This is a genomic window from Stenotrophomonas sp. I18B00994 (assembly GCF_014145825.1).
Taxonomy (GTDB): Bacteria; Pseudomonadota; Gammaproteobacteria; order Xanthomonadales; family Xanthomonadaceae; genus Stenotrophomonas; species Stenotrophomonas maltophilia.
In genome coordinates, this window is the sequence record NZ_JACIUW010000002.1 from 335435 (window position 1) to 382611 (window position 47177).

At 66.5% G+C, this 47177-nt stretch carries 43 protein-coding genes and 1 tRNA gene (1 of these 44 cut by a window edge); 12 read left to right on the plus strand and 32 right to left on the minus strand.

Translation table 11 applies throughout. The annotated features are described in order from the left end of the window. A protein-coding gene (locus H4O10_RS03490; protein ID WP_005408603.1) for an RNA-binding S4 domain-containing protein crosses the window boundary here: on the minus strand, positions 1–252 show its 5' portion. 156 nt of this gene lie to the left of the window's left edge; the window shows 252 of its 408 coding nt (coding positions 1–252); its start codon is at positions 250–252; its stop codon lies beyond the left edge, outside the window. 9 nt (positions 253–261) lie between these two features. Then, positions 262–501, minus strand: a complete 240-nt coding sequence (locus H4O10_RS03495; protein ID WP_005408602.1) for a hypothetical protein — start codon at positions 499–501, stop codon at positions 262–264. A gap of 62 nt (positions 502–563) precedes the next feature. Here H4O10_RS03495 and H4O10_RS03500 point away from each other — a divergent pair, with 62 nt between their 5' ends. Continuing rightward, positions 564–2024, plus strand: coding sequence for an MATE family efflux transporter (locus tag H4O10_RS03500; protein ID WP_049454357.1), 1461 nt, complete (start codon positions 564–566; stop codon positions 2022–2024). Positions 2025–2093: 69 nt separating this feature from the next. Here the strand turns inward: H4O10_RS03500 and H4O10_RS03505 are convergent, their stop codons facing one another. The 10 genes from H4O10_RS03505 to ffh form a co-directional block, all read right to left on the minus strand. Continuing rightward, entirely contained in the window at positions 2094–2501 is a 408-nt protein-coding gene (locus tag H4O10_RS03505) for a DUF1801 domain-containing protein (protein WP_033833379.1), read from the minus strand. A 38-nt stretch (positions 2502–2539) separates the two neighbouring features. After that, positions 2540–2974 carry a DUF1801 domain-containing protein gene (locus H4O10_RS03510; protein WP_005412655.1) on the minus strand — a complete coding sequence of 145 codons (435 nt, stop codon included), beginning with the start codon at positions 2972–2974 and terminating at the stop codon, positions 2540–2542. Positions 2975–3054: 80 nt separating this feature from the next. Further along, complete coding sequence (locus tag H4O10_RS03515) at positions 3055–3435, minus strand: DUF6404 family protein (protein ID WP_049454361.1); 381 nt, start codon at positions 3433–3435, stop codon at positions 3055–3057. A gap of 82 nt (positions 3436–3517) precedes the next feature. Next, the gene (rplS, locus tag H4O10_RS03520) at positions 3518–3919 is read right to left on the minus strand and encodes a 50S ribosomal protein L19 (RefSeq protein ID WP_005408597.1); all 402 of its coding nucleotides are present in this window, start codon (positions 3917–3919) and stop codon (positions 3518–3520) included. A gap of 154 nt (positions 3920–4073) precedes the next feature. Beyond that, positions 4074–4832, minus strand: a complete 759-nt coding sequence (trmD, locus tag H4O10_RS03525; protein ID WP_049432339.1) for a tRNA (guanosine(37)-N1)-methyltransferase TrmD — start codon at positions 4830–4832, stop codon at positions 4074–4076. 8 nt (positions 4833–4840) lie between these two features. After that, a complete protein-coding gene (gene rimM / locus H4O10_RS03530; protein WP_005408595.1) occupies positions 4841–5353 on the minus strand; it encodes a ribosome maturation factor RimM in 513 nt (170 codons plus the stop codon). A 44-nt stretch (positions 5354–5397) separates the two neighbouring features. After that, entirely contained in the window at positions 5398–5658 is a 261-nt protein-coding gene (gene rpsP / locus H4O10_RS03535) for a 30S ribosomal protein S16 (RefSeq protein WP_005408594.1), read from the minus strand. A gap of 97 nt (positions 5659–5755) precedes the next feature. Beyond that, the gene (locus tag H4O10_RS03540) at positions 5756–6568 is read right to left on the minus strand and encodes an aminotransferase class IV family protein (protein ID WP_033833377.1); all 813 of its coding nucleotides are present in this window, start codon (positions 6566–6568) and stop codon (positions 5756–5758) included. Then, positions 6565–7641 carry a nitronate monooxygenase gene (locus H4O10_RS03545; protein ID WP_033833376.1) on the minus strand — a complete coding sequence of 359 codons (1077 nt, stop codon included), beginning with the start codon at positions 7639–7641 and terminating at the stop codon, positions 6565–6567. Before H4O10_RS03545 ends, H4O10_RS03540 begins: the two co-directional genes overlap by 4 nt. Positions 7642–7732: 91 nt before the next feature. Continuing rightward, positions 7733–9109, minus strand: coding sequence for a signal recognition particle protein (ffh, locus tag H4O10_RS03550; protein WP_005408591.1), 1377 nt, complete (start codon positions 9107–9109; stop codon positions 7733–7735). A gap of 122 nt (positions 9110–9231) precedes the next feature. Between ffh and ccsA the strand changes: the two genes are divergently transcribed. Next, positions 9232–10026 (plus strand): cytochrome c biogenesis protein CcsA, encoded by a 795-nt coding sequence (gene ccsA / locus H4O10_RS03555; protein WP_033833375.1) that lies wholly within the window; start codon positions 9232–9234, stop codon positions 10024–10026. Between the two features lie 99 nt (positions 10027–10125). Here the strand turns inward: ccsA and H4O10_RS03560 are convergent, their stop codons facing one another. The 4 genes from H4O10_RS03560 to radA form a co-directional block, all read right to left on the minus strand. Next, on the minus strand, positions 10126–10590 hold the full coding sequence (locus H4O10_RS03560) for a hypothetical protein (RefSeq protein WP_049432328.1): 465 nt from the start codon (positions 10588–10590) through the stop codon (positions 10126–10128). A gap of 92 nt (positions 10591–10682) precedes the next feature. Further along, the gene (locus H4O10_RS03565; RefSeq protein ID WP_049454369.1) at positions 10683–12989 is read right to left on the minus strand and encodes a tetratricopeptide repeat protein; all 2307 of its coding nucleotides are present in this window, start codon (positions 12987–12989) and stop codon (positions 10683–10685) included. 48 nt (positions 12990–13037) lie between these two features. Beyond that, positions 13038–14894, minus strand: coding sequence for an ATP-binding protein (locus H4O10_RS03570; protein ID WP_049454371.1), 1857 nt, complete (start codon positions 14892–14894; stop codon positions 13038–13040). A gap of 121 nt (positions 14895–15015) precedes the next feature. Beyond that, a complete protein-coding gene (gene radA / locus H4O10_RS03575; RefSeq protein WP_005408586.1) occupies positions 15016–16392 on the minus strand; it encodes a DNA repair protein RadA in 1377 nt (458 codons plus the stop codon). A 150-nt stretch (positions 16393–16542) separates the two neighbouring features. On the opposite strand from radA, the gene H4O10_RS03580 reads away from it, so the two are divergent. Then, on the plus strand, positions 16543–18600 hold the full coding sequence (locus H4O10_RS03580) for a bifunctional diguanylate cyclase/phosphodiesterase (protein WP_005412645.1): 2058 nt from the start codon (positions 16543–16545) through the stop codon (positions 18598–18600). A gap of 494 nt (positions 18601–19094) precedes the next feature. Here the strand turns inward: H4O10_RS03580 and cyoD are convergent, their stop codons facing one another. The 4 genes from cyoD to cyoA are packed head-to-tail and all read right to left on the minus strand — an operon-like array spanning position 19095 to position 23111. Next, positions 19095–19436 (minus strand): cytochrome o ubiquinol oxidase subunit IV, encoded by a 342-nt coding sequence (gene cyoD, locus H4O10_RS03585; protein ID WP_005408584.1) that lies wholly within the window; start codon positions 19434–19436, stop codon positions 19095–19097. Next, a complete protein-coding gene (cyoC, locus tag H4O10_RS03590) occupies positions 19436–20074 on the minus strand; it encodes a cytochrome o ubiquinol oxidase subunit III (protein WP_005408583.1) in 639 nt (212 codons plus the stop codon). Before cyoC ends, cyoD begins: the two co-directional genes overlap by 1 nt. Then, positions 20071–22068 (minus strand): cytochrome o ubiquinol oxidase subunit I, encoded by a 1998-nt coding sequence (gene cyoB, locus H4O10_RS03595; protein WP_005408582.1) that lies wholly within the window; start codon positions 22066–22068, stop codon positions 20071–20073. The genes cyoC and cyoB overlap by 4 nt, the downstream gene beginning before the upstream one ends. A 2-nt stretch (positions 22069–22070) precedes the next feature. Continuing rightward, positions 22071–23111, minus strand: coding sequence for a ubiquinol oxidase subunit II (gene cyoA / locus H4O10_RS03600; RefSeq protein ID WP_049454086.1), 1041 nt, complete (start codon positions 23109–23111; stop codon positions 22071–22073). A 353-nt stretch (positions 23112–23464) separates the two neighbouring features. Here cyoA and H4O10_RS03605 point away from each other — a divergent pair, with 353 nt between their 5' ends. From H4O10_RS03605 to H4O10_RS03615, 3 genes are read left to right on the plus strand one after another with little or no spacing between them, the layout of a single operon-like run. Then, positions 23465–24076 carry a GyrI-like domain-containing protein gene (locus H4O10_RS03605; RefSeq protein ID WP_033833370.1) on the plus strand — a complete coding sequence of 204 codons (612 nt, stop codon included), beginning with the start codon at positions 23465–23467 and terminating at the stop codon, positions 24074–24076. Between the two features lie 39 nt (positions 24077–24115). After that, entirely contained in the window at positions 24116–24460 is a 345-nt protein-coding gene (locus tag H4O10_RS03610) for a hypothetical protein (protein ID WP_049454084.1), read from the plus strand. A gap of 23 nt (positions 24461–24483) precedes the next feature. Then, on the plus strand, positions 24484–24810 hold the full coding sequence (locus tag H4O10_RS03615) for a hypothetical protein (protein ID WP_005408578.1): 327 nt from the start codon (positions 24484–24486) through the stop codon (positions 24808–24810). Between the two features lie 75 nt (positions 24811–24885). Here H4O10_RS03615 and H4O10_RS03620 read toward each other — a convergent pair whose 3' ends face one another. The 5 genes from H4O10_RS03620 to H4O10_RS03640 all read right to left on the minus strand — a co-directional run bounded on the left by H4O10_RS03620 (position 24886) and on the right by H4O10_RS03640 (position 30575). Beyond that, complete coding sequence (locus tag H4O10_RS03620; protein ID WP_033833369.1) at positions 24886–25245, minus strand: TonB family protein; 360 nt, start codon at positions 25243–25245, stop codon at positions 24886–24888. After that, the gene (locus H4O10_RS22240) at positions 25246–26226 is read right to left on the minus strand and encodes an RHS repeat-associated core domain-containing protein (RefSeq protein ID WP_258015421.1); all 981 of its coding nucleotides are present in this window, start codon (positions 26224–26226) and stop codon (positions 25246–25248) included. It abuts the gene before it with no gap. Positions 26227–26476: 250 nt separating this feature from the next. Continuing rightward, a tRNA-Thr gene (locus H4O10_RS03630) sits at positions 26477–26552 on the minus strand. A gap of 50 nt (positions 26553–26602) precedes the next feature. Beyond that, the gene (locus H4O10_RS03635; protein WP_049404729.1) at positions 26603–27607 is read right to left on the minus strand and encodes a 2-hydroxyacid dehydrogenase; all 1005 of its coding nucleotides are present in this window, start codon (positions 27605–27607) and stop codon (positions 26603–26605) included. 97 nt (positions 27608–27704) lie between these two features. Further along, entirely contained in the window at positions 27705–30575 is a 2871-nt protein-coding gene (locus H4O10_RS03640) for an autotransporter outer membrane beta-barrel domain-containing protein (RefSeq protein ID WP_049404728.1), read from the minus strand. 255 nt (positions 30576–30830) lie between these two features. Between H4O10_RS03640 and H4O10_RS03645 the strand changes: the two genes are divergently transcribed. Genes H4O10_RS03645 through H4O10_RS03665 form a run of 5 tightly spaced genes read left to right on the plus strand, consistent with a single transcriptional unit; the run spans position 30831 to position 36825 of the window. Further along, positions 30831–31340 carry an RNA polymerase sigma factor gene (locus H4O10_RS03645; RefSeq protein WP_080052359.1) on the plus strand — a complete coding sequence of 170 codons (510 nt, stop codon included), beginning with the start codon at positions 30831–30833 and terminating at the stop codon, positions 31338–31340. Further along, on the plus strand, positions 31337–32305 hold the full coding sequence (locus H4O10_RS03650) for a FecR domain-containing protein (RefSeq protein ID WP_033833367.1): 969 nt from the start codon (positions 31337–31339) through the stop codon (positions 32303–32305). Before H4O10_RS03645 ends, H4O10_RS03650 begins: the two co-directional genes overlap by 4 nt. Before the next feature lie 14 nt (positions 32306–32319). Further along, positions 32320–35106 (plus strand): TonB-dependent receptor, encoded by a 2787-nt coding sequence (locus H4O10_RS03655; RefSeq protein ID WP_049454947.1) that lies wholly within the window; start codon positions 32320–32322, stop codon positions 35104–35106. A 46-nt stretch (positions 35107–35152) separates the two neighbouring features. Then, a complete protein-coding gene (locus H4O10_RS03660; protein WP_033833365.1) occupies positions 35153–36109 on the plus strand; it encodes a hypothetical protein in 957 nt (318 codons plus the stop codon). Continuing rightward, positions 36106–36825: a hypothetical protein gene (locus H4O10_RS03665; protein ID WP_049454949.1), complete on the plus strand. Its 720-nt coding sequence runs from the start codon at positions 36106–36108 to the stop codon at positions 36823–36825. The genes H4O10_RS03660 and H4O10_RS03665 overlap by 4 nt, the downstream gene beginning before the upstream one ends. Positions 36826–36907: 82 nt before the next feature. Here H4O10_RS03665 and H4O10_RS03670 read toward each other — a convergent pair whose 3' ends face one another. The 7 genes from H4O10_RS03670 to murJ form a co-directional block, all read right to left on the minus strand. Then, complete coding sequence (locus tag H4O10_RS03670) at positions 36908–37573, minus strand: lysoplasmalogenase (RefSeq protein WP_049454951.1); 666 nt, start codon at positions 37571–37573, stop codon at positions 36908–36910. Further along, positions 37570–39453, minus strand: a complete 1884-nt coding sequence (locus H4O10_RS03675) for a M61 family metallopeptidase (protein ID WP_088470552.1) — start codon at positions 39451–39453, stop codon at positions 37570–37572. Before H4O10_RS03675 ends, H4O10_RS03670 begins: the two co-directional genes overlap by 4 nt. A 223-nt stretch (positions 39454–39676) precedes the next feature. Further along, positions 39677–40627 carry a 4-hydroxy-3-methylbut-2-enyl diphosphate reductase gene (gene ispH, locus H4O10_RS03680; protein ID WP_005408565.1) on the minus strand — a complete coding sequence of 317 codons (951 nt, stop codon included), beginning with the start codon at positions 40625–40627 and terminating at the stop codon, positions 39677–39679. A gap of 27 nt (positions 40628–40654) precedes the next feature. Then, on the minus strand, positions 40655–41179 hold the full coding sequence (gene lspA / locus H4O10_RS03685; RefSeq protein ID WP_005408564.1) for a signal peptidase II: 525 nt from the start codon (positions 41177–41179) through the stop codon (positions 40655–40657). Beyond that, positions 41179–44010: an isoleucine--tRNA ligase gene (gene ileS / locus H4O10_RS03690; RefSeq protein WP_049454954.1), complete on the minus strand. Its 2832-nt coding sequence runs from the start codon at positions 44008–44010 to the stop codon at positions 41179–41181. Before ileS ends, lspA begins: the two co-directional genes overlap by 1 nt. After that, positions 44007–44954, minus strand: a complete 948-nt coding sequence (locus tag H4O10_RS03695; RefSeq protein ID WP_012479506.1) for a bifunctional riboflavin kinase/FAD synthetase — start codon at positions 44952–44954, stop codon at positions 44007–44009. The genes ileS and H4O10_RS03695 overlap by 4 nt, the downstream gene beginning before the upstream one ends. 75 nt (positions 44955–45029) lie before the next feature. After that, complete coding sequence (murJ, locus tag H4O10_RS03700; RefSeq protein WP_024957498.1) at positions 45030–46634, minus strand: murein biosynthesis integral membrane protein MurJ; 1605 nt, start codon at positions 46632–46634, stop codon at positions 45030–45032. A 117-nt stretch (positions 46635–46751) separates the two neighbouring features. Between murJ and rpsT the strand changes: the two genes are divergently transcribed. Beyond that, positions 46752–47021 carry a 30S ribosomal protein S20 gene (gene rpsT / locus H4O10_RS03705; protein WP_005408560.1) on the plus strand — a complete coding sequence of 90 codons (270 nt, stop codon included), beginning with the start codon at positions 46752–46754 and terminating at the stop codon, positions 47019–47021. Positions 47022–47177 lie beyond the last annotated feature (156 nt).

A 47177-nucleotide genomic window follows, 5' to 3' on the forward strand; every position in this document is an offset into this window, starting at 1 on the left:
CTGCGCCGTCGGCGCCGGCCCGCGCTGGTCGCTCAGGCCCAGCACCTGGATCTCGAAATGCTCTTCGCCGCGGTCGACCTGCAGCTGCTCACCGACGCGCACTGCGCGTGAGGATTTCGGGCGCTGCCCGGCGACGCTGACCTTGCCGGTCTCGATGGCCTGCTTGGCCAGGCTGCGGGTCTTGAAGAAACGGGCCGCCCACAGCCAGATGTCCAGGCGGACACTGGGCGACAGCGGGGAAAGCTCGGTCATCGGCAGGGACTACTCCGTTCGCTTGTTCAGGGGACGCGGGTTGTCGGGGTCGGTGCGGCAGCCACTGCCCCCGATCAAGGTGGGAACGCCGGCGGAAAGATCCTGGCGCTGGCTGCCGACCAGGCACTCGGGGCGGTCGGTTGGCCGCACCTGGGTATCGCCCAGCCGGTCACCTGTCGAACATGCGGCCAGCGCGGCGCCGATCAAGGCCAGCGCCAGCCTTCGCTTCACCTGCAGTCGTTGACGCATTGCCACATCCCGCAAACCGGCTTGGTGCTAGTGTGCGCCTCCCGGGATTCGATCACCACTCCATGGCCAAAGCGCCGCTTGACCTGACCTCCGGCCCGATCGGCCGCAATCTCCTGTTGTTTTCCCTGCCGATCCTGGCCGGCAACATCGCGCAGTCGCTGAACGGTTCGGTGAATGCGGTCTGGGTCGGGCGCTTCCTCGGCGAGGCGGCACTGACCGCCACCGCGAACGCCAACAACATCATGTTCTTCCTGATCGGCTCGGTGTTCGGCTTCGGCCTGGCCTCGACCATCCTGATCGGCCAGGCGATCGGCGCGCGCGACATCGCGCAGGCGCGGCGCGTGGTCGGCACCAGCGCTACCTTCTTCATCGGCCTGTCGGTGATCATCGCCATCGCCGGCTGGTTCATGGCCCATCCGCTGCTGGCGGCGATGGGCACGCCGGCCGCCTCGCTGCCATTGGCCGAGGCCTACCTGCAGATCATCTTCCTGGCGATGCCGACGCTGTATGCGTTCGCCTTCCTCACCGCCGCGCTGCGCGGTGCCGGTGACTCGCGCACGCCGTTCCGTTTCCTGATGGTGTCGGTGGCACTGGACATCGTGCTGAACCCGGTTCTGATCTTCGGCATGGGGCCGTTCCCCGCGCTGGGCATCGCCGGCTCGGCCTGGGCCACGCTCGTCGCGCAGACGCTGTCGCTGGCCGGCCTGCTGCTGTACATGCGGCACAAGCGCCACACGTTGTGGCTGGGCCGCGCCGACATGCGCCTGTTCAAGCTCGACCTGACCATCCTGAAAGCGCTGGTGCTCAAGGGCGTGCCGATGGGCCTGCAGATGGTGCTGATCTCGCTGTCGGTGATCCTGCTGATGACCATGGTCAACCAGTACGGCACCGACACCGCCGCCGGTTACGGCGCTTCCCTGCAGCTGTGGAACTACCTGCAGATGCCGGCGATGGCGATCGGCGCGGCGTGCTCTTCGATGGCGGCGCAGAACGTCGGTGCACAGCGCTGGGACCGCGTACGCGGCACCGCACGCCAGGGCGTGCTGTTCAATTTCCTGCTGACCGGCGCGCTGATCCTGCCGCTGGTCCTGTTCGATCGCCAGCTGCTGGCCCTGTTCCTGCCGCCGGCCAGCCAGGCGCTGGACATTGCCCGTCACCTCAACCACGTGGTGATCGGCTCGTTCCTGTTCTTCGGCGTCAGCTTCGTGATCTCCGGCGTGGTGCGCTCCACCGGCGCGGTGATCCCGCCGCTGCTGATCCTGGCCGGTTCGCTGTGGGGCGTGCGCGTGCCGTTCGCCGAGCTGCTGCAGCCGTATTGGGGCGCCGATGCGATCTGGTGGAGTTTCCCGGTCAGCTCGCTGGCGTCGATGCTGCTGTCGTTGGCGTACTACCGCTGGGGCGGCTGGCGCAAGGCGAAGATGATGGGCAAGCCCTCGCACGCCGAGGAACTGGCCACGCCGTCGGAAATTCCGGCCTGCCCGCCGTCGCCGGTGGCCGACCCGGATGCCGCACCGATGCGGTAGTGCCGGCCGCTGGCCGGCAACCTCAAGCCTCTCCAGCAGCATCGCGGCACAGCCGGCCAGCAGCCGGCTCTACCGCTTCTTCTTCGCCGCGTTGAACATGGCCGCCGCGCGCATCAGCGCCTTGAACGCGGCGGCATCCGGCATCGCGCCTTCATGGATATTGATCGCGCGCCGCGTGTTGCCCTCCAGGCTGGCGTTGAACAGGCCTTTGGGGTCGGCCAGCGCCGCGCCATTGGCAAACGTCAGCTTCACCGCCTGCTTGTAGGTCTCGCCGGTGCACAGGATGCCGTTGTGCTCCCACACCGGTGTACCCCGCCATTTCCAGGTTTCCTGCACGTCGGGCAGCGCCTCATGGATCAACGCACGCACGCGTGCCAGCGCTTCGCCACGCCAGTCGCCCAGTTCGGCGATGCGCGCATCGATCAGTTCGGCGGCCGGGGTTCCGGCATCGGCCGGGTTGGGTGCATGCGTGGCCATCAGCGGCTCTCGTCGGCAAGGAGATCAGAACGGTGGGCTTACATGTGTTCGCCGGGCAATGCCGCGGCCTGGCGCACCCAGTCAAGAAACCGGGCTTCATCCAGTACGCCATCCTGTGCAATGTGCAGGTAGCGCGTATCGGCACTCCTGGACGGCTCCGGCGGCACCGGTTTCAGCGCAGCGCCGCGGAAGAACGCCACCTTGATATAGCGGGTGAAGCAATGGAAGCTGAGAAACCAGCCTTCGCCCGCGGCCACCGCATACATCGGCGAGTTCCACTTCACCGCCTTGTGCACCCCGGGTACGGCCTGTTCGACCAGCGCATCCAGCCGTGCGCCGATCGGCCGCTTCCAGTCCGGCATCGCCGCGATATAGGCCTGTACCGTGGCATCGCCCTCGCCCTTGGCGATCTGCGGATTACCGCCTGACAACAGCTTGGGCGCAGCGGAAGGTGCGGTTCGCTTGGCAGGCATCGCACGGCACGTCCATCGGGATGATGCCGGCAGCCTACCGCGGCCTGTGCCGGGCGGTCACGGCGCAGTGCGCCATCGGCTCAGTCCGCCTGCCCCGCGCGGAACTGGCGCCACTCCGGCAATTTGCGGTGACGGCGCAGCGAGCGCATCAAGCCGGCCATCACCACGCCGAACAGCGCACCAGCCAACAGCCCGGCCGCCAGCAGCAAGGCCAGCGGACGCTCGCGGCCCTGCCACAGCATCAGCCACATCAGCGCGGTCCAGAACAGCCCGAACAACAGGCCCTGCACCAGCGCATTGGTACCGAAGCCGGCCAGGATCGGCGGTGGCAGTGCGATGCCCATGCGCCACAGCAGGCGATGCAGCAACGGCGCCGACTGCACACGCGCCAGTCCCTTGCCGTCGAGGAAGCGCAACGCCGACTGGATCACGGCGGGATAGCGCGGGTTGATGTCGTTCATCACCTGAGCATGGCCGATGCGATGCCGGAAACGCAAACGGCCACCCGAAGGTGGCCGTCGCGGCAACAACCGAAGTTGTTTATCAGGCCTTTTCGGCCAGACGGGCAGCCTTGGCGGCAGCAGCGGCAGCCAGGTCTTCCTTGATGCGGGCAGCCTTGCCTTCCAGGCCACGCAGGTAGTACAGCTTGCCGGCGCGGACCTTACCACGACGCTTCACTTCGACCGAGTCGATGATGGCGCTGTGGGTCTGGAACACGCGCTCGACGCCGTAGCCGTGCGAGATCTTGCGCACGGTGAACGAGGAGTTCAGGCCGGCGTTCTTGGTGGCGATGACGACGCCTTCGTAGGCCTGCACGCGCTCGCGGCTGCCTTCCTTCACCTTCACGTTGACGACAACGGTGTCGCCCTGGCTGAACTTCGGCAGTTCACGGGTGATCTGGGCGGATTCGAATTCCGCGACGATGGACTTGTTCAGCTTGCTCATGGGTTACACCGATTCTTGTTCGGGTGGGCGTGTCATGTAGACAACGTGGGCTCATGCAGTCACCGGACTGTGCTGCACGTTTGTTGTGGGTACTGCGCGCGCCGGCCTGGGCTGGCGGTAATTGGCCATGATAGCCGATAAAGCCGGCCCTGCGCTAGGGGGCGGCCTTCTGTTTCTGGGCTTGACGGCCCTGTTCCAGCAGCGTGCGGTCGGCCTTGCCCAGCGTCTGTTCATCCAGCAGGTCCGGGCGCCGCTGGGCGGTACGGACCAGCGACTGCTGGCGGCGCCACGCGGCGATGGCCGCATGGTTGCCTGAGCGCAGCACGTCCGGCACGTCGCCCAGAGGGTGCTGGGCCGGCTGGCTGTAGTGCGGACAGTCGAGCAGGCCCAGATCACCTTCGAAACTGTCCTGGGCCGCTGATTCAGCGTCATTCAGGGCCCCGTCCTGCAGGCGGGCCACGGCGTCGATGATGACCGCCGCACCCAGCTCGCCACCCGACAGCACATAGTCGCCGAGGGAGATTTCCTCGTCGACATTGGCTTCCAGGAAACGCTCGTCGATGCCCTCGTAGCGGCCACAGAGCAGGACCATGCGCGGCAGTGCCGCCAGTTCCCGTACCTTGGCCTGGGTCAACGGCGCCCCCTGCGGGCTGAGGTAGATCACCCGCGCCGGGGTCGGATCAGCATCGCGGATCGCCTGCAGGCAGGCCTGCAACGGTTCGATCAGCATCACCATGCCCGGGCCGCCACCGAACGGACGGTCGTCCACCCGGCGGTAGTTGCCTTCGGCGTAATCACGGGGATTCCAGCCATGCAGGCTGAACAATCCCTTCTCCTGCGCGCGCCCGACCACGCCCAGTCCAGCGGACTGGGCGAGGAACTCGGGGAACAGGGTGATGACGTCGAAACGCATGCTCACACTCAGAACTCGGGATCCCAGTCGACCACGACCAGGTTGGCCTCGAAATCGACCGACTTGACGAAGTCCGGCTGCACGAACGGGATCATCCGCTCGCGGTCACCCCGGACCACCACCACGTCATTGGCGCCTGTACTGAACAGGTGCGAGACCTGGCCCAGGGCAACGCCCTCGGTGGTCTTCACGTCCAGGCCTTCCAGGTCCACCCAGTAATACTCATCGGGCTTCGGCGGTGGCAGGGCACTGCGGGCCACATAGATCTCGGTGCCGCGCATCGCTTCAACGGTATCGCGGTCCTCGACGCCGGGGAACCGGGCGACCAGGTGCTTGCCACTGTCGCGGCCACGCACACCTTCAATCGTGGTTTCCACGCCGGACGGGCTGCGCACGATCCACGGCTGGTAACGGAAAATGGCGGAACGTGGCTCGGTCCAGGACTCGAGCTTGATCTCGCCGCGCACACCAAAAGCGCCGACAACCCTGCCCAGCAGGATGCGGCGCTCGATATCTTTCATCTGCTTCAACCAAGAGGGCCACGCCGAAGCGTGGCCCGTCAGGATCAGGCCGCAGCGGCCTGGGACTTGGTCGCTTCCTTGATCAGGTTGCGGACCTTGTCGGTCGGCTGGGCGCCGTTCTTGACCCAATGGTCAACGCGGGCCAGGTCCAGCTCGATGCGCTTCTCGCCGCCCTGGGCGACCGGGTTGTAGAAACCAACGCGCTCGATGTTGCGGCCGTCGCGCGCACTGCGCACGTCGGTGACGATGATGTGGTAGAACGGACGCTTCTTGGCGCCGCCGCGGGTCAGTCGAATCTTGACCATGGTGTTTTTCCTATTGCCCAGTCGCCAGGATGGCGAGGTAAGCGGGCGATTATAGCGGTAGAGTCCGGCCGAGCCAACCCCGGGCGTTCGCTTGGGGTCAGATCCCTTTTGCGCCGCAAAAGGGATCTGACCCCAGCCCCTGCCAAGCCACCGCCGCCAGCACCGCCCTGCCCTGTTCAGCCAGCGCCTGCGAGCTTGGCAGGAGATGCCCGTCGATGGCCTCCAGCGCCCACAGGCCGCTGGCGTTGCAGGCAAAAGCGGCCTTCACACTGCCCAGTTCAGCCAGCGCCAACGGCCGCGCCAACTGCGTATCGGGCCAATGCCGCTTCAGCAGCGCTTCGGCCGTACCGCGCAGGGCCGGCGCCTGCGGCCAGAGCAGCCGTTCACCATCGTGCACGGCCAGGTTCCAGGTGCTGCCTTCACTCACGTCGCCATCAGCGGTCACGAACAGCACATCGTCGAATCCTTCGGCCATCGCCGCGCGGCGCTCGGCGAACAGGCCAAACGTGCCCACGTGCTTGATCTGCGGCATTTCGCGCTGCCAGACCACGCTGCGCACGCGCTTGGGCGCGATCAGGGCCACCGGCGCTGATACTGCCACCAGCACGTCCACCGGCACCGCCGCCAGCGGGTTGCGGAAATCGAACCGGCGCGAGTACACCGTCACCCGCAGCGAGGCATCGGCCAGGCCGGCCTGCTGCAGGGCCTGTGCCATCCAGGTCTGTACCTGCACCGTATCCAGCTCGCTGCCGAACAGTGCACGCGTGGCCTGTGACAGCCGCGCCAGATGCAGGTCCAGTCCCTGCACCGCGTGGTCGCGCACCTGCAGCGAGGTGAAATGGCCGTAGTTGACCAGCGCCGGCAGCAGATCCTCGACCTGTGCCGGCAGGCCGTTGCAGGTCACCGTCATCGCAGCAGCGCCTGCGCCTGGCCCCACATGCCGCGCAGCACGTCGGCGGCCGGCTGTGCCGGCGCCATCCACGCCGACTGCCCGGCCCAGGCCTGCATCGCCGCCAGGCGGTTTTCCTGCGCGGCCTGCTTGCGCATCGGCGCGGTCAGCCCGCGCTGCACCGGGTACGGGCGTGGCGGCGGGGCGCCTTCTGCGGCAGCGGCGCGCACATAGGCGGTCGCCAGGCCGCGGCCCAGGCGGCCGCTGAAGGCGCGGGTCGGCCAGGTGTCTTCCGGTTCGCTGGCGGCCAGCCCATCGGCCCATGCCGAGGCGATCGCTGCTTCGGGCGTGCGCAGGAACGCGGTGCCGATCTGCACCGCGCTGGCCCCCAACGTGAGCGCGGCGGCGATACCGCGGCCATCGGCGATACCGCCGGCGGCAATCACCGGGATCTGCAGGTGATCGGCCAGGCGCGGCAGCAGCGCGAACAGGCCGACCAGCTGGCGCTCGGCCATCGCCGGATCGAACGCACCGCGATGGCCGCCCGCTTCCATGCCCTGCGCCACCACCGCATCGGCACCGGCGTCCTGTGCTGCACGCGCTTCGGACAAGGTGGTCGCGCAGGCGATCCAGGCAATGCCGGCATCCTTCAACTGCTGCACGTGGCGCGGCAGCAACACACCCATGATGGTCGAGGCCACCGCCGGGCGTGCGGCCAGCAGTGCGGCGAACTGTTCTTCGAAGTCGGCGGGCGTGGCATCGGCGGCGCTGGCCGGCACGTCCGGGCCCCACTGCGCCAGGAAGGCGCGGCTGGCAGCCTCGGCGGCAACGTCACGGGTCGGCACCGGATCCGGCACCCACAGGTTCACCTGCGCCGGGCCGGTCGAAGCGGCGCGGAAATCGTCCATCCAGCGACCGATATCGGCCGAAGAGGACAACACCGCGCCCATCGCGCCCATGCTGCCGGCATTGGCCAGCGCAGCCGACAGCGGCACCGGGCAGGCACCGGCCATCGGTGCCAGCAGGATCGGAAGCTGCAATGAAAAACGCCGACAGAAGGTGTCGGCGCGTTCAAGAATCGGCGATGCATTCACGCGACATACCTGTTGGAGAAGTCGCCATCCAGCATACGCCAGTCATTGTGACCGGGGCCGCGTCGCAATGCGCGCCGGCCCCGTCGCTGCATCAACGGAACGGCATGCCGCGGCCGCCCATGGCGCCCATCATGCCCTTCATGCTGCGCAGCATGCCCTTCATGCCGCCGCCGGCCATCTTGCTCATCATCTTTTCCATCTGCATGTACTGCTTCATCAGCTTGTTGACGTCAGCCGGCGTCACGCCCGAGCCCTTGGCGATGCGCGCGCGGCGCGAGCCGTTCAGCAGGTTCGGGTTGCGCCGTTCCTTCTTGGTCATCGAGCTGATGATGGCGATCATGCGCGGCACTTCCTTGCCCTGGCTGACCTGCTGCTTCAGATGGTCGGGGATGTTGCCCAGGCCCGGCAGCTTGTCCATCAGGCCGCCGATGCCGCCCATGTTCTGCATCTGCTCGAGCTGGTCACGCATGTCGTTCAGGTCGAACTTCTTGCCCTTGGCGACCTTCTCGGCCAGCTTGGCCGCCTTGTCCTTGTCGACCTGCTGCTCGACCTGCTCGACCAGCGACAGCACGTCGCCCATGTCGAGGATGCGGCTGGCGATACGGTCCGGGTGGAACACGTCCAGGCCTTCCGGCTTTTCGCTGACGCCGACGAACTTGATCGGCTTGCCGGTGATGTAGCGCACGCTCAGTGCGGCACCGCCACGGGCGTCACCGTCGGTCTTGGTCAGCACCACGCCGGTCAGCGGCAGGGCATCGCCGAAGGCCTTGGCGGTGTTGGCCGCGTCCTGGCCGGTCATGGCGTCGACCACGAACAGGGTTTCGGCCGGGTTCACCGCAGCGTGCAGGGCCTTGATCTCGGCCATCATCGCTTCGTCGATGGCCAGGCGGCCGGCGGTATCGACCAGCAGCACGTCGACGAACGACTTGCGCGCGTCGTCGATGGCGGCACGGACGATGGCTTCCGGCTTCTGGTCGGCACTGGACGGGAAGAACAGCACGCCGACCTGCTCGGCCAGGGTCTTCAGCTGTTCGATCGCGGCCGGACGGTAGACGTCGGCCGAGACCACCATCACCTTCTTCTTGCGCTTTTCCTTCAGGTGCTTGGCCAGCTTGCCCACCGTGGTGGTCTTGCCGGCGCCCTGCAGGCCCGCCATCAGGATGATGGCCGGCGCGGGCACATTGAGGTTCAGGTCGCTGGCTTCGGCGCCCATCACCGCGGTCAGCTCGTCGCGCACGACCTTGATCAGCGCCTGGCCCGGGGTCAGCGACTTCAGCACTTCCTGGCCGACCGCTCGTACCTTGATGCGCTCGATCAGGGCCTGCACCACCGGCAGCGCAACGTCGGCTTCGAGCAGCGCGATGCGCACTTCGCGGGTCGCCTCGCGGATGTTCTCCTCGGTCAGGCGGCCACGGCCACGCAGGCGCTCGATGGTGCCGGAAAGGCGCTGGGTCAGGGACTCGAACATGCGGCGCAACCTGTCTGAAAGCGGGGGACAATAAGGCAGACAGTATAACGGGTCCGGCTGTCTCCCCGGACTGCGGCCACGGGGCCGTCGCCACCACCGCAGGGGTGTGCGAAACTGCAACGATGACAATCGTTCTCATCGCCGTCCTGCTCTACCTGGCTGCCAGTGCCCTGCTGGTGCGCGCGCTCGGCCGCGATGAAACCACCGGCTCGCCCACCTGGCTGTGGCCGGCCCTGCCGGCGATGCTGCTGCATGGCAGCTACCACGTGATGGTGGCGATGCGCACCAACGGCGGGCCGGACATGCACTTCTTCGCCGCGCTGTCGCTGGTCGGCCTGGGCATGGCCTGGCTGACCTCGCTGGTCGGCGCGCGCGGACGCATGTCGGCACTGGGCGTGGTGGTGTTCCCGCTGGCCGCGGCAGCGCTGCTGGCCTACCACAGCTACGGCCACGAACCGAGCAAGGTGCTGGGCTGGCGCCTGGCCAGCCACGCCTGGCTGGCCCTGTTGGCCTACGCCACGCTGAGCATCGCCGCGCTGCTGGCGATCATGCTGTGGCTGCAGGAACGTGCGCTGCGCCGCCGCGAGTTCCGCCCGTGGCTGCGGGCGCTGCCGCCGCTGGCCGACCTGGAATCACTGCTGTTCCGGGTGATCACCGTCGGCTTCGCGCTGCTGACCCTGACCCTGGTCACCGGTGTGCTGTTCGTCGATGACCTGCTGGCACAGAAGCTGGTGCACAAGACTGTGCTGAGCGTGCTGTCGTGGGTCGTGTTCGGCGTGCTGCTGGTCGGCCGCCGCCGCTACGGCTGGCGCGGCATGAAGGCGGTGCACTGGACGCTGGCGGCAATGCTGTTGCTGCTGCTGGCGTTCTTCGGCAGCCAGTTCGTGATCGAACTGGTGTTCGGGCATACGCGATAGAAGCGTGCCGACCAACGGTCAGCACCCACCCAACATCACCTGGTAGTGCCGGCCGCTGGCCGGCAACTGGACCGCACCCTGCGTGGATGCTGCCGCCGGTCATGGCACCGGCTGCGCCAGGATCTTCCGCACCGAACGGCCGCTGTTGGTGAGGATGTCATCGACCTGCCAGCAGCCCTGCGCCTGGCGCACCATGGGCAGGCGGGTCACGTAGGCCTTCTTCCACACCGAATAGCGCATCTCGACCTGGCCGGAATTCGCCGAGGCCGCTTTCCAGCTGTAGCGCACCGGGGGTTCGATGTCGCCGTCCTGCGCATCCAGCCACGGATCGGAATCGATCGTGCAGATGCCCTCCTCGCGCTGCTGGCAGGCACGCTCATCACGCAGCGCCTTGCCGAAGGCCGCGCTGACCAGCGCGGCCGGCGGATCCAGCAGATCACCGTTGCCAGTCGTCGCCTCGTAGAAGGCGCGGGCCACAGCCGCAGGCTCCCGGCAGGCGGGAGCAGCCTGCACGGTGGGGGCCAGCAGCAGCCCGGTGATCACGAGCATCCCTGTCTTTCGCATGTATTTCTCCTTGAGGGAGTGCCGGCCGCTGGCCGGCACTACAGGATATCCCGGTGCTGCCGGCCAGCGGCCGGCACTACCCGATACCCGGCTTACAACCCGTAACGCTCGATCACGTGCAGGTGCGGCTGGCGATCCTGGTTGCAGGCTTCGGCCAGGCGCAGCCAGCAATGCGGATGCGGCCACGTCGCGGTGTGCTGCTGCAGGAAGCGGTGCAGTGCCAGCGGTGCGTGGTCCTGCGGCTGGGCCACGGTGAACAGCAGGCCGGGCAGCGTGCCGTCTTCCACATCGGGGTCGGTGACGGTGTAGTCCGGGCGGCTGTGCGACCACACCTTCCAACCCTGTGCTTCGGCCGCCTCGACGAAGACGTTCCAGGCCTCTTCGCCCGGGTGCGCGCCATCGATCATCCAGCTGCGGGCGAAACCTCCGCGTTCCAGCACATGCACCTGCGCATAGGTCGGGATGAAATGCTCGCGTGCTTCCTCCTCCTCGGGTGCCGGATGCACCAGCGCGGCATCGAACACCACCCAGTCGCCCACCTGCTGGGCGCGGTTGGACGGCGCGTTCTCGACGATGCGCGCGGTCACCGGTCCGCTGCGACGGGCGTAGTACTCCATCGGCTCACCGTTCTCTTCGCTGCGGATGATCACCCAGCCCCACGGCTCTTCGACCACGCCTTCCTGGCTGGACAGCTCCATGCCGATCGCCTTCGCCGAGCGACGCACGGCGTCCCAATCCCGTGCCGCGCTGGCGGCACTCATGTGGTCCCAATGCGCGGCATTCGGATCTTCCAGCAATTCAACCAGCTGCGCATAGCAGGCCTGTGCTTCGCTGAAGCGGCCGGTTTCCATGTACATGCGCGCCAGCGTGCCGCGCGCGCCGTGCGAGCCCGGCGACAGCTCCAGTAGGGATCGGGCCGCCTGCTCCAGCGCCGGCCAGTCGGACACGCGGCGTGCACGCTGCACCTCGCACCAGTGCGCGAACACCGGCACGCTGCCACGGTAGAGATCGGCCAGCTGGCGCAGGCCATCGTCGTCGCCCTGCTCGGCCAGCCAGCGCATCAGCGTGTAGGCCGCGGGACCATCGTGCTGCGCATGGCCGCGTACGAACCGCCACAGCAGCGCGCGCGCCTCGGGCTGTGCGCCGCAGGCATTGAGTGCGCTGGCCGCCATCTCGGCCAGCGCCTCGTCATCGGGCAACTCGGCATGCGCCTGCAGCAACCACTGCGCTTCGCGCTCGGGATCGCGCGACTGGCTCTGTTCGCCCTGCGCGTCCAGCCATGCCAGCAGCTCGCCCGCCGGCACCGGCAGCGGTGCGACATCCGGCAACGCGTCGATGCGCGCGGCCAGGCCGGCCACCAGCGCCGCAGCACCACGATCCTGGCGCAGCTGCGCCAGATGCGTGCGGGCCAGTTCCAGCTGCCGCAGTGCCACCCAGCGCGCACCACGCTGCAGCGCCAGCTCCAGGCTCAGCGCTGCCACTTCGATCAGCAGGCGATGCGATCCGACCCGGGCAAAGTGCTCGATGATCGTGTTGAAGCGCGTGCCCAGATCCCAGGTGTTGCGCGCAGGATCCCGCTGGCAGAGCGCGGCGGCGGTGTTGGCCCACAGGCGCCAGTAGTTCGGAGTCAGCTCGCTCCACGGCACCAGCTGCTGCAGCGCCTCTTCGTCGCGGCCCAGCTGGGCCAGCGCCCAGGCCTTGGACAGGCGGCGCGGCACCGTGCAGTTGGCCGGCTCGTATTCTCCGGACGCCGCAACTTCGGCCTCCCGCTTTTCGATCAGTACCAGTGCCTCATCGGCACGGCCCATTCCCAGCAGGATCTTGATCTGCATCTCCGGGAAGCTGTCGAACACTTCCTTGCCACAGGCCTCCACGGCATCGGCCTGCGCCTGCAGGTAATCCAGCGCCGCCTGGCCACGACCATCATCGAGCAGCGCATCGGCCTTCTCGCAGCTCAGGCACTGGAAACACGCCCAGCTCGGGTCGATGCGACCCAGTGTTTCATCGCAGACCTCGATGCGCTCGGGCACCCAGCCCGGGCCATCGATGTTGCCATAGCAGGCAGCCAGATCCTGGGTCACGCAGATCGACTGCGGGCATTCCAGCGTGTCCTCACGGTGCGCACGTTCGAACAGCGCCACCGCTTCGCCCAGCGCGCTCTCGCCTTCGACGCGGTTGCCGACGCGGTTGCGCAGCGCCCAGTGGCCGACATAGACGTCGACCCACGGGTTGTCCAGCGCCTTGCCCAGCGCACGCGCTTCGGGCAGCAATGCATCGACGCGGTCGATCTGCAGTTCACTCACCTCGTCGGCGAGACGGTTCAGCAGGTGCGCGTTCTGCGCCTGGCCGGCCTGGCGCAGGTCACCCTGCAGTTTTTCGACCCAGTTCCAGATGTCCATGGGGTAAGTGCTCCTGTCTAGCGAAGGCTGGATGAGAAGGTACGGTGCTCAGCGCAGCATCTGCTGCAGGGCACCGGCGATATCGGTAAAGGCGCCGTTGAGATCCGGGCCGGGCGTAGCGTTCGCGCGTGCCAGCGGGCGGCCCTGCGCGGCGACGATGATCTTCAGTGAGCGCAGCAGACGGGCTGCGGCTTCGGCCTGTGGATGCCCCTCGCGCTGGGCGCGCAGCAGCGCCTGCACTGCCGGGTTGTCGAGATTGAGGTACAGCCGCGACGGCGCGCGCGACTCGATGCGTGCGGTGAACTGCCGGGCCAAGCGCAGCGCGGCCATCGACACGCGCTTGTCGTTCTCGTCGTCTTCCAGCCGCTGCTTCAGCTCGGCTTCGCGGTCGGGCACCACCACCACCGGCAGCGACTCGGGGCTGAAGCGTGCCGGCAGCAACTGTTCGCCGTCGCCCAGCTGCTCGCGCAGCCATGCCAGCTGCGCCTCGTCGAGGCTGTCATCGCTTCGGAACAGTGCACGGTTACCCTGCTCGGTCCCCAGTTCAACCAGGCGCAGGCCCTTGGCCTGGGCCCAGCGACGCAGGAACGGCACGACTGCATAGCGGTGGCCATGCGCGACCGGTACCCCCATCGCACGGAACAGCATCTCCTCGAAGCCACCGCCATTGTCGAGAATCACATGCACGGCACCACGCGCCGGCAGCGCACTCGCCGGCAGGTCGCCCTGCGAAGTCGGCACGCGCACGTGCTCCAGCAGCAGGTCGAACAGGCGGTCATCGCACAGCGCCGCGCCCAGCAAAGCCTCATTATGGCGCGTGAGAACGCGTCGCCAGGCTTCCGGCTGCTGCCGTGCGACGTCGGCCAGGCCATCAATCAGCGCCTCCAGCAGCGCGTGCTGCACGGCCCGGTACTGGTCATCGCGCTGCAGGTCTTCGCGGCTGGCGGTCGGCGTCAGACGCGAGGATTCGATCACTCCGCCGATGAAGCCCGCCCACGGCGGCAGCAGGTCGCGCGCATCGTCGTCCAGCAGCATGCCGCGCACGAACACCGAAAGATTGCGGTTGTCACTGGTGCCGTAGGTAGCGCCGTCCTGGACCCACAACAGGCCGGTGGCATCGCTGTCGCCATCCGCGCGCAGTGGCACGGTGACGATCGGCTCGAAATCATGCTCGAAGCGCGCAGCGAACTGCAGCGCCTGGCGACGCGCCTGCACCGGATGCACGGCGACGTCACCCTGGCTGCGCCACGGCGGCGGCTCGGGGTTGAGCGCCTCGGCCGCAGCACCGATGAAGATCGGCTCGGACAGCAGCGCGCAATAGCGGCCCAGCACCTCGTGCAGGCGCGCCTCGTTGGCCAGCGGCAGGAAATCCGGATGCAGCTCCAGTTCCACCTCGGTGCCAACCGCGCGCGCCGGCATTTCGCTGACGGTGTACTGCTCGGCATTGCTGGACACGTACAGATGACCCAGTTCCGGCGTCTGGTACGACGTGGTACGCACGCTGACCCTGCGCGCCAGCACGAAGGCCGACAGGAACCCGAGGCCGAACATGCCGATCAGGCCTTCATCGTCCTCCCCGCCCTGGCGCAGGCCCCGGGTGTAGCCGACGCCCACGGTAGCCAGGTAGTCATGGATTTCCTGGCGGGTCAGGCCGGCACCGGTATCGGTGATGCGCAGCACGCCGGCAGCGGCATCGACCTGCACCGAGATGCGCGACGGCACTTCGATGCCAGGCTGCTCGATGCGGCGACGGATGATCGAGTCATGCGCGTTCTGCACCAGCTCACGCAGCGCCACCACCGGGGTGGAATACAGGTGCTTGCCCAGCACCGTCATCAATCCATTGAGATCGACCCCTGCGCGACGGATTTCGGCGTTGGGGGCGGTGAGCGTGGTGTCCTGCATGTAATCGTTTACTCCTGGGCACGGAAAGACGCCAGAGGGCGCCTTCGTCGAGCGGGAAAAACTAGCACAGGCAGGCTGACCGTTGCCGTATACGACGTTTGTAGAGGCAGGGCCCCGCGCATCACGCCGCGTCGATAGCCTCGGACAGGCGCTCCACCGCGATCACTTCCATGCCCTTCACCGAGCCGCCCTTGGGCGCGTTGGCCTTGGGCACGATGGCGCGCTTGAAACCATGGGTGGCCGCCTCGCGCAGGCGGTCCTCGCCGTTGGGCACCGGGCGGATCTCACCGGACAGGCCAACCTCGCCAAAGGCAATCGTCTTTTCCGCCAGCGGCCGGTCCTGCAGCGAGGACAGCACCGCCAGCAGCACCGGCAGGTCGGCCGCGGTCTCCTGTACGCGGATACCCCCGACCACATTGACGAACACGTCCTGGTCGCCGACCAGCACGCCGCCGTGACGGTGCAGCACGGCCAGCAACATGGCCAGGCGGTTCTGCTCCAGGCCGACCGCGACACGGCGCGGGTTCGACAACGGCGATGCATCGACCAGTGCCTGCACCTCCACCAGCAGGGGCCTCGTGCCCTCGCGGGTGACCATCACGCAGCTGCCCGGCTGATGGGTGCTGCCGCCGGACAGGAAGATGGCCGATGGATTGGAGACTTCCTTCAGGCCCTTGTCCCCCATCGCGAACACGCCCAGTTCGTTGACCGCACCGAAGCGGTTCTTGAACGCGCGCAGCAAACGGAAGCGGCTGCCGCTCTCGCCTTCGAAGTACAGCACCGCATCGACCATGTGTTCGAGCACGCGCGGGCCGGCGATGCCGCCCTCCTTGGTCACGTGGCCGACCAGGAACACGGCGGTGCCGGTCTCCTTGGCGAAACGCACCAGCCGCGCCGCGCTCTCGCGCACCTGGCTGACCGAACCCGGCGCGGCGGTCAGGCTCTCGGTCCACAGGGTCTGCACCGAATCGGCCACGATCAGCCGCGGCCCCGCCCTGGAGGCATGCTGCAGGATCGACTCGACGCCGGTCTCGGCCAGCGCGTTGACCCCATCCAGTGGCAGTTCCAGCCGGTGCGCACGGCCGGCCACCTGCGCCAGCGACTCCTCGCCGGTGACGTACAGCACCGGCAGTTCGGCCGCCATCTTCGCCACTGCCTGCAGCAGCAGGGTCGACTTGCCGATGCCCGGGTCACCGCCGACCAGCACCACCGCGCCCTCGACCAGGCCACCGCCGAGCACACGGTCGAACTCGCCGATGCCGGTGCTGACCCGGCGGTGCTCGGTCTGCTCCACGTCCTTCAGCGCGGTGATCTTCGGCGGATCGATCTTGCCCGCCCAACCCGCCCGGCGCGACGCCGGCGCCTTGGCCGCCGCCGCGCTCTCCAGCACGATTTCCGACAGCGAGTTCCAGGCGTTGCACTCGGTGCACTGGCCCTGCCACTTGCTGAATTCGGCGCCGCATTCATTGCAGACGTAGGCGGTGCGGGCTTTGGCCATCGGATGATTTCCAGCAACGGGAACAGGCGTGGCAGGATAGCCGAGCCGGGTCGCAGGTGCTGCGACCGCTCAAGTCCCGCCTGCCCGCGCCGATAGCTGTCGCGGGCGTGCGCCTTGCGGGCGCCCCCTCCCTCCCCCTCTGGATTCAACATGACTGGCAGTTACAGTCAGAGCCTGGTCGCCATCTCCCTGCTGGTGGCCATTCTTGCTTCGTACACGGCGCTGGACATGGCCGGCCGCCTGGCCACCGCCGAGGGGCGCGTGGCCCGCTGGTGGCTGGCCGGCGGCGCGGCGGCGATGGGCCTGGGTATCTGGTCGATGCATTTCATCGGCATGCTGGCCTTCGACCTGCCGATTCCGGTCGGCTACGACCTCGGCATCACCCTGTACTCGCTGGCCGTGTCGATCGGCGCCTCGGCCTATGCGCTGTGGCTGGTGTCGCGGTCCAGCCTGCCCTGGCGACGTCTGCTGGCCGGCGCCGTGCTGATGGGCCTGGGCATTGCCACCATGCACTACCTGGGCATGGCCGCGATGCGCATGCAGCCGGGCATCGACTATCACCCGGGCTGGTTCGCTGCCTCCATCGCGGTTGCCATCGGCGCCGCCGGTGCGGCGCTGTGGATTGCCTTCCGCCTGCGTGCCGAGCAGCGCAACACCACGCGCCTGCGCCTGCTCGCCTCACTGGTGATGGGCCTGGCCATCGTCGGCATGCACTACACCGGCATGGCCGCGGCGCGCTTCCCGGAGGGCAGCATCTGCGGCGCGGTCGGCAGCGGCGGCATCGACACGCGTTGGCTGGCGGTGCTGGTGATCGTCACCACGGTGGCGACTCTGGGCATCGCCCTGGTGGCCTCGCTGTTCGACCGGCAGATGCGCGTGCGCACCGGGCTGCTGGCCGATTCACTGGCACACGCCAACGACAGGCTGATCCAGGCCGCCCTGCACGACCCGCTGACCCAGCTGCCCAACCGCATGCTGCTGCAGGACCGCATCGAGCAGGCCATCGAGAAGGCGCGGCGGCGCAACCAGGCGGTGGCGGTGATGTTCTGCGACCTGGACGGCTTCAAGGCGGTCAATGATGCGTACGGACACCAGCTGGGAGATCGCCTGCTGGTGGCGGTGGCGCAGCGTATCGGCGGCCTGCTGCGGCCACAGGACACCTTCGCCCGCCTCGGCGGCGACGAGTTCGTGATCGTGCTGGCCATCGATGTTCCCGACGATGCAGTGGTGGTCGCCGAGCGGATCATCGCGGCGGCGGGCGAACCGTTCCTGCTGGATGCAGCCGAGCTGCAGGTCAGCGCCAGCCTGGGCATCGCCCTGTATCCGGCTGACGCCGGCAACGAGCGCGAGCTGATGGCACACGCCGATGCGGCGATGTACCACACCAAGGAGACCGGCCGGAACGGCTATACGTTCTTCACCCCCTCGATGCAGCTCAGTGCCAACCGCCAGCTGCGCCTGCTGCAGGACCTGCGCAAGGCCATCGCCCGCGACGAGCTGGTGCTGCACTACCAGCCCAAGTTCCCTGCCGCCGGCGCACCGGCCACCGGCGCCGAAGCGCTGCTGCGCTGGCAGCATCCCGAGCTGGGCCTGCTGGCGCCGGATGTGTTCATTCCCATCGCCGAACGCAGCGGTCTGATCCTGCCGATCGGTGACTGGGTACTGGACCGTGCCTGTGCACAGCTGCGCGCGTGGCACGATGCCGGACATTCCGAATGGTCGATGGCGGTGAACCTGTCACCGTTGCAGTTCGCCTCGCCGGCGCTGCTGGACAGTGTGCGCGAGGTGCTGCAACGGCACCGCATCGAACCGGCGTGCCTGACCCTGGAGATCACCGAGACCACGGCGATGAAGGACGTGGACGCCAGCCTGGCGATTCTCAACGACCTGACCGCGATGGGCGTGCACATTGCCATCGACGACTTCGGCACGGGCTATTCCAGCCTGCTCTACCTGAAGCGCATGCCCGCCACCGAACTGAAGATCGACCGCGCGTTCGTGCACGATCTGGAATGCAATGAAGAGGATGCCGCCATCGTCTCGTCGATCATCGCGCTGGGGCGCACCCTGCAGCTGCAGGTGGTGGCAGAGGGTGTGGAGACGCAGGCACAGCGCGAGTACCTGAGCGAACTGGGGTGTGATCAATTGCAGGGTTACCACCTGGGCCGACCAATGGACGCCGAGGAGTTCCTGCGCCGGGTGGGGTGAGACCCCATCCACGCATGGCATGGATCTCCTGGTAGCGCCGGCCGCTGGCCGACTTCCCGTAATTGCCGGCCAGCGGCCGGCACTACCACCCTGTGCCGGCCATGCCGGGTGGGATGAGGCCGATGGCTTTGGGGTCGGATCCCTTGCCGCAGGCAAGGGCTCTGACCCCATCCCCGTACAGCGTGGATCTCCTGGTAGGGCCGGCCGCTGGCCGCCTTCCCGCAACTGCCGGCCAGCGGCCGGCACTACCCCCTGTGCCGGCCATGCCGGGTGGGATGAGGCCAATGGCTTTGGGGTCGGATCCCTTGCCGCAGGCAAGGGCTCTGACCCCATCCACACATGGCGTGGATCCTGGTAGAGCCGGCCGCTGGCCGGCTTCCCGTAATTGCCGGCCAGCGGCCGGCACTACCACCGCGCGTGCCATTCCCGGTGGGCGCGACAAACAAAAAGGCCGCCCGAGGGCGGCCTTTCTGCGTGGCGACGTCGCGCGGACGTCAGTGCATCATGTGCACGTTCATGTTGTGCATGACCCACAGGGTACCGACCACGATGATGCCGATCACCACCACGGTGAAGGCCGCAGCGTTGACGTTCCAGCGGCTTTCCGAAGAGCGGTCCAGGTGCAGGAAGAACACCAGGTGGACCAGCATCTGCAGCACCGCGGTGATCGCGATCACCACACCGTTGACGGTGCGCGAGAAATCACCCGACATCACCATCCAGAACGGGATGACGGTCAGCACCACCGCCAGCACGAAGCCGATCAGGTACGACTTCACGGTGCCATGGCTTTCGCCGCCGGTGCCGTGGTCGTGTGCATGGTTGTCATGTGCCATTACAGCGCTCCATTGAGGTAGACGACGGAGAACACGCCGATCCAGATCAGGTCCAGGAAGTGCCAGAACAGGCTCAGGCACGCCATGCGGGTCTTGTTGGTCGGGGTCAGGCCGTACTTCTTCAGCTGCACGAACATCACCAGCAGCCACAGCAGGCCGGCGCTGACGTGCAGGCCGTGGGTACCGACCAGGGCGAAGAACGCCGACAGGAAGGCACTGCGGTCCGGACCGTAGCCCTGGTGGATCAGGTGCTGGAACTCCCACACTTCCATGCACATGAAGCCGAAGCCCAGCAGCCAGGTGATGCCCAGCCACAGGTACATCTGGCCCATCTGCTTGCGGTGCATGGCGATCATGCCCAGGCCGAAGGTCAGCGAGGAGGTCAGCAGCAGCGCGGTTTCCCATGCCACGAACGGCAGTTCGAACAGGTCCTTCGCGGTGGGGCCACCATCGGTGCCGCCTGCCAGCACCACGTAGGTGGCGAACAGCGAGGCGAAGATGAGGCAGTCGCTCATCAGGTACACCCAGAAACCGAAGACGGTGTTGCCGCCGGTGTCGTGGTGCTCGTGGTCGTCATGGCCATGGGCCGCCGCATGCGCGGCGTGCCCGTGGCTCAGGGTCGAGGTATTGGTGCTCATGCCTTCAGCTCCGACTTCACCAGGCCCTGGGCTTCCAGGTGCTTGCGGTGTTCGTTCTCGATGCGTTCCACCTCGGCGGCCGGGACCCAGTAGTCCACGTCCTGGTCGAAGGTGCGGTAGATGAACGTGGCGATCATGCCGACGAAGCCGACGATGGCCAGCCACCAGATGTGCCAGATCATCGCGAAGCCGAACACCAGGCTGAAGGCACCGATGACAACGCCCGTGCCGGTGTTGCGCGGCATGTGGATGTCGGTGTACTTGGCCGGCTTCGGCCAGGCTTCACCACGCTGCTTGCGCTCCCAGAAATCGTCCAGTTCGGTGACTTCCGGCAGGGTGCCGAAGTTGTAGAAGGCCGGCGGCGAAGAGGTTTCCCACTCCAGCGTACGGGCATCCCACGGGTCGCCGGTCAGGTCGACGGTCTTCTTGCGGTCGCGGATCGACACGGCCACCTGGATGATCTGGCACAGGATGCCGGCGCCAACGATGAAGGCACCTGCGGCGGCGATCAGCAGCAGCGGCTCGTAGGCCGGGTTGACGGTGCTCTGCAGGCGACGGGTCATGCCCATGAAGCCCAGCACGTACATCGGCATGAAGGTCACGTAGAAGCCGATGAACCAGCACCAGAACGCGCACTTGCCCCAGAACTCGTTGAGGCGGAAGCCGAACATCTTCGGCCACCAGTAGGTGATGCCGGCGAACATGCCGAACACCACGCCGCCGATGATGACGTTGTGGAAGTGGGCGATCAGGAACAGGCTGTTGTGCAGCACGAAGTCGATGGCCGGGATCGCCAGCATCACGCCGGTCATGCCGCCGATGACGAAGGTGACCATGAAGCCGATGGTCCACAGCACCGGGGTGGTGAAGTGCACGCGGCCGCGGAACATGGTGAACAGCCAGTTGAAGATCTTCACGCCGGTCGGGATCGAGATGATCATCGTCGTGATGCCGAAGAAGGCATTGACGTTGGCACCCGAACCCATGGTGAAGAAGTGGTGCAGCCACACGATGAACGACAGCACGCCGATGCAGGCGGTGGCGTAGACCATGCCCTTGTAGCCGAACAGCGCCTTGCGCGAGAAGGTCGCGATGACTTCGGAGAACACACCGAACGCCGGCAGGACCAGGATGTACACCTCCGGGTGACCCCAGATCCAGATCAGGTTGATGTACAGCATGGCGTTGCCGCCACCGTCATTGGTGAAGAAGTGCGTACCAAGGTAACGGTCCAGGGTCAGCAGCACCAGGGTGATGGTCAGCACCGGGAAGGCAGCGACGATCAGCACGTTGGTCACCAGGGCGGTCCAGGTGAACACCGGCATCTGCATCAGCTTCATGCTGGGGGTACGCATCTTCAGGATGGTGATGAAGAAGTTGATACCGCTCAGCGTGGTACCCAGGCCTGCGACCTGTAGACCCCAGATGTAGTAGTCCATGCCGACGCTTGGACTGTATTCGATGCCCGACAACGGCGGGAACGCCAGCCAGCCGGTGGCAGCGAACTCACCGATCCACAGCGACAGCATGATCAGCACAGCGCCCGACACGAACAGCCAGAAGCTGAGCGAGTTGACGAACGGGAACGCGACGTCGCGCGCACCGATCTGCAGCGGCACGGCCAGGTTCATCAGGCCGGTGATCAGCGGCATCGCCACGAAGAAGATCATGATCACGCCGTGGGCGGTGAAGATCTGGTCGTAGTGGTGCGGTGGCAGGTAACCCTCGGACCCGCCGACGGCGAGCGCCTGCTGGGTACGCATCATGATGGCGTCGGAGAAGCCGCGCAGCAGCATGACGAAGGCGACGATGAGGTACATCACGCCGATCTTCTTGTGATCCACCGAGGTGAACCACTCCTTCCACAGATAGCCCCACAGCTTGAACTTGGTGATCAGGGCCATGACGCCCAGGCCACCCAGCACCGCGCCGACCAGGGTGGTCAGCACGATCGGATCGTGGGGGATCGACTCAAGAGAGAGTTTTCCCAACATGTTCATTCTCCCGAACCCGCGTGGCCAGCATGGCCAGCGTGTTCGTGTTCGGTGGCATCCAGGTTTTCACCCGATTCCTTGGAATCATGCGCGTCACTGGGGGCATGCCCCTCGTGCGCTTCATGGCTGGCGGCATCGGCAGCGGCGGCACCGGCGTGCGAGTGCTTCATGCCGTAATGCTTGTTGTCGCCCATGTGCTTGGCGATGACCCAGTCGAACAGGCCTTCTTCGGTCTTGCCGAAGTAGGTGACCGGATACCACTCGGCGTTGCGTGCTTCACCCAGGGCCTTGAACGAGGCCTTGTCCAGGGTCTGCTCACCGGCACGGACCTGGTCCACCCACTGACGGTATTCGGCATCGGTGACCGAGTAGGCGGTGAAGTGCATCTTGGCGAAGCCTGCGCCACTGTAGTGCGAGGACATGCCCGGGAATTCACCGGTCTCGTTGGCGATCAGGTGGAGCTTGGTCTCCATCGCAGCCATCGAGTAGATCATGCTGCCCAGGTGCGGGATGAAGAACGCATTCATCACCGAATCGGACGTGATCTTGAAGTTCAGCGGCGTGTTGACCGGGAACTTGATTTCGTTGACGACCGCCACCTTCTCTTCCGGATAGATGAACAGCCACTTCCAGTCCAGCGAGATCGCCTCGATGGTGACCGGCTTGACGTCCGATTCCAGCGGACGATACGGGTCCAGCGCGTGCGACGAACGCCAGGTCAGGACCGCCAGCACCAGCACGATCATGCAGGGAATGGACCACACCACCACCTCGATCGCCGTCGAGTGGGACCACTTCGGCTCGTAACGGGCCTTGGTGTTGGAGGCGCGATACTTCCACGCGAAGGTCAGGGTCATGATGATGACCGGGATGACGACCAGCAGCATGAGCACGGTGGCCGTGATCAGCAGGGTCTTCTCATCCTGGCCGATCTGGCCCTTCGGACTGAGGATGGCCACGGCATCGCAGCCGGTGAGCATCACCAGCAACGACAGCAGCAGGCCCGGGCGCAACCAGCGCCCAAGGGTTTTCAACGGAATCATCGGTCGATCCAATTGCGAGGGAATGCCGTTCCCCGTCCTGCCTGTTCCGGCCAAAGCCGGTCCCACCGGTCCGGAAGACAGGTAGGGAGGTGGGTCGAGTCAGCCTTTCAATTTTAGGCCGTCACCCACCATTTAAGAAAGGCATTGACATTGATCGAGCGCAGGAAAGGCCCGATTCTGGCTGCGACACGTTGTCGCACCGCGCGGGCATGACGGGGCGCATGACTCAGGGCGGCATTCCGGCCCTGGACGTTCGCGGGCCGTTCGCCCTCGTTCGGCAAAGTCACCTGAATCGGTTCAGGCGTGCTGACGGGTGCCTGGCATGGGATGCTCGGCACAGGAGGAAGACCCCGATGGACAAGATCGACTTCAAGAACCGCGACCGGGCACTCTATCACCCGCCCGCCGGCCAGTTCGTACCGGTCGATGTACCGCCCCTGCCCTACCTGATGGTCGATGGTCGCGGCGACCCGAACACTGCCCCGGCCTACCTGCAGGCGGTGCAATGGCTGTACTCGGTGAGCTATGCACTGAAGTTCGCCCTGAAGGCCGGGGGCCAGGACTACGTGGTGCCACCGCTGGAAGCGCTTTGGACCGCCGAGGATCCGTCGAGCTTTGTGGCACGCCGCAAGGATGAGTGGAGGTGGACGGCGATGATCCGCACGCCGGATGGGATCCGTCCAGCGCAGTTGGAGGCTGCCATTGCCAAGGCGGCGAAGAAACTGGGCGACGTTCCGGCCAGCCTTCGCCACGAAATTCTCGAAGAAGGCCTCTGCCTGCAGACGCTTCACGTAGGCGCCTACGATGAAGAGGGTCCGGCCCTGGCCCATCTGCACGACGAACTGATGCCCGCACTGGGTTACACCTTTGCCGGCCCCCATCATGAGATTTACCTGAGCGACCCGCGCAGGACCGACGCGGCGCGGTTGAAGACCGTGCTGCGGCAGCCCGTCCGCGCGGAATGACCGCCTGCGAGCACCGCTCTGACAAGGAGCAGAAGATTCATGCCCCTGATTGATCGTTTACTGCGCTGGACCACCCTGCCCACCGAGCGCCGCGCCTTCGCGCTGCTGTGCAGCGTGTTGTTGCTTGTACTGGCCTGCAATCCCGACCTGCTGCCGCTGCTGTCGCTGATCGATGCACTGGGGATGGATGTGGTGGTGTTGCTGCTGGCCGCACAGGTAACGGTGGTACTGCCCTGGCTGCGGGAACGCACCGGGCGATGGTTCCGGCTGGCCATGCGGATCGCGGCCGGGGTGCTGGCCGGGGTGATCGGCGGCTATCTGCGGCAACTGGTGATGCTCGTGCTCATCAGATCCGGCACCTGCTGCGCTATATATAGGGCTTGATCCTCCGGGCCTGCAGGGAAGACATGAAACAGCTCGCTATCACACTCGGTGCACTGCTGCTGTCCGGCAGCGCATGGGCCGATACACACCAGACCGGAAAAATCACCAAACTGGTTGTCGAATCCACGTTCGTTTCCGTGTGGCTGGAAGGCCAGCCCACCAACAACGAGTGTGCTTCCGACGGGCGCTGGACAATCGATCTGGCCAGCGACAAATCCGGACGGGAAAAGTACGCGGCCATCCTGTCGGCGGCGTCATCGCGGACACCGATCGGCTTCCACGCACTCACCAGCGAAGGTTGCGGCGTGTTCGGAGCAAAGAAGATCTACTATTTCGATCTTGCTTATTGAGGCAGATCTTCTCCCCAACTCGCGCTGCCCCATGGCGGGGATTGCCAACGCCTTCCATGGCCTGACCGGGCTCATTCAATCCAGACGTTGGAAATCGAATGTGACCTTCCTGGTGCAGCGGGAGGGGACCGGAGGGAAACGCCACTTCGCCACGGCAACCAAGGCTGCGCGCTCATAAGCAGCATTGTCGACCCTGCCCCGGTCCAGCGCTTCAAACTGTGACCGCGTGATGACGGGATTTGTCACCCGCCCATCCTCTTCAACGACGACGGTCGCCACGACAGAGCCACGCACCTGCATCTCGGTCGCGGCGGGAACGACCGGCGCAATGGACTCCACCGGACTGCTTGCCGCCTGGCAAGGCCCAGGGAGCTCCTCACCGGCGTGACATGAGGCACTGGACAAGGCCAACGCAAGCATCAGAACGCGGTTCATTCAACACTCCCGATTGCTGGTGGGGGAGCAGACATTAACCGTGCCGTTCGTGTCGCTGTAGCTCTTCCGGGCAGGCTCCCCCAGCTCACGCGCGGCCCGGGTCTCCACCCCCGTAGCCCGCGCCTCCTCCGAAGATACGCCGACTCGGATCTGCATCACGCCGTTGCTCTCCGAGTTGGACTGTGGCGCAACAAGCGAAGCCTGGAAAGCGGACAATCCAACCCGATCATGCTGGGCAGCATGGCTCATCTCGTGACCGCCCCCCAGAGCAGGAGACTGGATCTCCCCGGAGGATTTGACGCGAAGTCCAGAGGTGACATCAATGCTGATGATTCTCTTGTTCTCGTCATATCCAAAATCACCATTGCGATTGAACTGTATGGTGTAGGTCTCATCGGATAGGAGAATCTGCTTCAGTTCAGAGCTGATGGTTTCTGACTTCATCCAATGGTTGAGCACGGCAGCACCATCACGCAGCGTCGCTCCGCCTTCAAATGCGTACTTGACGATTCGCCCATCTGGATCGGTGAACCTGTAAGGATTCCCGTTCGCATACCTATACCGGTTGAACTGCCCCACCGGCTGCTCATACGCCGTGACCGGATCAACCGACAGGAACACCCCCAACTGCGGATCCATGTAGCGCTGCTGCATGTAGATCAGGCCCGTTGCCGAGTCGCTCACGTGCCCGGTATACCCCGGCCCGTCCGTGACCTGACCACCGACCACGGCCCCGTAGGGCTCGTAGTCATAGCGCTTGATCACATTGCCGTTGGCATCGCTCTCAGCCACGACCGAGCCCAGGGCGTCAGTGTGGATGTACGTCACAGTGGTCTGGGCGACTGCGGTTGGCGACAGGCCAAGGCCGATCAGCAGCACACAACACAGCCAGGCGCCTGATGCCCCCAGCTTGCGAATTCGATCTCCACATCTCCTGAAGCGGGTAAACACGCCGCCTGCAGTTCCCCCGAACCTGCGCATCCTTCCAATCTCTGAAAGAGCCTTGAAGCAAGGCTGGGTATTCATAGCACAGGAATGACCGGCTGCAGTTGCCAGGTCAGGAACTGTGCAAGGAGCCAAGCGCCTGGGAAGCCGGAGGGGCGGGTAGATCGCGAGACTCAGAAATCGCGACCTGCCAGCCATGGGCTGGCACTTCTGGGGTTGCCGGCCAGCGGCCGGCACTACCAGAGCATAAAAAAAGCCCCGACCAAGGCCGGGGCTTTTCTACAACTGGTGCCGGAAACAGGAGTCGAACCTGCGACCTACGCATTACGAATGCGCCGCTCTACCAACTGAGCTATTCCGGCGGAGCCCGCGATTTTACGGGCTGGGCGCCCCGGCGGTCAATCCACCCGGCTCAGTCCGCCTCTACCCGGTTGGCACACACCCGCCCAGCCGCGAAATCCTGCAGGTTCCCCAGCGTGATCGCCGAGATCTCCTGCAGCGCCTCCACGGTGAAGAAGCCCTGGTGGCCGGTCACCAGCACGTTGGGGAAGGTCATCAGGCGCTGGAAGGCCTCGTCGTCGATGATCTCGCCGGACAGGTCCTGGAAGAACAGCGCGCTTTCCTGCTCGTACACGTCGATGGCCAGGTGGCCGAGCCGGCGCGACTTCAGCCCGCGGATCACTGCATGGGTATCCACCAATCCGCCGCGCGAGGTATTGACCAGCATCGCGCCCGGTTTCATCCGCGCCAGCGAGGCGTCATTGATCAGGTGCTGGGTATCGGGCGTCAGCGGGCAGTGCAGCGAGACGATGTCAGCGCGCGCCAGCAGTTCATCCAGCGCCACCATCTCGCCGATATCTGCGAAGGCCGCCGACGGATACGGGTCGTGCCCCAGCACCGTGCAGCCCATGCCCTTGAAGATGCGCGCGGTGGCCAGGCCGATCTTGCCGGTACCGACGATGCCGACCGTGCGGCCATGCAGGGTCCGTCCAAGCAGTCCGTCGAGCATGAAGTTGCCTTCGCGCACGCGGTTGTAGGCACGATGGGTCTGGCGGTTGAGGGTCATCACCAGCGCCAGTGCATGCTCGGCCACGGCTTCGGGCGAATACGCCGGCACCCGCGCGACGAACAGGTCCAACGCTTTCGCAGCGGCCAGGTCCACATTGTTGAAGCCCGCACAGCGCAGCAGCACCGCACGCACGCCCAACGCGTGCAGCGCGCGCAGCACCTGCGCATCCAGCCGATCGTTGACGAACACGCAGACCGCGGCGCAGTCCTGTGCCAGCGCTGCGGTATGCACATCCAGCGCGGCATCGAAGTAGACGAACGTGTAACCCTGCCCCGCCGCCTCACGCAGGTTGGCTTCGTCCAGGAAGCGACGGTCGTAGGGTCGGGCGCTGAAGACGGCGATCTGCATGGAATAACCTGGATGGAATGCCATGCCGACCATACCGCAGCCACGCGTCCGTGGGGATGGCACCGGCGATGCGAACATCGCCGGTGCCCTGTGCCACTCAGAACTTGTAACCCAGCCCCAGCATCACGCCGTTCTGGATCTGCCCGTCACGACGCTCGCCCACGTAGTCGGCCATGATCGACAGGCGTTCGCTGGCGCGGCTGGTCACGCCCAGGTTCCAGGCCAGCACCTGCTCGCCCACGGCCTGGCTGCTTGCCCCGAACACCAGATCCGGTGCTGCGGCGAAGCCGGTGCTGTAGCGCGCCTGCGAGTCGCCCAGTTCCTTCTGCCAGACCACGCGGGCACGCGGGGTAATGCGCTCGCCGTTGTTGCCTTCGAAGGTCCTGAACAGCTGCAGGCCGGCGCCCACGCGGATGCTCTCCAGGCTGCCGCTGCGACCGACCAGTGCACCCGCGCCCTGCCCTTCATTGAAGCGCGTGGCCGAGGTACGCGCGTAGTCCACCACCGGCAACAGCGGCTGGATCACCAGGCCCTTGCCCGTGGTGAATGAGAACGCATGCTCCACCCGCGCGGAGATCGCATCGTTGCTGTACTTGGCACGCAGCGGCTGCTGCAGGCCATCGATACCGCTGACGCTGCGGCGGGTGTCGTGACGCAGGTCTGTGTAGCGCACCGCCGCCGAGAGATAGCCGCGCGAATAGGTCGCGTCCAGGTAGCCACCCACGTCCAGCGCGCGCACGTCACCACTGAAGTCGGAGCCGTCGCGGCCCTTGGTCGACATATCCGCCGCGGCCACGCTGACGCCCAGGGTGACGCGGTCATCGGCAACGCGAGTATCGGCGCCGACGACGATGCCGCCGATGTTATGGCTCAAGCCTGCCACGCCACCGTCGGCATCGATGCGGCCGTGGCTGGCGAAACCGCGCGCCCACAGGCCATGGTTGCGACCAGGGCCACTGCCTTCACCGCCGCCCGCCGCCGGCTCGACCAGATGCATGGCCAGCTGGTTGAACAGGCTGCCGTGGCGCATGCCCGGCTGCGCCGACACCGACTGCGCGGCCTGCGAGGCCAGGCCGTCGGCATCACCGCCACTGCGCATCGCGGCCTGGTGCTGCTGCACCACGTTGCCGATGCTGCCCACCAATGCGTTGTCGGCCAGGCGCAGGGTCGCGTGCGCGTCACCGCGCAGGGCACCGGCCTGCTGTGCGATCACATCACGGTCGGCGAACTGCAGGGCGCCGAGCAGCGACTTCAGGCCACCATCCCTGCGATCGGAAGCAGTCGCCAGCGCGCGGCCCAAGCCATCGCCGGAAGTGCCGTTGGTGAACAGGCCCAGCTGGTCGAAACCCGGGTTGGCGGTCAGCCACAGGCCGTCAGCGGCCTGCTTCACGTTGAAGCTCAGCAGCGAGTTGTGGCGCGGGCGGAACACTTCGCCGCCGGTGATGCTGGCGCTGTAGCCGGTGTCACCCAGGCGCACGACCTCTTCGAAGCCGCCCTGGTAGATCGGGCCCTGCACCAGGTCACGGCGGAAGTCCTGGCCGTAGTAACCCTGCGCCACGTTCAGTTCGAGGAAGGCCCCTTTGGAGATCACCAGCGCGCCGTCGGTCTGCTTGCTGTCGAAGAAACTGCCTACACGCAGGCGGCCACTGCCCGCCCCGCCGTTCTCGGTCACATCGAACAGCACCTTCCCGCCCGGCATGATGTTGACGTAGCCATGGGTGACCAGATCGCCGCCGCGCGGCATCAGGGTCCCGTACACGCGCAGGCGGTTGAAGCCGTCCTCGCGCCAGGACGGGCGGGTACCGCTGGCCAGCGCACTGAGATCCATAGCGGTGCCGGCCACGTCACCATTGCCGACCAGCATGCCTGCGCCCATTACCCGCACCTCCGAAGCGCGCAGGGCGCCGCCTTCCAGCGCGATGGTGCCGTTGTCGACCAGCATGAAGTCGGCACCGGTGGTCGCGGAGGTCCGCCATGTCGCGCCATTGGTCACGCGGATCACGCCCATGGAGTTGTCCAGCGTGGACGCATCCAGATCGCCCAGGCGCAGCTTCGACAGCAGCAGGGCCTTGTAGTACGGATCGTTCTGGTAGTCCTGTACCGAGTTCGCGCCGATGCCCTGCGGACCATTGCTGGACGCGTTGTAGATGCTCTGCGCCAGGTTGATGTAGCTGGATTGCCAGTTGGTGTTCCAGCGCGCGAAGTCATCATCGACGAAGGTCTGCAGCTGGCGACCGGTGCGCAGGTAGCCCGGATTGATGTCGCCGCTCACGTTGGCGGTGACATTCAATGTATCGCCCGGATCGCGGTAGCCCTTGGCGGTGATGACCCTGTTGCTGTAGATGTCCTGGCCCGGGAACGACTCCAGCTTGCTGCCGCTGCCATCAGGATCGAAAGTGACCGAGGCACCCGTGGTGCGCGCCGGATCGCGGAACACCAGCAGGCCGTTGGGCTGCACGACTTCATACATGGCCTTGTGCAGCAGCCCGGCATCGATGCCGCCGCCGTAGTTGCCGGTGTAGATCTGGGTCATCCGCGGCGATGGCGTGTAGATCACCTTGCCGCTGTTGCTGGCCGCGTGGATCTGTACCGAATCGACGATCGGCAGATCACCGGCCAGATAGCGTTCGACGCCACCGGACTGCATGATCGAGCAGGACGAAATGCAGTGGCCGGACACGATGGTGTTCAGGCCGGACGTGCGGATCACGCCCTGCAGCCACTCGCCGGCGATCAGCGCGCCACCATTGGAGGTGCGCAGCACCACTTCGCGGATCGGCCGGCCCTCGGCCTGTGCCTTGGCCAGCAAGGCGGGCAACGACACCACATCGGCGTAGGTCACCCCGCCGCTCAGGAAGATGCGATCCCCCTGCACGTGATAACTCATTGCCATGACGTCATCAGCCGCCGCGATGGCGCCAACGGCGATCAGCCCGGCCAGGGCCAGGCTCAACTTCGAATGCTTCATACGTTCTCTCTCTCCACCCGCAACACGCGGGTAAGGAGTCAAACGGCAAAGCGCCGGAATCTCCCCCAGCCCGGTCGGCCGGAAAAAATGAATGCATTCACAATGAGAGAGGGGCACCACACACTCTTCCCCATCCGGTCATCGTCGCGTAAAACTCGAAGGCGCACCCGCCAACGTCAGCCGAGGCCAGCCCTGTCCGTTCCGTCCCCCCTGATCCACCACGCGCCGGAGCCACCCGCGCCTGCGGACGCCTTCATCGCGTTCGTACGCGAGGAACGCGCGCCACTGTGCGCGTTCCTGCGCACACGGGGCGTCGGGCCGGAGGATGCAGAGGACATCGCGCAGGACTGCATGGAGCGGCTGATCCGCTATCGCGCGCACGGCACCGACGAACTGCGCCTGCTGCTGTATCGTATCGCGCGCAATCGCCTGGCCGATCGCGGCCGATCGCCGCAGTCGCGACCGCACCTGTCACTGGCCGAGCATGATGGTCACGACGAGCCCACCAGCCCGTCGCCGGACCCCTTGCGCCAGGCAGAGTCCGGGCAGATGTTGTCCCTGCTGCGGCAGGCCCTTTTCAAATTGCCCGAGCGTGCGCGCGAGGTGTACCTGCTCAACCGGATCACCGGCATGAGCTATACGCAGATCGCGCGGCACTGTGGAATTACAGCCAAGACCGTGGAAAAGCACATCGCCCGCGCCCTGCAGGGCCTGCGCCAGGAGTTGGGACCGGATCCGCTGCACAACGACGGGGATACCGAATGAGCAGCCACCGGCACACGGAAGACGCCTCGCTGTTCGCACGCGCCAGCGCCTGGGTGGCGCGGTTGGAGGCCCCGGACTGCACCCCTGCCGAACGCGAGTCGTTCGAAGACTGGCTGGCTGAAGACCCTGCCCATGTCAAAGCCTGGGCGCAGGCCGAAGATCTTTTCCAGCAGGGCCAGGGCCTGGCTGCGGACCCATGGCTGCGGACGGCTGCGGCGCGTGCGGCACGGCCTGCCCGACGCCGCTGGCTGCCTGCCGCGGCCGCGGCCGCTGGTATCTGCCTGGCCATCGGCGTGGGCTGGATGGTAGCGGTGGATGGCAACCCAGCCCCGCAGCGCTTTGCCAATGACACGCATCAGGCGCAGCGGCTGACCCTGCCCGATGGCAGCGTAGCCACGCTCGATGCCGGCACGACGCTGCACGCACGCTTTGGCTGGCGCCACCGCGAGCTGGACCTCGAACGCGGCCGCCTGCAGCTGCAGGTCGCGCCATCGAACAAAGCACTGCAGCTGCGCGCCGGCACCAGCACCATCCGCGATATCGGCACCACCTTCCAGGTCGAGCGCCTGCACGATGGCCTGGTCGAGGTCGCGCTGCTGGAGGGTGCGGTGGAAGTCAGCAACGGCGCCGCCCAGCACACCCTGGCCCCTGGCCAGCAACTGCAGGTACTCCCCTCCGGGCGCATCCAGCCCGGTCCAGCGCTGTCCTCCACGGCAGCCGCCGAGGGCTGGCTGCATGGGCAGCTGGTCTTCGATGCCACCCCGCTGTCGATCGTGGTCGAACGCATGAACCGCTATGGCCATGCACCGCTGGTGATCGCCGACCCGGAGATCACCGATCTGGCAGTCAGCGGCACGTTCCGCGCAGGCGACGCACAGGAGTTGCTGTCCGCGCTGGAACTTGGCTGGTCCATTGCTGGCCAGACGCGCCCGGATGGCGCGCTGGAACTGCGCCGCACGTACTGAGGAGGCCTGCGGTGATGGCAGGACCAGGCGCGCTGCAGTGGGGGCTGCTCCGCCCCCTGCTGTGCCTGGCGCTGCTGGTCGCCGCGCCGCCTGCCGCCCTCGCAGGCGATCCGGCTGACACCCACGACTACCGCATCAACGCTGGCCCGTTGCCCTCGGCATTGCAGCAATGGGCACGGCAAAGCGGCATCGCTCTGGTGTTCGATGCCCGGGAACTGGCGGGGCTCCATGCCAACGGCACCCATGGCCAGGCCGATCCAGCATCGGCCCTGAAACAGCTGGTCGCCGGCATGCCGGTGACCATCCTTCGAACACCGTCCGGTGGCTTCGTGGTCCGCCGCATCCACGTCGCGCCCGCCGTCGCGCCGCCGGTTCCGGCAACGGTGGCGCCGCGCCCGCGCATGCCCCCGCAGTCGCCCCCCCAGGTGGACCTGGCGCCGATCCATGTCACCGGCAGCCGGTTGCCGCGCACCTCCGTGCAGACCACCCTGCCAGTGACCACGATCGATCGCGCAGATATCCTGCGCAGTGGCTACGGCAGCCTGTTCGACCTGCTGCGACACCTGCCCGGCATGAACGGGCTGCCAGCGATGAGCAGCGCACGCAGTGGCGATTCGCAGTACCTGCCTGTCGGTGCAGCCGCCACCACCAGCCTGGATGGCATGGGACCGCGCGCCACCCTGTTCCTGGTCAATGGCCGGCGCCTGCCCCGTTATCCGATGGTGTCCCTGGAACAGGGCGGGCTCACCGACCTGGGCGGCATTCCACTCAGCTTTGTCGAACGCATCGAACTGGTGCGCGGCGGTGCATCGGCCATCTACGGTGCCGATGCCATGTCCGGCGTGGTCAACATCATCCTCCGCGACCAGGCCGACGGCCCGGAGGCAACGCTGCAGACCGGTCTGAGCAGTCGTGGCGACGCTAGCCAGTACCGCGTGCAGGCCGCCACCGGAGGCCTGCGCGGGAGCGGCGACCGCTGGTTCGCAAGCATCGACCTGCATCGCGTCGATCACCTGGCGGGGGACCAGCGTGACTGGCACGCGGAGACGTCGCAGTACCTGATCGGCGCCTTCCGCGATGGCGACTACTGGCCCGCTACGCGCTGCGACGGACCATTGAAACGACGCAATGGCGCCTGCTGGTTCGACAGTTCGCGCCCTCGTTCGCTTCAACCGGCCTCCGATACCGCCTCGGCCTATCTGCGCTACCGGCATGAGCGTGGCCAGGGACGCTACGTCTATGCGGAAGCCCGCGCCAGCCACAACCGGCAGCGTTTCGATCTGGGCCCGACCGCCGTCGCCCTCGGCCTGTACGGCTACACCTTCAACAGTGTCCTGCGCGAAGCCGGCAATGTGCGTCCCCAGGTCCGTGCCACCGACGCCGATCTCACCCTGGGCATCGGCCGGGACCAGGGCAGCCACAGCTGGGACGCCGGCATCAGCGCGCAGCGCAGCGACGTCACCCTGGCCACGCCGGGCACCGTGCGCGCCGAACCGTTCATCGAGGCGGCGCAGTCGCTCAGGTTCCTGCCAGGCTTCGATGCATTGCCCGCCGATGAAGCCACTTCGCTGTTCCCATCGATCCGCAACCGTGGACTTACCGAGCAGTGGCAGGGCTGGTGGGGCATACAGCGCGCATTGATGCCGATGCGGGGCGGCAATGCGCAGCTGGCTACCGGCATCGATCTGCGCCATGAACGCTGGACGTCGCACCCGGACACCCTGCTGAGCCAGGGCGATCTGGCACTGGGGCTGCCGCAGCAGCAGCGGCGCCTGTCGCGGCAGAGTGGCGGCGCGTATGCGGAACTGGGCCTGCCACTCACGTCGGAACTGCGCATGGACCTGGCCGCGCGCTGGGACTACGACGGCGACTACACGGCATTCTCGCCCCGTGCCGGCCTGCGCTGGACGCCAACACCGCACTGGTCGTTCCTGCTGGCCAGCGGCCGCGGCTATCGCGCGCCCAGCCTGTTCGAACAGCGCCGCCCGCCAGGACAGTTCGGTACCCTTACCCTGCCCGTCTCAAGCGCACTGCCACCTTGTGCACAGAGCGAGCCGGACGGCCGCTGTGTGGTCACTGCGGATGTGGAGGAGAACAACGCGCTCAAGGCCGAGAGCTCACGCAGCCATTCGCTGGCGGCGACCTGGTCACCCAGCGATGCGTTCTCGCTTTCGCTGACCCACAACATCGTCGAGCTGCGCAACGAGATCCTCGCGCTGCAGCCGGCCGATGCCGTGTGGAACCGTGACACCTGGCAGTTGGATGAGGATGGCAACCTGAGCAGCCTCCGCCTGTCGTTCGACAATATCGGCCGCACCACTTCCCGCAACTGGGTGCTGCGTGGCGAATACCGGGTCGACACCGGCAGCACCGGCCAGTGGTTGTTCTCGCTGGACGCGCTGAAGCAGCAGGAGCTGCGCCGCCGTCGGGACCACGAGCCGGCGATCGACCTGCGCGGGCATGTCACGCCCGAGATGGCGGCGGTCCTCAACGTGCAATGGCAGAACAGCAACTGGGACATCGCCCTGCGCGGCAACCAGGTGGGCCGCACCCGCGCATGGCTGCCCGGCGCCGAGTGCCCGCAGCGGCAGATCGAACAGAACCATTGCATGAATCCGCGCCAGCTGCGCTGGAACCTGCACCTGGCGCGCCGCCTGGGCACACGCGTCATCGCGGCGCTGGACGTGCACAACGTGCTTGATGCGCAACCGGTGAACTACCTGGTCGGCAATGGTGGGCAGATGCCGGGGCTGGACGATCCACTGGGTCGCTACTACCTGCTTACCCTGCAGTTCCGCTGAGCGTAGTACGCTACGCGGCCTGTTCCACCGGTCTGCCACCTTCCCCATGAAAGCCTATCTCTGGTTCTGGGGCGCGTTCCTGCTGTTCTTCGCGTTGCCCTTCCCCTGCATCCTCTATTTCGGAACCTCCTGGCCGGTGGCGCTGGCTGATCGCAGCGCGCCATGGCTGTCCCTGCTGCTGCTTGTGCTGTCGCTGGCTGCATGGCTCTCTCTGCTGTTCGCGTTCCTGCATTTCCTGCTGCTCGGCCCACCGCGCGCCCTGCATCGCGTCCGCTCGATCCTCGCCGATGGCGAACCGCGCGATGCGCTGATCGAACACGCTGAACAGACCGGCGTACAGGTGCGTGGCTTCGCGCAATGGAAACTGCAGCTGTCCTTCAAGAACCTGTCCGGCACGCCGATCCGCGAACAGCTGCTGGTGGTCGACAGCAAGCCGCAACTGCAGCGCTTCGGCGTCGGCAGGCACGTCGATGCACGCCTGAGCAGGGTGCCGGGCGCGTTCCCGAACGTGGTACTGGACGGTGCCCAGCCCGAACTGGATGTCGCCAGCCTGTGGCGGCGAAGCATCGGCGCAGCGCTCTGCATCGTCCTGGTAGCCGCTGCCTATGTGGCGACCTACCGGCTGCAGAGCGAGGGCCTTGGCTGGACCTTCCTGTCCTTCGGCCACCCGCTGCTGGTGTGCCCGCTGGTGCTGTGTGGGTACATGTTGGGGCTGCGCCTGCTTGGCCGCCTGCTGCAGGCTGATGCGCGCGGCGACGCGTTGAAGTACCGCGGCATCGGCGTGGAGGCCAGGGTGCTGAAAGTGCGTCAGACCGGCACCTACCTCAACGAACAGCCGCAGGTGGAGTTCCAGCTGGAGTACACCGATCGTGACGGCCGCGTACAGCAGGTGAGCGTGCGCCGCTTCATCCCGCTGATCGATCTAGCCAACATCCCGCGCGAAAACGTGACCCTGCTGTACGACCCGGATGACCGGGGCAACGTGCGCCTGGAGGGCGTATGAAACAGCCGCCCTCCACCCACACCGTGTTCCTGGTACTGCTGCTGGTTCTGGCGGGCGTGGCCGTTGCCGGCGGCGCCCTGCAGACCATCAGCGAAACGCTGGGGCATTCGGTACAGCCGGACCGGTTGCCACCCTCCGTCCCGTCTCAGTCGTCGCGCGAGCAACCCGCATCGCTTGTGCCGTCCCCGGCCGCCTTCCCCGCGGCGAGTACCGCTGCGGCGCCCGAGCGCAACAATCGCCTGTTCGATGCGGACTACCTGCTGGCTGCCCGCCAGGCACTGGAGCAGCTGCCAGCGCTGGCCGGACAGCGGTTGACGGTGTTCCACAGCATCCACTTCTATGACGATGGCCGCATCAACCTCGATCTGGTCGACCCGCAACAGCCGGGCCACGTCGACAGCTACCACTTCGAACGTGGCCAGTGGCGCAAGGGCAATCCGGTGAACCCGCAGCAGTTCGCGCCGACCATCAGCCTGCAGCGCAGCAGCACACCCCTGGCCAGCATCGATTTCGAGGCCGTGTCGCGCGTGGCGCAGGCACTGCAGGAACAACGCAACGCGCTGCAGAACCCCGCATCCGAAGTCGGCCACGTCTACGTGATCGTGCGCAAAGGCGGCAAGCTGGTGTGGCTGCCGGATGACGTCGCCGGTGACCGCGAATCCGTGCGCCTGCAGTTCGATGCGCAGGGCACCCTGCGCGGCGTGAACCGCCGATAGGCCACAAAAAAAGGGGACGGAGGGGATTAAGTCGCATGTGCCTTGGTGCGGATTGCGACTTAATCCCCTCCGTCCCCTTTTTCTATTTCACCGAGCGGGCGATGGCGTACTGCGCGCCGTAGTACGTGGACAGCACCAGCAGGCTGGCCAGCGGCAGACCGCCGGCGAAGCGGTCCCAGGCCAGCAGTGAATCGCTGGCGACGAACAGCAGCGCACCGGCGGCCGCCCAGCGCGCGCTGCTGGCTTCCACGGCAGCGGGCTGTGGCCGGCACCACTGGCGTGCCAGTGCCAGCACCGCCATCGAGGCCAGCACCACCACATACGCCAGCACCGGAATGCGCATCGGTGCGGGCAGGTGCGGCCACAGGCCAAGTACGTTGAGCACGGCAAACGTCGCCAGCAGGACGCTGGCCGCCAACAGCCCACGCCCCGCACGCAGGCCCTCGCGGAAGGCCACGATGTAGCAGAGGTGGGCCAGCAGGAACGCGACCAGGCCCGGCACGAACGCATCCATCGGCAGCATCAACGCGATGTCACCCACGCACGACAGCAGCATGCCGGCCAGCACCGCGCGTCGATAGAACGGCTGTGTGGGATCATGCAGGCGCCAGACGATGGCAGCGATCAGCAGCGTGGTGGTCGGCTTGGCCAGCCAATGCAGCCAGCGCCCGTCACCGTGCAGGAACGCGCCGACGATGGCCAGGATCGCCATCAGCAGGATCACGCCATCGCGGGCGCGCGGCTTCATCGGGCCTTCCACAATTCTGCAAGGCGGTCAGGCTTGCCGGCGATACGCTCCAGCACCGGGTACTGCAGGCCACCGTGGTAGGCGATGCTCATCGTTTCGATGCGGTCGAACTGCTTCACCAGCAGCACGATCGGCGCCTTGTCCTTTGCTGCGGCCGCCACTGCATCCTTCAAGCGCTGGCTGCTGTACTCACGGCCGCCAACCGCGATCACCTTCATGCCCGGTGCAAGACCGGCGTTGAACGCCGGGCTGTCCCAGATCACATCGCCAACCGTACCGCTGTCGAGCACGGTCGCGCCCAGCGAATAGGCCAGCAATGCCGCCTTGGCACGTTTTTCCTGCGCCTTGTAGGCGTCGTTCGGGGTATCGCGGTAAACCAGCTTCCAGCCCGCCAGTTCCAGGCCGCCGGTCAACGAACCGTGGCCGTCCAGGCGCCCGCGCAGGAACGTCGCCCAGTCGTACGGCGCGATGCCGTTCAAGGTCGTGACCACATCATCGAAGGTGTACGGATTGACGTCCCAATCGCCATTGCCGACGCCGAAGAACGCACGCGCGAAGTCGTCCAGGCTGCGGCGGTTGCCGCTCAGTTCGCGCAGCTTGCCCTCCACTTCCAGCCACAGCATCTGACCGCCGGAGTAGTAGTCCTCGCTCATCTGGTAGTTGCGGTAGGGCAACGTGCGGCGCTGGGCGATGGTCGGGTCGTTGGTGGTGTCCTGCAGTGGGCGCCAGGCCAGTCCCGGGCGGCCGCGGTCATAGGTGGCGGCCACGTTGGCCAGCATGTCGCGCGCCTGCGCGGTCGACCACAGCCCCGAGCGTGCGGCCAGCACCTGGCCCCAGAACTGGGTCTGGCCCTCGTACACCCACAGCAGGCTGTCGCCCATCGGCACGTTGAAATTGGCAGTAGCCAGATCGGCGCCACGGCGGTACTTGCCGTTCCAGGAATGGGTGTACTCGTGCGGCAGCAGGTCGCGCATCCACGCGTTGCTGTCCCACTCGGTGAAATAGCCCGGATCGGCGCTGTTCTCGCTGGAGCGGTGATGCTCCAGGCCGATGCCGCCGAGACGGTCGGTCAGCGCCAGCAGGAACTCATAGTGGTTGTAGTGGCGCGCACCGTAGAGCTTGTCGGCCTGCTGCACCAACGCGCGGTGCAGGGTGATCTGCGCGTCGGTGGGCTTCAACGACTTGGCCTCGTCGGCGAACACGTTGAGGTGCACCGGCACCTTCGCGCCCGGATCGAGATCGATGCGCTGGTAGTGCTCGCCGGCGAACAACGGCGAATCGACCAGATGGTCATAGGAAATCGGCTTGAACACCACGGTGTCACCGTCGCGCCGCGCGGTTTCCAGCGCGGTTGCGAACGACCAGCCCCTGGGCAGGGTCACGCTGGCCTGCGCCTGCAGGTTGCGCGCATCGACGCCGGCCGGATACAGCGAATTGGCGTTCCACTGCAGGTTGAGCATTTCCGGGGTCATCACCACCCGGCCCTGGCTGCCGCCCTGCGAGGACAGGAAGTCGAAGTGGGCGACGATCTCGCTCACGCCCTCGGGCACGTTCACCCTGAACGCATAGACGTTGAACTGGTCACGCTGCCAGGCCAGCGGCGTGCCGTTGGCGGTCACGCGCAGGCCGGCCAGCTTGTCGATCGGGCCGGTGGGTGAATGGTTGCCGGGAATCCACTGCGGGTACAGCAGGGTCATCGGGCCGGGCTTGGCCGGCACCGTAGCGGTCACCTTGAAGATGCGCCGGGCCAGATCGCGCGCGTCGACATCGATGCGCAGCAGGCCGGGGGCCACCGCGTTCGCCGGTGGCGAGGTCTGTGCCAGTGCAGGCGTGGCCGCCAGCGCGAACAGCAACGACATCGCCAAGGCTCGGGTCTTCATCGGCCAGGTTCCAACAACGGAGAATCTTCCGATGCTAGGCCTGTAACGTGCCCTGCCCCATGGCCAAAGGTCATGGGCGGGCCGCCCATCCTTGCGTGCGAAAAAGCGTGCGAACCAAGGTCCGCACCCACCATGTGCCGGCTCGCACCCACCGTGTGCAGGTTCGCACCCGCCAGAGCAGTTCCAGTAGATCCACGCCATGCGTGGATGAGGCGCTTCCCGGTCAGTCGACCAGGCGCAGGCGCAGTTCCTTCGGCAGCGCGAACACCATCGATTCCGGTTCGCCGTCCAGCTCGCCCACGCCGGTGGCGCCCAGTTCGGCCAGGCGCGCCAGCACGCCATCGACCAGCACCTGCGGTGCAGAGGCGCCGGCGGTCACGCCGATGTGCTGCTTGCCTGCCACCCATGCCGGGTCGATCTCGTGCGCGCCGTCGATCAGGTACGACTCCACGCCCTCACGGCGGGCCAGCTCGCTCAAGCGGTTGGAGTTGGAGCTGTTCGGCGAACCGACCACCAGCACCAGGTCGCAGCGCTTGGCCAGATCGCGCACGGCATCCTGGCGGTTCTGCGTGGCGTAGCAGATGTCGTCGTTCTTCGGGCCCTGCATCGCCGGGAAACGCTCGCGCAGCGCATCGATGATGCCGCGCGTGTCATCCACCGACAGCGTGGTCTGGGTGGTGTAGGCGAAGTTTTCCGGCTGGTTGATCTGCAGCGTGGCAACCTGCTCCACGTCTTCCACCAGGTAGATCTGGCCGGTGCCGGCTTCGCGGTTCCACTGGCCCATGGTGCCTTCCACTTCCGGGTGACCGGCGTGGCCGATCAGCACCACGTCACGGCCGGCACGGCAGTGGCGGGCGACTTCGAAGTGGACCTTGGTCACCAGCGGGCAGGTGGCGTCGAACACCTTCAGGCCACGGCGCTCGGCTTCCTGGCGCACGGCCTGGGACACGCCATGGGCGCTGAAGATCACCGTGTTGTTGTCCGGCACTTCGTCGAGTTCCTCGACGAAGATCGCCCCGCGCTGCTTCAGGTCGTCGACCACGAAGCGGTTGTGCACCACTTCATGGCGAACATAGATGGGCGCGCCCAGCGTTTCGATCGCGCGCTTGACGATCTCGATCGCACGATCGACACCGGCACAGAAACCACGCGGGTTGGCGAGCAGCACATCCATCAGTTCAATCTCCCGGCAGCGGCCGGCTTACGGTTTCGGATTGGCATTATCCGCCTTTTTGGCGGACTTGCCGTCGAACAGGCCAAACAGGGCGATGCCGATGGCACCCACCACGATGGCCGAGTCGGCGATGTTGAACGAGGGCCAGGTGTAGCTGCCCACGTACCACTGGATGAAGTCGACCACGTGGCCGTGCACCTGGCGGTCGATCACGTTGCCGATGGCGCCGCCGATGATGAGCGCATACGGCACCGCGGCCTTCCAGTTGCCGCGCGCGGTGCCGCGCAGCCACCACGCCATCAGGCCGCTGATGGCGATCGCCAGCGCGGTGAAGAAGTACTTCTGCCAGCCACCGGCGTCGCTCAGGAAACTGAACGCGGCGCCGGTGTTGTAGGTGCGGTACCAGTTCCAGAAGCCGTCGATGACCACCACCGGCTGGAACTCCGGCAGGCTCGACAGCACCCAGGCCTTGGACCACTGGTCCAGGCCGATGATGGCCGCCGACAGCAGCAGCCAGACCAGGGCGTTCGGATGCGGACGAGGCGCGGCCATCAGAACCAGCTCCGCACTTCGCCGGCGCCGGTCACGTTGCTCACGCAACGGCCGCACAGTTCCGGATGATCGGCGTTGCTGCCGACGTCGGCGCGGTGGTGCCAGCAGCGCACGCACTTGGCCTTGGTGGTCGGCTGGGCGCTGACGAACACCTCGTCGGTGGTCGCCGGGCGCACCTGCACGTCGCCACTGATGAACAGGAAGCGCAGTTCATCGGCCAGCGGCTGCCACTTCGCGGCCTGCTCCTCGTTGGCGGCAATGGTGATCTCCGCTTCCAGCGCGGCACCGATGGCGCCGTTGGCACGCATCGGCTCGAGCACCTTGGCCACCTGCTCGCGCACAGCCAGCAACTGGTCGAAGTCGGTGGCGTTGAGCTGGGCATCGGCCGGCAGCGGCGCCAGGCCGTCGTACCAGGTGGTGAACAGCACATGGCCGGCATGCTCGCCCGGCAGGTAGCCCCACAGCTCGTCGGCGGTGAAGGTCAGGATCGGCGCAACCCAGCGGGTGAACGCTTCGGCGATGTGGTACATCGCGCTCTGTGCCGAACGGCGACCGTGCGAATCGGTCGGCATCGTGTACAGGCGGTCCTTGGTCACGTCCAGGTACAGCGAGCCCAGGTCCACGCTGCAGAAGTTCAGCAGCAGCTGCACGATCTCGGCCATGTTGTAGCCGTCGTAGGCCGCCTTGATCTTCTCCTGCAGCTCCCACGCGCGATGCACGATCCAGCGGTCCAGCGCGACCATCTGGTCGAGCGGACGCAGGTGCTGGGCCGGGTCGAAACCGTCCAGGTTGCCGAGCAGGAAGCGTGCGGTGTTGCGCAGGCGGCGGTAGGCATCGGCGTTGCGCTTGAGGATCTCCTGCGACAGCGACATCTCGTTGCTGTAGTCGGCCGAGGCGATCCACAGGCGCAGGATGTCCGCGCCCAGCTTGTTCATGATGTCCTGCGGCTCGATGCCGTTGCCCAGCGACTTGGACATCTTGCGGCCGTGCTCATCCACGGTGAAGCCGTGGGTCAGGCACTGCTTGTACGGGGCGCGCTTGTCGATCGCCACGCCGGTCAGCAGCGAGGACTGGAACCAGCCACGGTGCTGGTCGGAACCTTCCAGGTACAGGTCGGCCGGCTTGCCGAAGCCACGCGCGGCGAGCACGCCTTCATGGGTCACGCCCGAATCGAACCAGACGTCGAGGATGTCGGTGACCTTCTCGTAGTCGGCGGCTTCAGCGCCCAGCAGTTCGGCGGCATCCAGCGAGTACCACACGTCGATGCCTTCGGCTTCGACGCGGTCGGCGACCTGCTGCATCAGCTCCACCGAACGTGGATGGATCTCGCCGGTCTGCCGGTGGGTGAACAGTGCGATCGGCACGCCCCAGGTGCGCTGGCGCGAGATGGTCCAGTCCGGGCGACCGTCGACCATGCTCTGGATGCGCGCCTTGCCCCAGGTCGGGAACCAGCCCACGGTGTCGATGGCGGCCAGCGCATCGTTGCGCAGGTTGGCCTTGTCCATCGAAATGAACCACTGCGGGGTAGCGCGGAACACCACCGGCGTCTTGTGGCGCCAGCAGTGCGGGTAGCTGTGGCGGATCGGATGGAACGCCAGCAGCGCACCGTTGTCGCGCAGCACGCCGACGATGGCCTCCTGCGCCTTCCACAGGTGCTGGCCAGCCAGCACCACGTCACCGGCCGGCGGGGTCGATTCCAGGTACACGCCACGGCCGTCGATCGGGGTCACCTGGCCGGCGTTGTACTTGTCCAGCAGGCCGTACTTCTGGCTGACCACGAAGTCTTCCTGGCCGTGGCCGGGGGCGGTGTGCACCGCACCGGTACCGTCCTCGTCGGAGACGTGGTCGCCGTTGAGCACCAGGATCTCGCGCTCCGGGTAGAACGGGTGCGCCAGCAGCTGGTTCTCCAGCGCCGCACCGGTGGTTTCACCGTGCAGCACCACGTTTTCGACGCCATAGCGCTGCAGCGCGCGCTCGGCCAGCGCCGCAGCCAGCACCAGCCAACGGCGCTTGCCGTGGTGCGCCGGGCCTTCGGCCAGCACGTAGGTGATCTCCGCGCCCAGCGACACCGCCAGCGAGGCCGGCAGCGTCCACGGGGTGGTGGTCCAGATCGGTACGGCCACTTCCACGTCGGCCGGCACGCTCACGCCGAACGCCTGGCCGATGGCCTGCGCGTCACGTGCTGCGTAGGCCACGTCGATCGCCGGCGATTCCTTTTCCTGGTACTCGATCTCGGCCTCGGCCAGCGCCGAGCCACAGTCGAAGCACCAGTACACCGGCTTGGCGCCACGCACCAGGTGGCCGTTGGCCACGACCTTGGACAGTGCACGGATCTCGTTGGCTTCGAAGTCGAAGCTCAGGGTCTTGTACGGGTTGTCCCAGTCACCGGTCACGCCCAGCCGCTTGAAGTCCACGCGCTGGATGTTGATCTGCTCTTCGGCGAACTCGCGGCACTTCTGGCGGAATTCAACGGCGTCGAGCTTGGTGCCGACCTTGCCCCACTTCTTTTCCACCGCGATCTCGATCGGCAGGCCATGGCAGTCCCAGCCCGGCACGTAGGGCGCATCGAAGCCGGCCAGGTAGCGCGACTTGACGATGATGTCCTTCAGGATCTTGTTGACCGCGTGGCCCAGGTGGATGCGGCCGTTGGCGTACGGCGGGCCATCGTGCAGCACGAACAGCGGGCGGCCGGCGGCGTTGTCGCGCAGCTGCTGGTAGAGCCCCTGCGCTTCCCACCGCGCCAGAATGCCCGGCTCGCGCTTGGGCAGATCGCCGCGCATCGGGAATTCGGTGGCTGGCAGGTTCAGGGTGGTCTTGTAGTCCTGGCTCACGCAGTGGCTCGCAATCTATGTTCGGAAAGGATGGCGCGCGCCTGTTCGGCGTCGCGGTGCATCTGGTCGGTCAACGCCGCCAGATCATTGAATTTCTCTTCGTCGCGCAGCTTGGCGACGAACTCCACATCGATGTGGCGCCCGTACAGGTCGCCCTGGAAATCGAACAGGTGGGCTTCCAGCAGCGGCTCCACGCCCTCCACCGTCGGGCGGGTGCCGAAGCTGGACACCGACGGCCACGGCTGGTCGAACACGCCATGCACCCAGGTCGCGTAGATGCCCGACAGCGCCGGGGTCTTCGGGAACCGCAGGTTGGCGGTGGGGAAGCCCAGCGTACGGCCGAGCTGGCGCCCGCGCACCACCCGGCCGCTGATCGCGTACGGACGGCCCAGCAGGTCGTTGGCACGGGCGAAGTCGCCCTGCTGCAGCAGCTGGCGGATGCGGGTGCTGGAAATGCGTTCGCCATGCAGGTCGACCGCTTCAATTTCGCCCGCAGTGAAACCCAGTTCGGCACCCATTTTCTGCAGCAGAGCCAGGTCGCCACGGCGGCGGTTGCCGAAGCAGAACTCCGGGCCGATCCAGACCTCACGCGCACTCAGGCGCTTGACCAGCAACTGGCGCACGAAGGTCTCGGCCGGCATCGCGGCCATCGCCGCGTCGAATCGCAGCAGGCCGACCGCATCGACACCGAGCTCGCGCAGGATCTCGACCTTGCTGCGCGCCAGGGTCAGCCGCGGCGGCGGTGTGCCCTGGGCGAAGAACTCACGCGGCAGCGGCTCGAACGCCACGGCCACGGCGGCCACGCCCAAGGCGCGCGCGCGGGCAACCGCGTGGCGGACCAGCGCACGATGGCCCAGGTGGAGGCCGTCGAATGCACCGATACAGACCACGCTTCCGTTGGGGAACAGCTCCCCGCCCTCGACGCTTCTGAACAGCCTGCTCATCAACTCTCGTTCCGGCCCGACCGGGGCCGCCGTTTCAATGGTGTAACCCTGAAGTATAGCCGCCACAAGCCGCGATCAATGCCCACGCAGATCGCGCGGGCGGAAGCCCATCGCCAGCATGGCTACCGCGTAGGTGACACCGCCACCGCCGACCAGCAGCGACAGGCTGCCGATCCGCTCCCACACGCTCATCGCCGAGAAGCCCGGCAGCCAGTGCAGCAGGGCCAGCAGCACACCAACCATGGCCGCACAGGCCAGCAGCAGTCGCAGCAGATAGCCGCCCCAGCCCGGCCGGCGCTGGTAGACGTCGGTCTTGCCCAGCCAGTACCACAGCAGGCCCAGGTTCAGGTAACTGGACAGTGCACTGGCAATGCCCAGCGCCAGATGCAGGCCCGGCTGCTTGCCGATGGCCGCCATCACGCCCTGCGCCTTCAGCTCGTCCGGCACCATGACCTGGTACAGCACCGCCAGCAGGGCGAAGTTGAACACCATGTTGGCCACCAGCGCGGCCACACCCGCGCGCACCGGGGTCTTGGTGTCCTGGCGTGCGTAGAACGCCGGCAACACCACCTTCAGCAGGGCGAACGCCGGCAGGCCGAAACTCAGGCCGTACACCGACAGCGCGGTCATGCGGGTATCGAAGGCACTGAACTGGCCGTGCTGGAAGATGGTCGCGATCAGCGGTTCGGCCAGCAGCAGCAGGCCCAGCATGGCCGGCACCGAGATCAGCAGGGTCATGCGCAGGCCCCAGTCCAGCGAGCGCGAGAAGCCTTCGCGGTCGGTGCTGACGTGGTGACGGGCCAGCGCCGGCAGGATCACCGTGCCCAGCGCCACGCCGAACACGCCCAGCGGCAGCTCCAGGAAGCGGTCGGCCAGCGACAGCCAGGACTGCGAGCCATCGGTCAGCTTGGCCGCGATGACGGTGTCCAGCAGCAGGTTGATCTGCGCCACCGAGGAGCCGAACAGGGTCGGCACCATCAGCGTCATCACCTTGCGCACGCCCGGATGGCTCCAGCCCCAGCGCGGCAGGGTCAGCAGGTTGATGCCCTTCAGCGAGGGCAGCTGGAACAGCAGCTGCAGGATGCCGGCAGCCAGTACCGCCCAGCCCAGCGCCAGGATCTGCTTTTCCGGGGTGCCGCCCAGCCGCGGGGCCAGCCACAGCGCGCCGGCGATCATGCACAGGTTGAGGATGACCGGGGTCAGCGCCGGCATGGCGAAGCGCTGGAAGCTGTTCAGCGCGCCGCCGGCCAGGGCGGTCAGCGACACGAACAACAGGAACGGGAAGGTCAGGCGGAACAGGTCGACCAGCAGGCCCTGCTTGACCGGATCGGTATCAACGCCACTGGAGAAGACCGAGGCCAGCTGCGGCGCGAAGATCAGCGCCAGCGCAGTGACCAGCATCAGCACCCCGCCCAGGGTGCCGGCGGTGCGGGCCATCAGTTCACGCAGCTCGGCGTGGCTGCGGGTCTCCTTCACTTCCGTGAACACGGGCACGAAAGCGGTGGCGAAAGAGCCTTCGGCGAACAAACGCCGCAGGAAATTGGGTACCCTGAAGGCGACCCAGAAAGCATCAGTGATGGCGTTGGTGCCGAACGTGGTGGTCACCACGAAGTCCCGGACAAGTCCGAGAACGCGCGAGACCATGGTCATGCTGCTGAACGACAGCAGGCCCCGCAACAACTTGGGTGAACTCACTCAGCGTCCCTCTTGACAATCGACTTGACGTGCATTTCTTACGCCATCATACTAGCTAGCTTGCTGTTCCCATAACACCGATTTTTTCAGGAAACCACCACCGTGGCCAATATCAAGTCCGCCAAGAAGCGCGCCAAGCAGACCGTCGTGCGCAACGCGCGCAACGTGGCTCAGCGCTCGATGCTGCGCACCGCCGTCAAGAAAGTGATCAAGGCGCTGGACGCCAACGATGCCGCCGGCGCCGAAGCCGCCTTCGCCGTTGCCCAGCCGATCCTGGATCGCTTCAGCGCGCGTGGCCTGATCCACAAGAACAAGGCTGCTCGCCACAAGAGCCGCCTGAACGACCGCATCAAGGCCCTCAAGGCCGCCTGATCCGGCGTTGCCGCCCTGCCCTTAGGGGCCGGGCAGCAGACAAGAACCCGGCCCCGGCCGGGTTTTTTGTTGCCAGCGATCCACGGGGTCCGCGCGATCCGGTAGTGCCGGCCACCAAAGCGGTAGCCGGCTTCGATGAAGGCCTGGCGGGTATGC

What these genes read in the sequence shown, in the direction of transcription:
- cyoB (WP_005408582.1), bottom strand. Translation starts at nt 22,068, where the DNA reads ATGTTGGGAAAACTCTCTCTTGAGTCGATCCCCCACGATCCGATCGTG.
- H4O10_RS03495 (WP_005408602.1), bottom strand. Translation starts at nt 501, where the DNA reads ATGCGTCAACGACTGCAGGTGAAGCGAAGGCTGGCGCTGGCCTTGATC.
- radA (WP_005408586.1), bottom strand. Translation starts at nt 16,392, where the DNA reads ATGGCCAAAGCCCGCACCGCCTACGTCTGCAATGAATGCGGCGCCGAA.
- H4O10_RS03605 (WP_033833370.1), top strand. Translation starts at nt 23,465, where the DNA reads ATGGACAAGATCGACTTCAAGAACCGCGACCGGGCACTCTATCACCCG.
- H4O10_RS03660 (WP_033833365.1), top strand. Translation starts at nt 35,153, where the DNA reads ATGAAAGCCTATCTCTGGTTCTGGGGCGCGTTCCTGCTGTTCTTCGCG.
- H4O10_RS03675 (WP_088470552.1), bottom strand. Translation starts at nt 39,453, where the DNA reads ATGAAGACCCGAGCCTTGGCGATGTCGTTGCTGTTCGCGCTGGCGGCC.
- H4O10_RS22240 (WP_258015421.1), bottom strand. Translation starts at nt 26,226, where the DNA reads ATGCGCAGGTTCGGGGGAACTGCAGGCGGCGTGTTTACCCGCTTCAGG.
- H4O10_RS03695 (WP_012479506.1), bottom strand. Translation starts at nt 44,954, where the DNA reads ATGAGCAGGCTGTTCAGAAGCGTCGAGGGCGGGGAGCTGTTCCCCAAC.
- H4O10_RS03580 (WP_005412645.1), top strand. Translation starts at nt 16,543, where the DNA reads ATGACTGGCAGTTACAGTCAGAGCCTGGTCGCCATCTCCCTGCTGGTG.
- ccsA (WP_033833375.1), top strand. Translation starts at nt 9,232, where the DNA reads ATGACAATCGTTCTCATCGCCGTCCTGCTCTACCTGGCTGCCAGTGCC.
- cyoD (WP_005408584.1), bottom strand. Translation starts at nt 19,436, where the DNA reads ATGGCACATGACAACCATGCACACGACCACGGCACCGGCGGCGAAAGC.
- ispH (WP_005408565.1), bottom strand. Translation starts at nt 40,627, where the DNA reads ATGGATGTGCTGCTCGCCAACCCGCGTGGTTTCTGTGCCGGTGTCGAT.
- cyoC (WP_005408583.1), bottom strand. Translation starts at nt 20,074, where the DNA reads ATGAGCACCAATACCTCGACCCTGAGCCACGGGCACGCCGCGCATGCG.
- H4O10_RS03515 (WP_049454361.1), bottom strand. Translation starts at nt 3,435, where the DNA reads ATGAACGACATCAACCCGCGCTATCCCGCCGTGATCCAGTCGGCGTTG.
- H4O10_RS03540 (WP_033833377.1), bottom strand. Translation starts at nt 6,568, where the DNA reads ATGACGGTGACCTGCAACGGCCTGCCGGCACAGGTCGAGGATCTGCTG.
- H4O10_RS03560 (WP_049432328.1), bottom strand. Translation starts at nt 10,590, where the DNA reads ATGCGAAAGACAGGGATGCTCGTGATCACCGGGCTGCTGCTGGCCCCC.
- H4O10_RS03500 (WP_049454357.1), top strand. Translation starts at nt 564, where the DNA reads ATGGCCAAAGCGCCGCTTGACCTGACCTCCGGCCCGATCGGCCGCAAT.
- trmD (WP_049432339.1), bottom strand. Translation starts at nt 4,832, where the DNA reads ATGCGTTTCGACGTCATCACCCTGTTCCCCGAGTTCCTCGCCCAGTCC.
- H4O10_RS03615 (WP_005408578.1), top strand. Translation starts at nt 24,484, where the DNA reads ATGAAACAGCTCGCTATCACACTCGGTGCACTGCTGCTGTCCGGCAGC.
- rplS (WP_005408597.1), bottom strand. Translation starts at nt 3,919, where the DNA reads ATGAGCAAGCTGAACAAGTCCATCGTCGCGGAATTCGAATCCGCCCAG.
- H4O10_RS03670 (WP_049454951.1), bottom strand. Translation starts at nt 37,573, where the DNA reads ATGAAGCCGCGCGCCCGCGATGGCGTGATCCTGCTGATGGCGATCCTG.
- H4O10_RS03620 (WP_033833369.1), bottom strand. Translation starts at nt 25,245, where the DNA reads ATGAACCGCGTTCTGATGCTTGCGTTGGCCTTGTCCAGTGCCTCATGT.
- H4O10_RS03510 (WP_005412655.1), bottom strand. Translation starts at nt 2,974, where the DNA reads ATGCCTGCCAAGCGAACCGCACCTTCCGCTGCGCCCAAGCTGTTGTCA.
- H4O10_RS03665 (WP_049454949.1), top strand. Translation starts at nt 36,106, where the DNA reads ATGAAACAGCCGCCCTCCACCCACACCGTGTTCCTGGTACTGCTGCTG.
- H4O10_RS03640 (WP_049404728.1), bottom strand. Translation starts at nt 30,575, where the DNA reads ATGAAGCATTCGAAGTTGAGCCTGGCCCTGGCCGGGCTGATCGCCGTT.
- H4O10_RS03570 (WP_049454371.1), bottom strand. Translation starts at nt 14,894, where the DNA reads ATGCAGGACACCACGCTCACCGCCCCCAACGCCGAAATCCGTCGCGCA.
- H4O10_RS03565 (WP_049454369.1), bottom strand. Translation starts at nt 12,989, where the DNA reads ATGGACATCTGGAACTGGGTCGAAAAACTGCAGGGTGACCTGCGCCAG.
- H4O10_RS03635 (WP_049404729.1), bottom strand. Translation starts at nt 27,607, where the DNA reads ATGCAGATCGCCGTCTTCAGCGCCCGACCCTACGACCGTCGCTTCCTG.
- ffh (WP_005408591.1), bottom strand. Translation starts at nt 9,109, where the DNA reads ATGTTCGAGTCCCTGACCCAGCGCCTTTCCGGCACCATCGAGCGCCTG.
- cyoA (WP_049454086.1), bottom strand. Translation starts at nt 23,111, where the DNA reads ATGATTCCGTTGAAAACCCTTGGGCGCTGGTTGCGCCCGGGCCTGCTG.
- lspA (WP_005408564.1), bottom strand. Translation starts at nt 41,179, where the DNA reads ATGGCCGCGCCTCGTCCGCATCCGAACGCCCTGGTCTGGCTGCTGCTG.
- rimM (WP_005408595.1), bottom strand. Translation starts at nt 5,353, where the DNA reads ATGAAAGATATCGAGCGCCGCATCCTGCTGGGCAGGGTTGTCGGCGCT.
- H4O10_RS03505 (WP_033833379.1), bottom strand. Translation starts at nt 2,501, where the DNA reads ATGGCCACGCATGCACCCAACCCGGCCGATGCCGGAACCCCGGCCGCC.
- rpsP (WP_005408594.1), bottom strand. Translation starts at nt 5,658, where the DNA reads ATGGTCAAGATTCGACTGACCCGCGGCGGCGCCAAGAAGCGTCCGTTC.
- H4O10_RS03610 (WP_049454084.1), top strand. Translation starts at nt 24,116, where the DNA reads ATGCCCCTGATTGATCGTTTACTGCGCTGGACCACCCTGCCCACCGAG.
- H4O10_RS03655 (WP_049454947.1), top strand. Translation starts at nt 32,320, where the DNA reads ATGGCAGGACCAGGCGCGCTGCAGTGGGGGCTGCTCCGCCCCCTGCTG.
- H4O10_RS03650 (WP_033833367.1), top strand. Translation starts at nt 31,337, where the DNA reads ATGAGCAGCCACCGGCACACGGAAGACGCCTCGCTGTTCGCACGCGCC.